The organism is Streptomyces sp. NBC_01515, assembly GCF_045040345.1.
Lineage (GTDB): Bacteria > Actinomycetota > Actinomycetes > Streptomycetales > Streptomycetaceae > Streptomyces.
Map to the genome: position 1 here is coordinate 11080390 of NZ_CP109416.1, position 56768 is coordinate 11137157.

55 protein-coding genes and 1 pseudogene (2 of these 56 only partly in view) are annotated in these 56768 nt (G+C 69.0%); 27 read left to right on the plus strand and 29 right to left on the minus strand.

The features are described 5' to 3' along the window. The 6 genes in view from OG407_RS48985 to OG407_RS49010 are tightly spaced (at most 42 nt apart) and all read left to right on the plus strand, a layout consistent with a single transcriptional unit that may run on beyond the window. A protein-coding gene (locus OG407_RS48985) for an aromatic ring-hydroxylating dioxygenase subunit alpha (RefSeq protein WP_405867904.1) crosses the window boundary here: on the plus strand, positions 1-48 show its final stretch. It extends 1182 nt beyond the left edge of the window; the window shows 48 of its 1230 coding nt (coding positions 1183-1230); its start codon lies beyond the left edge, outside the window; it ends in the stop codon at positions 46-48. Then, a complete protein-coding gene (locus tag OG407_RS48990; protein ID WP_329351964.1) occupies positions 48-383 on the plus strand; it encodes a hypothetical protein in 336 nt (111 codons plus the stop codon). The genes OG407_RS48985 and OG407_RS48990 overlap by 1 nt, the downstream gene beginning before the upstream one ends. 42 nt (positions 384-425) lie before the next feature. Then, positions 426-1790 (plus strand): Rieske 2Fe-2S domain-containing protein, encoded by a 1365-nt coding sequence (locus OG407_RS48995; protein WP_329351965.1) that lies wholly within the window; start codon positions 426-428, stop codon positions 1788-1790. Then, positions 1787-3022 carry a M24 family metallopeptidase gene (locus tag OG407_RS49000; protein ID WP_405867907.1) on the plus strand — a complete coding sequence of 412 codons (1236 nt, stop codon included), beginning with the start codon at positions 1787-1789 and terminating at the stop codon, positions 3020-3022. The genes OG407_RS48995 and OG407_RS49000 overlap by 4 nt, the downstream gene beginning before the upstream one ends. Positions 3023-3041: 19 nt before the next feature. Further along, positions 3042-4385, plus strand: a complete 1344-nt coding sequence (locus tag OG407_RS49005) for an MFS transporter (protein WP_405867909.1) — start codon at positions 3042-3044, stop codon at positions 4383-4385. A 17-nt stretch (positions 4386-4402) separates the two neighbouring features. Beyond that, positions 4403-5797 carry an aldehyde dehydrogenase family protein gene (locus OG407_RS49010; protein WP_329353667.1) on the plus strand — a complete coding sequence of 465 codons (1395 nt, stop codon included), beginning with the start codon at positions 4403-4405 and terminating at the stop codon, positions 5795-5797. Between the two features lie 223 nt (positions 5798-6020). Here the strand turns inward: OG407_RS49010 and OG407_RS49015 are convergent, their stop codons facing one another. Genes OG407_RS49015 through OG407_RS49035 form a run of 5 tightly spaced genes read right to left on the minus strand, consistent with a single transcriptional unit; the run spans position 6021 to position 11595 of the window. After that, positions 6021-6848, minus strand: a complete 828-nt coding sequence (locus OG407_RS49015; protein WP_405867911.1) for an SDR family NAD(P)-dependent oxidoreductase — start codon at positions 6846-6848, stop codon at positions 6021-6023. Then, on the minus strand, positions 6845-7834 hold the full coding sequence (locus OG407_RS49020) for a branched-chain amino acid ABC transporter permease (protein ID WP_329351969.1): 990 nt from the start codon (positions 7832-7834) through the stop codon (positions 6845-6847). The genes OG407_RS49015 and OG407_RS49020 overlap by 4 nt, the downstream gene beginning before the upstream one ends. An 11-nt stretch (positions 7835-7845) precedes the next feature. Beyond that, entirely contained in the window at positions 7846-8709 is an 864-nt protein-coding gene (locus OG407_RS49025; protein ID WP_329351970.1) for a branched-chain amino acid ABC transporter permease, read from the minus strand. Between the two features lie 31 nt (positions 8710-8740). Continuing rightward, positions 8741-9940, minus strand: coding sequence for an ABC transporter substrate-binding protein (locus tag OG407_RS49030; protein ID WP_329351971.1), 1200 nt, complete (start codon positions 9938-9940; stop codon positions 8741-8743). Then, positions 9937-11595 (minus strand): ATP-binding cassette domain-containing protein, encoded by a 1659-nt coding sequence (locus OG407_RS49035; protein WP_329351972.1) that lies wholly within the window; start codon positions 11593-11595, stop codon positions 9937-9939. The genes OG407_RS49030 and OG407_RS49035 overlap by 4 nt, the downstream gene beginning before the upstream one ends. Positions 11596-11734: 139 nt before the next feature. Here OG407_RS49035 and OG407_RS49040 point away from each other — a divergent pair, with 139 nt between their 5' ends. Both OG407_RS49040 and OG407_RS49045 read left to right on the plus strand, forming a co-directional pair. Beyond that, complete coding sequence (locus OG407_RS49040) at positions 11735-12520, plus strand: SDR family NAD(P)-dependent oxidoreductase (RefSeq protein WP_329351973.1); 786 nt, start codon at positions 11735-11737, stop codon at positions 12518-12520. A 50-nt stretch (positions 12521-12570) separates the two neighbouring features. Continuing rightward, positions 12571-13158, plus strand: coding sequence for a hypothetical protein (locus tag OG407_RS49045; RefSeq protein ID WP_329351974.1), 588 nt, complete (start codon positions 12571-12573; stop codon positions 13156-13158). On the opposite strand, the gene OG407_RS49050 is transcribed toward OG407_RS49045, so the two are convergent. The 3 genes from OG407_RS49050 to OG407_RS49060 all read right to left on the minus strand — a co-directional run bounded on the left by OG407_RS49050 (position 13121) and on the right by OG407_RS49060 (position 17054). Beyond that, entirely contained in the window at positions 13121-14779 is a 1659-nt protein-coding gene (locus OG407_RS49050; protein WP_405867915.1) for a sodium:solute symporter family transporter, read from the minus strand. The genes OG407_RS49045 and OG407_RS49050 overlap by 38 nt on opposite strands. Then, a complete protein-coding gene (locus tag OG407_RS49055; RefSeq protein ID WP_329351976.1) occupies positions 14776-15141 on the minus strand; it encodes a hypothetical protein in 366 nt (121 codons plus the stop codon). The genes OG407_RS49050 and OG407_RS49055 overlap by 4 nt, the downstream gene beginning before the upstream one ends. Before the next feature lie 377 nt (positions 15142-15518). Continuing rightward, complete coding sequence (locus OG407_RS49060; protein ID WP_405867917.1) at positions 15519-17054, minus strand: streptophobe family protein; 1536 nt, start codon at positions 17052-17054, stop codon at positions 15519-15521. A gap of 702 nt (positions 17055-17756) precedes the next feature. On the opposite strand from OG407_RS49060, the gene OG407_RS49065 reads away from it, so the two are divergent. The 5 genes from OG407_RS49065 (at position 17757) to OG407_RS49085 (ending at position 24276) form a co-directional block, all read left to right on the plus strand. Continuing rightward, a complete protein-coding gene (locus OG407_RS49065; protein WP_405867919.1) occupies positions 17757-18173 on the plus strand; it encodes a hypothetical protein in 417 nt (138 codons plus the stop codon). Between the two features lie 198 nt (positions 18174-18371). Next, a complete protein-coding gene (locus tag OG407_RS49070; RefSeq protein ID WP_329351979.1) occupies positions 18372-19679 on the plus strand; it encodes a bifunctional glycosyltransferase family 2/GtrA family protein in 1308 nt (435 codons plus the stop codon). A 19-nt stretch (positions 19680-19698) separates the two neighbouring features. Next, positions 19699-21969, plus strand: a complete 2271-nt coding sequence (locus tag OG407_RS49075; RefSeq protein ID WP_329351980.1) for a glycosyltransferase family 39 protein — start codon at positions 19699-19701, stop codon at positions 21967-21969. 28 nt (positions 21970-21997) lie between these two features. Then, positions 21998-22741, plus strand: a complete 744-nt coding sequence (locus OG407_RS49080; RefSeq protein ID WP_329351981.1) for a response regulator transcription factor — start codon at positions 21998-22000, stop codon at positions 22739-22741. Next, entirely contained in the window at positions 22738-24276 is a 1539-nt protein-coding gene (locus tag OG407_RS49085; RefSeq protein WP_329351982.1) for a HAMP domain-containing sensor histidine kinase, read from the plus strand. The genes OG407_RS49080 and OG407_RS49085 overlap by 4 nt, the downstream gene beginning before the upstream one ends. Positions 24277-24386: 110 nt before the next feature. On the opposite strand, the gene OG407_RS49090 is transcribed toward OG407_RS49085, so the two are convergent. Then, positions 24387-24983 carry a TetR/AcrR family transcriptional regulator gene (locus OG407_RS49090; RefSeq protein WP_329351983.1) on the minus strand — a complete coding sequence of 199 codons (597 nt, stop codon included), beginning with the start codon at positions 24981-24983 and terminating at the stop codon, positions 24387-24389. Between the two features lie 102 nt (positions 24984-25085). On the opposite strand from OG407_RS49090, the gene OG407_RS49095 reads away from it, so the two are divergent. Continuing rightward, positions 25086-26159 carry an alpha/beta hydrolase family protein gene (locus OG407_RS49095; protein ID WP_329351984.1) on the plus strand — a complete coding sequence of 358 codons (1074 nt, stop codon included), beginning with the start codon at positions 25086-25088 and terminating at the stop codon, positions 26157-26159. A 57-nt stretch (positions 26160-26216) separates the two neighbouring features. Here OG407_RS49095 and OG407_RS49100 read toward each other — a convergent pair whose 3' ends face one another. The 7 genes from OG407_RS49100 to OG407_RS49130 form a co-directional block, all read right to left on the minus strand. Beyond that, positions 26217-27458, minus strand: a complete 1242-nt coding sequence (locus OG407_RS49100) for an MFS transporter (protein ID WP_405867923.1) — start codon at positions 27456-27458, stop codon at positions 26217-26219. After that, positions 27455-28768: an amidohydrolase family protein gene (locus OG407_RS49105; protein ID WP_329351986.1), complete on the minus strand. Its 1314-nt coding sequence runs from the start codon at positions 28766-28768 to the stop codon at positions 27455-27457. Before OG407_RS49105 ends, OG407_RS49100 begins: the two co-directional genes overlap by 4 nt. After that, entirely contained in the window at positions 28765-29079 is a 315-nt protein-coding gene (locus tag OG407_RS49110; protein WP_405867925.1) for a hypothetical protein, read from the minus strand. Before OG407_RS49110 ends, OG407_RS49105 begins: the two co-directional genes overlap by 4 nt. A 310-nt stretch (positions 29080-29389) precedes the next feature. Next, positions 29390-30964, minus strand: coding sequence for an MFS transporter (locus OG407_RS49115; protein WP_329351988.1), 1575 nt, complete (start codon positions 30962-30964; stop codon positions 29390-29392). Between the two features lie 11 nt (positions 30965-30975). Next, positions 30976-32025: an amidohydrolase family protein gene (locus OG407_RS49120; RefSeq protein ID WP_329351989.1), complete on the minus strand. Its 1050-nt coding sequence runs from the start codon at positions 32023-32025 to the stop codon at positions 30976-30978. Between the two features lie 277 nt (positions 32026-32302). Continuing rightward, the gene (locus tag OG407_RS49125; RefSeq protein ID WP_405867928.1) at positions 32303-33091 is read right to left on the minus strand and encodes a 2-keto-4-pentenoate hydratase; all 789 of its coding nucleotides are present in this window, start codon (positions 33089-33091) and stop codon (positions 32303-32305) included. After that, positions 33088-33720 (minus strand): TetR/AcrR family transcriptional regulator, encoded by a 633-nt coding sequence (locus OG407_RS49130; RefSeq protein WP_329351991.1) that lies wholly within the window; start codon positions 33718-33720, stop codon positions 33088-33090. The genes OG407_RS49125 and OG407_RS49130 overlap by 4 nt, the downstream gene beginning before the upstream one ends. A gap of 129 nt (positions 33721-33849) precedes the next feature. On the opposite strand from OG407_RS49130, the gene OG407_RS49135 reads away from it, so the two are divergent. Genes OG407_RS49135 through OG407_RS49145 form a run of 3 tightly spaced genes read left to right on the plus strand, consistent with a single transcriptional unit; the run spans position 33850 to position 37345 of the window. Beyond that, on the plus strand, positions 33850-35445 hold the full coding sequence (locus OG407_RS49135) for a bifunctional 3-(3-hydroxy-phenyl)propionate/3-hydroxycinnamic acid hydroxylase (protein WP_405867930.1): 1596 nt from the start codon (positions 33850-33852) through the stop codon (positions 35443-35445). Between the two features lie 8 nt (positions 35446-35453). Continuing rightward, on the plus strand, positions 35454-36326 hold the full coding sequence (locus OG407_RS49140; RefSeq protein WP_329353668.1) for an alpha/beta hydrolase: 873 nt from the start codon (positions 35454-35456) through the stop codon (positions 36324-36326). Further along, positions 36323-37345 (plus strand): VOC family protein, encoded by a 1023-nt coding sequence (locus OG407_RS49145; protein ID WP_329351992.1) that lies wholly within the window; start codon positions 36323-36325, stop codon positions 37343-37345. The genes OG407_RS49140 and OG407_RS49145 overlap by 4 nt, the downstream gene beginning before the upstream one ends. A 185-nt stretch (positions 37346-37530) precedes the next feature. Here OG407_RS49145 and OG407_RS49150 read toward each other — a convergent pair whose 3' ends face one another. After that, on the minus strand, positions 37531-37704 hold the full coding sequence (locus tag OG407_RS49150) for a hypothetical protein (protein ID WP_405869014.1): 174 nt from the start codon (positions 37702-37704) through the stop codon (positions 37531-37533). Here OG407_RS49150 and OG407_RS49155 point away from each other — a divergent pair. Next, entirely contained in the window at positions 37624-38361 is a 738-nt protein-coding gene (locus tag OG407_RS49155; protein ID WP_405868974.1) for a DUF2993 domain-containing protein, read from the plus strand. The genes OG407_RS49150 and OG407_RS49155 overlap by 81 nt on opposite strands. Here the strand turns inward: OG407_RS49155 and OG407_RS49160 are convergent. The 8 genes and pseudogenes from OG407_RS49160 to ribB all read right to left on the minus strand — a co-directional run. After that, positions 38246-38518: pseudogene (locus tag OG407_RS49160) on the minus strand (IclR family transcriptional regulator C-terminal domain-containing protein); the annotation flags it as partial. The gene OG407_RS49155 and the pseudogene OG407_RS49160 sit on opposite strands and share 116 nt — an antisense overlap. 183 nt (positions 38519-38701) lie before the next feature. Continuing rightward, positions 38702-38854 (minus strand): hypothetical protein, encoded by a 153-nt coding sequence (locus OG407_RS49165; RefSeq protein ID WP_329351993.1) that lies wholly within the window; start codon positions 38852-38854, stop codon positions 38702-38704. Between the two features lie 185 nt (positions 38855-39039). Beyond that, positions 39040-39708, minus strand: coding sequence for a response regulator transcription factor (locus OG407_RS49170; protein WP_329351994.1), 669 nt, complete (start codon positions 39706-39708; stop codon positions 39040-39042). Next, entirely contained in the window at positions 39705-41069 is a 1365-nt protein-coding gene (locus OG407_RS49175) for a histidine kinase (RefSeq protein WP_329351995.1), read from the minus strand. Before OG407_RS49175 ends, OG407_RS49170 begins: the two co-directional genes overlap by 4 nt. Before the next feature lie 25 nt (positions 41070-41094). Continuing rightward, positions 41095-41976, minus strand: coding sequence for an ABC transporter permease (locus OG407_RS49180; RefSeq protein WP_329351996.1), 882 nt, complete (start codon positions 41974-41976; stop codon positions 41095-41097). Next, positions 41976-42908, minus strand: coding sequence for an ATP-binding cassette domain-containing protein (locus OG407_RS49185; protein ID WP_329351997.1), 933 nt, complete (start codon positions 42906-42908; stop codon positions 41976-41978). Before OG407_RS49185 ends, OG407_RS49180 begins: the two co-directional genes overlap by 1 nt. A gap of 1320 nt (positions 42909-44228) precedes the next feature. After that, a complete protein-coding gene (locus OG407_RS49190; RefSeq protein WP_405867934.1) occupies positions 44229-44927 on the minus strand; it encodes an HAD family hydrolase in 699 nt (232 codons plus the stop codon). Then, positions 44924-45574 carry a 3,4-dihydroxy-2-butanone-4-phosphate synthase gene (gene ribB, locus OG407_RS49195; protein ID WP_405867936.1) on the minus strand — a complete coding sequence of 217 codons (651 nt, stop codon included), beginning with the start codon at positions 45572-45574 and terminating at the stop codon, positions 44924-44926. The genes OG407_RS49190 and ribB overlap by 4 nt, the downstream gene beginning before the upstream one ends. A 372-nt stretch (positions 45575-45946) precedes the next feature. Here ribB and OG407_RS49200 point away from each other — a divergent pair, with 372 nt between their 5' ends. Further along, entirely contained in the window at positions 45947-46459 is a 513-nt protein-coding gene (locus tag OG407_RS49200; RefSeq protein WP_405867938.1) for a hypothetical protein, read from the plus strand. Positions 46460-46469: 10 nt separating this feature from the next. Here OG407_RS49200 and OG407_RS49205 read toward each other — a convergent pair whose 3' ends face one another. Together OG407_RS49205 and OG407_RS49210 are read right to left on the minus strand one after the other, a co-directional pair. After that, the gene (locus OG407_RS49205) at positions 46470-48269 is read right to left on the minus strand and encodes a sensor histidine kinase (protein ID WP_405867940.1); all 1800 of its coding nucleotides are present in this window, start codon (positions 48267-48269) and stop codon (positions 46470-46472) included. After that, complete coding sequence (locus OG407_RS49210; RefSeq protein WP_405867942.1) at positions 48259-48996, minus strand: response regulator transcription factor; 738 nt, start codon at positions 48994-48996, stop codon at positions 48259-48261. The genes OG407_RS49205 and OG407_RS49210 overlap by 11 nt, the downstream gene beginning before the upstream one ends. 80 nt (positions 48997-49076) lie before the next feature. Between OG407_RS49210 and OG407_RS49215 the strand changes: the two genes are divergently transcribed. From OG407_RS49215 to OG407_RS49230, 4 genes are read left to right on the plus strand one after another with little or no spacing between them, the layout of a single operon-like run. Then, complete coding sequence (locus tag OG407_RS49215; protein WP_405867944.1) at positions 49077-49868, plus strand: hypothetical protein; 792 nt, start codon at positions 49077-49079, stop codon at positions 49866-49868. Next, positions 49855-51090, plus strand: a complete 1236-nt coding sequence (locus OG407_RS49220) for a hypothetical protein (RefSeq protein ID WP_405867946.1) — start codon at positions 49855-49857, stop codon at positions 51088-51090. The genes OG407_RS49215 and OG407_RS49220 overlap by 14 nt, the downstream gene beginning before the upstream one ends. Next, on the plus strand, positions 51087-51779 hold the full coding sequence (locus tag OG407_RS49225; protein ID WP_405867948.1) for an ABC transporter ATP-binding protein: 693 nt from the start codon (positions 51087-51089) through the stop codon (positions 51777-51779). Before OG407_RS49220 ends, OG407_RS49225 begins: the two co-directional genes overlap by 4 nt. Beyond that, positions 51776-52996, plus strand: coding sequence for an ABC transporter permease (locus OG407_RS49230; protein ID WP_405867950.1), 1221 nt, complete (start codon positions 51776-51778; stop codon positions 52994-52996). The genes OG407_RS49225 and OG407_RS49230 overlap by 4 nt, the downstream gene beginning before the upstream one ends. Positions 52997-53062: 66 nt before the next feature. Here OG407_RS49230 and OG407_RS49235 read toward each other — a convergent pair whose 3' ends face one another. Then, positions 53063-53656 carry a hypothetical protein gene (locus tag OG407_RS49235; RefSeq protein WP_405867952.1) on the minus strand — a complete coding sequence of 198 codons (594 nt, stop codon included), beginning with the start codon at positions 53654-53656 and terminating at the stop codon, positions 53063-53065. Between OG407_RS49235 and OG407_RS49240 the strand changes: the two genes are divergently transcribed. Both OG407_RS49240 and OG407_RS49245 read left to right on the plus strand, forming a co-directional pair. Continuing rightward, positions 53646-54017: a hypothetical protein gene (locus tag OG407_RS49240; protein ID WP_405867954.1), complete on the plus strand. Its 372-nt coding sequence runs from the start codon at positions 53646-53648 to the stop codon at positions 54015-54017. The two genes, OG407_RS49235 and OG407_RS49240, sit on opposite strands and share 11 nt — an antisense overlap. Positions 54018-54073: 56 nt before the next feature. Then, positions 54074-54466: a PRC-barrel domain-containing protein gene (locus tag OG407_RS49245; RefSeq protein ID WP_405867956.1), complete on the plus strand. Its 393-nt coding sequence runs from the start codon at positions 54074-54076 to the stop codon at positions 54464-54466. Here OG407_RS49245 and OG407_RS49250 read toward each other — a convergent pair. Next, positions 54456-55350 (minus strand): IS5 family transposase gene (locus OG407_RS49250; RefSeq protein ID WP_405867958.1). Its coding sequence is split into 2 segments (ribosomal slippage): positions 54456-54629 and positions 54631-55350, totalling 894 coding nucleotides; the frame shifts between segments, so codons are not numbered across the junction. The two genes, OG407_RS49245 and OG407_RS49250, sit on opposite strands and share 11 nt — an antisense overlap. Before the next feature lie 374 nt (positions 55351-55724). Between OG407_RS49250 and OG407_RS49255 the strand changes: the two genes are divergently transcribed. Both OG407_RS49255 and OG407_RS49260 read left to right on the plus strand, forming a co-directional pair. After that, positions 55725-56351 carry a hypothetical protein gene (locus tag OG407_RS49255; RefSeq protein WP_405867960.1) on the plus strand — a complete coding sequence of 209 codons (627 nt, stop codon included), beginning with the start codon at positions 55725-55727 and terminating at the stop codon, positions 56349-56351. Between the two features lie 352 nt (positions 56352-56703). After that, positions 56704-56768: the 5' portion of a hypothetical protein gene (locus OG407_RS49260; protein WP_405867962.1), read on the plus strand. 112 nt of this gene lie beyond the right edge of the window; only the first 65 of its 177 coding nucleotides appear in the window; it begins with the start codon at positions 56704-56706; its stop codon lies off the right edge, out of view.

Sequence of the window (56768 nt, forward strand, 5' to 3'; positions counted from 1 at the left end):
CTCCAGCACCGCTACGGGCTCGTCGACGAGCTGATCGGAGCCAAGTGATGGAACTTCCCGAGGAATTCGCCGACCTGGAACGTTTCCTGGGCCGGTGGCGCCTGCGCGACTCACAGGAGCGGATGGCAGCGATGGCCGCCGCCGACATCGATGAGCTGCGCGAGCTGTGCGCCGCCGTTCTTCCGCGCATCGAGGCCGTCGTGAGCCATCTGAACGCCTTTCCCCTCGACAACATGCCGCCGCGGGAGCAGGCCCTCTACGAGCTGGCCCTGACCTTCGCCGAGGTCACCCATCCGGTCGACCTCGGCTGGGCCACACCCGAGGTCAGCGACCTGTTCCCGAACGACCGGATGAACCTGGTCGGGCCTGCCCTCGCCTGGTGAGCAGGGCGAACCCATCGATCCCGCACAGAGACGGACCGCTTCATGAGCACTGACACCTTCGCCAAGCTGACTCAGGTCGGCCCCGGCACTCCGACCGGAGAGTTCTTCCGCCAGTTCTGGATGCCGATCGCCAGGTCCAAGGAGTTCGAGGCCGAGGGCGCCCCTATCCGCCTGATGGCCCTGGGGGAACGACTGGTCGGCTTCCGCGACAGCGACGGCCGGATGGGCATCTTCGACCACCGCTGCCCGCACCGCTGCGCGTCGCTGTTCTTCGGCCGCAACGAGGAAGGCGGCCTGCGCTGCTCCTACCACGGCTGGAAGTTCGACGTGGAAGGCCGTTGCACCGACGTCCCGAGCATCGCCGGGGGAGGCGTCCCCACCCGGGCACGGGCCAAGGCCTACTCGGTGCGGGAGCGCAACGGCATCGTCTGGATCTACATGGGTTCGCGTGAGACCCCGCCGCCGCTGCCCGAGGTCGGCGTGGTCGCCGACGAGGACGAGTTGGAGATCCAGATGTGGCTGCGCGAGTGCAACTGGCTGCAGGGAATGGAGGGTGACATCGACGCGGCTCACCTCGCCTTCCTCCACCACGGCGGCCACGAGCCCGAGGAGGTCGGCGAGCACTTCATCATGAAGTGGCTCACCAGCGGCAGGGCCGTCGAGACCAACGTCGTCAACACCGTCGCGGGCACCATGGAGGGCCACCGCAGGCCGGACAGCTTCGCTCCCGACTACCGGCATTACACCCAGCAGTTGCTGCCGTCCTGGACCGTCCCCGGCCAGAGCTCCTTCGACGCGGAAGAGCCCGTCGTGCGGTTCTGGCTGCCGATGGACGACACCCACTCCATGATCTTCCAGCTCAGCCGACCACGGGCGCTGGTGGACGGCAAGTCGATCTTTCTGGCCCCCCTGGAGAAGCTGCCGGGCGTTGTGGTCCGGATGGCCGACCTGCTCCAGCCCGCCACCGACGACTGGTACGGCAGGGGGCGGCTCACCCCGGCCGAGGAGAACGACTACTTCCTCGACCGGGACGCCCAGGCGAAGGGCAACTACTCCGGAGTCCAGGGCATCCAGATCCAGGACAAGATGATCACCGAGAGCATGGGACCGGTCGTGGACCGGAGCTTCGAGCACCTGTCCGTGTCGGATCTGATGATCAGCCGAACCCGGCGCCGCCTCCTCAAGGCCGTCGAAGTGTACGAGGCGACCGGAGAGCTGCCGGCCCACCTGGACGACCCCGCGATCACCCGCGGCACCATGGCAGGGGGCGGTCACGTCCCCGAGGGCACCGACTGGCTGCAGTACTACCGGGACGTGGCCGAGGCAGCGGGCGCCGATCCCAGGATCCTGGAGAGCGACCTCGCCGAGGCTGTCGGCGGAAAGTCCGCCGAGGGGGCAGGCGCATGACCGCGAAGAACTATCCCGTCCTCCCCTTCACCGCCCGGGACCTGCGATGGCAGCGCACTCGTGCCTTCATGCGGGACAAGGACCTCGAGTGTCTGCTCGTCTTCGGCCTCAAGGGGCGTGAACGGTACGAGGGTTACCTCGCCAACGAGGTCCTCGACGGCGTGATCGTGTTCTTCGCCGACCGTGACCCCATCCACCTCACCTGGACGCACCATCGCTACACCCGACGCCTGGCCGCGAACATGCGGGACGTGCGCTTCTGGATCGACGACGTACGCGTCGGTCCGTTCGGCCGCGGGGTCGTCCAGGCACTCACCGAATACGGAAAGACATCGAGCCGTGTCGGCGTGGTCGGCCTGACCGGAAGCTCGGCGGGGGAGATGGAGGGCCTCATCACCCACATGATGTGGGACCACGTCCTGAAGAACCTGCCCGAGGCCGAATTCGCGGACGTCTCCCTCGACTTCGCCCAGACGATGCTGCCCAAGACGCCGCAGGAGCTGGAGCTGGTCCGCCACTCCGCCCGGGCGGCCGAGGAAGCGTGCCAGACCATGCTGGAGATCACCCGGCCGGGGATCCGCGAGGCCGAGATCTACGCGGCGGTCGTGGAGGTGCTGCATCGCAACTCGTGCGTCACCACTTACCCGCACGTCATCATGAGCGTCGGCGCCGACGACCCCGGTTGGGCACCGCCCTACTGGACCTACGCCGGCGGCCCCTCCCGGGTGGTGCAGCCCGGCGACCTGGTGCAGGCCGAGATCATGTCCTGCTACGGCGGATTCGAGACACAGGTCCAGATGGCCGTCGCCGTCGAGCCTGTGCCGAAGGTGCTGCATACGCTCCACGACGTCGCTCGCGACTGCTACGACGCCGGCCTTCAGGCTCTGCGCCCGGGAGCCGGCTTCCTCGACCTGGCCAAGGCCATGAGCGAGCCGCTCCTCAAGGCCGGCCACTACAACATGACACCCCTGGTGCACAGTCTCGCTCCCGCGGCCTTCGCGGGGCACATCGCCCTGAACGCCGAGCAGATCCCCGGCCAGGACGCCCGTCGTGTCTTCCGTACCGTCGAGCCGATCAGAGACCTGGAACTCGTCCCCGGCATGGCCTTCGCCTTCGAGCCCAACGCCTGTACCGGACAGCACCGCGTCAACATCGGCGGGACCGTCGTCGTCGGCGAGAGCGGACCCGACGAACTCAACGTCATCCCCTGTCACATGCACACAGTGTCCTGACGTACTAGGAGCGGTTCCGATGTCGCAACTGCCCGAAATCTCCAGACCCAGCGGCCCGTCAACGCCCTCCGAGAGTGAGTCGGTCACCCACCCCAAGGAGGCGCGGCGGGTCGCAATGGCCTGTGCGGTCGGCACCACCATCGAGTTCTATGACTTCGGCCTGTACGGGCTGCTCAGCGGCACGGTCTTCGGCCCCCTGTTCTTCCCCTCCGGCAACGCCATAGCCAGTCAGCTCGGCGCCCTCGCCACCTTCGCCGTCGGCTTTGTCGCACGTCCCGTGGGCGGTGTCGTCGCGGGCCACTTCGGCGACCGCTTCGGCCGCAAGCGCACGCTCGTCGTCACCTTTGTGGTGATGGGCACGGCCACGACTCTGATGGGGGTCCTACCCACCACTGACAGGATCGGCGTACTCGCACCGATCGCGCTGGTGCTGCTGCGCCTGATACAAGGCATGGCGGCAGGCGCCGAGTGGGGCGGTGCCCTACTCATGGCAGTCGAACACGCCCCCTCCCACAAGCGGGGACTGTACGGAAGCGCCCCGGTGCTCGGCACGCTGATGGGAGCCGTCCTGGGGCAGAGCGTCGTCCTCGCCTGCTTCGAGATCTCGCCGAGCGGGTTCACCAGCTGGGGCTGGCGCGCGGCCTTCGGGGCCAGTCTCGTCCTGGTCGTCGTGGGCGTCGTCATCAGGACCCGGCTGGCCGAAAGCCCCCTCTTCGAGGCCGCCGTGCGCCGCGACCCGCCGCGGGTTCCCCTCGCCGCCCTGCTGCGCGACCACACCTCCGCGGTCGGCAGGGGCATCGCCCTGTTCTCCGCGCCCGCAGTGCTCGCCTACATGATGACCACATACGCGCTCAGCTACGGGACCACCGAGCTCCACTACGACTTGGACACCCTGCTGATCGCGTTCCTGTCGATCACACCCGTGTCCCTGGCGGGCCTGTACGCGGCCTCGGTGCTTGGCGACCGTTGGGGCAGACGACGGATCGTGATCGTCGCCGGATGCCTGCAGATCGTCGTGGCCCTGTCCTTCTTCCCGCTGTTCGAAGACGGCTCCGTGGCGCTCGTCGTCCTGGCCCTCGGCCTGGCGAGCGTCGCGAACTTCACCCTGGCCGGACCGGCCGCCACCGTGCTGGCCGAGCAGTTCCCGGCCCAGGTGCGCTACACCGGCGTGGGCCTCAGCTACGGCATCGCCTACGTCATCGGCGGCCTGGGACCCGTCGCCGCGACCTCGCTGTACGCCGCGACCGGAACCACCACCTGGACCGGGGCCGCCATGGCCGTACTCGCAGCCCTCGCCATCGCCGCCATGCTCCTCACGCCAAGGACGGCGCCGGCCACCACCGCCCTCCAGGAGACACCGTGACCCAGTACATCCACCCGATGACCGTGAACGGCAAGGAAGTCCACACCAGCGACACTTTCGGAGTGGACAACCCCGCCACCGGCCGGGTCTTCGCCCAGGCGCCCGACTGCTCACCGGACCAACTGGACGACGCGCTGCAGGCGGCCTCCGACGCCCTCCCGCTTTGGCGTGACGACATCGCTGCTCGCCGCAGCGCGCTCCTCGCCGCCGCCGCACGGATAGAGGAGAGCACCGAGGAACTCGCCACCCTGCTGACCCTGGAGCAGGGCAAACCTCTGCCGGATGCCCGTTTCGAGGTCGGGCTGACCGCGTTGAGTCTGCGCACCACGGCCCCCCTCGACCTGCCACGGGAGGTGATCCGGGACGACGACAAGGAGCGGATCGAGGTGGTGCATCAGCCCATGGGCGTGGTCGCCGCGATCACCCCGTGGAACTTCCCGTTGGCCCTCGCGGCCCTGAAAATCGGGCCGGCCCTGCTGGCCGGAAACACGGTGGTCCTCAAGCCTTCACCCTTCACGCCGCTGTCGTCCCTCGCACTCGGAATCGTCCTTCGCGACGTGCTCCCGCCGGGTGTGCTGAACGTCATCAGCGGCCGGGATCCGTTGGGCGCACGGCTCGCCGAACACTCCGTACCCCGCAAGGTGTCGTTCACGGGCTCCGTCGCCACCGGCAAGCGCGTGGCCGAGGCGACCGCGCCCGACCTCAAGCGCCTCACCCTGGAGCTGGGCGGGAACGATGCGGCCATCCTCCTCGACGACGTCGACCTCGATGTCCACGCCGACAGCCTGTTCTGGGGCGCCTTCGCCAACTGCGGGCAAATATGCGCGGCGATGAAACGCCTCTACGTCCCACGCTCCCGGTACACCGAGGTGGTCGACGCCCTGGCGGACCGGGCACGGTCGGTCCGAGTCGCCGACGGCATGCTTCCCGGCACCCAGCTGGGGCCACTCGCCACCGCGCCGCAGTTCGCACGTGTCCAGGAGCTGGTGGGTGAGGCGCTGGCCGGCGGCGCCACCGCGGCCGCCGGTGGCCGGCGCCTGGACGGTGACGGCTACTTCTTCGCGCCAACCATTCTGAGGGACGTCGAAGACGGCGTGCGCATCGTCGACGAGGAACAGTTCGGGCCCGTTCTACCGGTGATCCCCTACGACGACGTCGAGGAGGCGTTGGCCCGGGCCAACGGTACCCACTTCGGACTCGACGGATCGGTGTGGAGCGCGGATCCCGAACGGGCCGCGGCGCTGGCCGCCCGGTTGGAGTGCGGTACGTCCTGGGTCAACACGCACGCCGTGCCGACGCCGGGCGTGCCCCTCGGCGGGCACAAGTGGAGCGGGTTGGGCGTCGAGGGCGGACTGGCTGGTCTGTTGTCGTTCACGGAGACCAAGGTGCTGCACGTCATCCGCAGCAGGTGAGTCTCCGGATCGGCGGGTGTGGTTCGCGGCTGCCTTTGCCGTGACGGTCACATCGGGACGTCGGTGATCCTATGAATTCTCGGCGTTCTTGCCCGAATCCTTCTCGGCAGGCAAGGGACGTGTTGCCTGCCGAGCACCCCGGGCCGTTACCTTCGGCATCTCCAACGAGCGGTCTGCGGCCCCGGCGCCCTGCCGGGGCCGCAGACCGCTCCGGGCCTACTGTTCAGGGGTGCGTTCTCCCGCCGTCGCCCGACACGGGGGGCATCAGTCCCGTCAGGCTCAGGTCGGCGGCGGAGACGCCCGCGTCGGCCATCAACACCGCACCGGTCACGACAGACGAACGACGGCTGGCCAAGAAGGCGATGACCTCGGCCACCTCCTGCGGATCCGCCGGTCGGCGCAAGGGGGTGACTGATGCCGCACGCTCGTAGGCGCTGTCCCGGTCGAGGCCGGCCCGGCCGCCGATCGTATCCATCACCTGATCGAGCATCCCGGTACGGGTCTGCCCGGGACAGACCACATTGGCCCGGACTCCGACGGGGCCGAAGTCGACCGCCAGGGAGCGCGTCAGACCGATGAGAGCATGTTTCGCGGTGGTGTACGCGGCCGACCCGGGGACCGCGACAACTCCGGCCAGGGACGAGACGAGCACGATCGATCCGCGCGAGTCCATCAGTGCCGGCAGACAACGCCGGGTGGTGACGTACGCGGTGTCGAGATTGGCGCGCAGTGCCGCGTACCACTGCTCGGAGTCGTCCAGGACCGTCCCGAAGGTGCCCACGCCGGCACAGCACGCGACTGCTGTCAGCCGGCCCCATCGGTCGAGCGCAGTGTCCACCGCACGCCAGACGTCGTCCTCGTCCGCGGCATCGCCGACGACCGCGACCGCTCCTTCGAGGTCGCGCACCTTGGACAGTTGAGCTGTGTCGGGGCCGAGGGCCACGACAGACGCCCCCCGCGCAGACAGTAGCGCTACGGTGGCGAAGCCGATGCCTCCTCCTCCGCCGGTGACCAGGACGACGTCACCCTCGCATTCTCTCTGTTCCGTCACACCTGCTCCAGGGTTCGTACGTCGTTGTCGGTGTTCGAGAGGGCCGTCGGCCCCCTGCGGCGGGTGGTCAGCCGTCGAGCGCCTCGGCAGAGTAGGGGCCAGGCTCCCTGTGGCGCGAAACGCACGATCAGGATCAACAGGACTCCTTCGATGACGAGAGACAGCGTCTGCTGGTCCTGAAGGGCGCGGGTCAGTCCGTAGTAGACGATCCCCACCCCGACGACGGGCCCGAGGATCGTGCCGGCGCCGCCGACCACGGCCATGAGGACCGCGTTGAGGCTCCAGTTGACGCTCGCTACGCCGTCCGGCGAGATGACGACGAACTGGAAGGCGATCACCGCGCCTGCCAGGCCAGTGATCGCGCTGGTGGGCAACAGCGCGGCGAGGCGGTGCCGGTACACCGACACTCCGAGTCCTGCGGCGGCGGGCTCGTTGTCCCGGACGGCCGTGAGCCGCAGACCGAAGGCGCTGTGCCGGACGTACAGCGCGAGGGCCATGGCCAAGGCGGCGACGATGACCGAGATCTGGTAGAGGTTGCCCCCGCTGGGGACCCTTTCCACGGGCAGGGTGAGCCCGCTGGCGCCGCCGGCCCAGTTCCAGTTGCTGAGCAACGCCTGGACGGCGATGGAGATGGCCAGCGTGCCGACGGAGAAGTAGTCGCCGCGCAGCCGCAGCAGCGGTACCGCCAGCAGCAGAGCGAGGAGCGTGGCGCCGACGCCCGCGCCGATGAATGCCAACGGCCAGGCGAGACTCGTATGGAGCAGGATCAGGGCGGTGGTGTAGCCGCCGGTCGCGATGAACGCAGCGGCGCCGAGGGACACCTGGCCGCTGTAACCGGCGAGAACGTTCCACGCCTGGGCGATCGCCAGGTAGGTGAGCAGAGTGACGCCGAGGTCCAGCTGTCCGAGGCCGAGAGTGGGAGCGAGGGCGAAGGCGGCGACCGTGAGCAGTGTGAGAACGGCCGCGGGCCACAGGCCCTTTGGCATCGACCGCGGCTTCATCCGGTGGCCGCCTTTCGGAACAGGCCCTGGGGGCGTACGGCGAGGACGAGGAAGAAAGCGAGGTAGACGACGACGTCACGCAGTCCGCCGCCGAAAAGGGCGACACTGACCGACTGCAAGACCCCGAGGGTCAGTCCGGCGAGGAAGACGCCGCCGACGCTGCCGATGCCCGCCATGGCCATCACAGCGAAACCGGTGAGCAAAAACGGCAGCCCACTGCTGGGCGTGAAGCTCTGGGCCACTCCGGTCAGTACCCCGCCGGCCGCGGCGAGTGCCGCAGCGCCGGCGAAGGTCGTCGCGTAGACCTTCGCCACGTTGATACCTAGGACGGCTGCGGTGGCGGGGTCCGCCGACGCCGCGCGGACCGCGCTGCCGGCGCGGGTGCGCGTGAGGACGAGATGGGTGACGGCGCACAGCAGGATCGTGAGACCGAAGGCGATCAGGTAGATCGTCTGGATACGCAGGCCGAGGAAGGACAGGCCAGAGGTGGCGTAGGAGGCGGGCAGGGTTTTCGGATGGGTGCCGAACGCTCCTTGGAACAGTGCCTGGGCGAGCAGCGACAATCCGAAGGTCGCCACGAGTGGCGCGTTTCTGCTCCCCTGGAGCAGCGGGGTGAGCAGGTACCGCTGGAGCGGATAGGCGATCAGGGCGACGCCCGCCATGGCGAGTGGCAGTGTCACCAGCGGGTCCCAGCCGGCCTTCAGGACCAGCAGGGAGGCGAGGTAGGCGCCGCCGATGACGAGTTCGCCGTGCGCCATGTTCATCAGGCCGAGTACGCCGAAGACCAGGGAGATGCCCAGTCCGATGAGGGCGTACAGGCCGCCGGCGAGGACCCCGGCGGCCAGGACGTCGAGACTCACGTGGTTCTCCGTTCGTTCGCGCTTTGACGGGTCAGTTGAGCCCGGACAGCGGAAGGAGATCCTTGGCGCCCTTGGCCGGCCAGACCTGCTGGATGGCTCCGTTCTTCCATTGGCCGATGAAGGTGGGCGTCACGCTCTTGTTGTCCACGAACTTCACCGAGCCGAGTGCGGACGTGGTGTCGCTGTTTGCCAGTGCCGTGTTGATGTCGGACGCCTTGGTGCTGCCCGCATCGGAGATAGCGTCGAGGAGGATGGTCGCCTCGTGCAGCCCGGCGGCGACCGAGCCCAGATCGGTGAGGTTGGTGTACTTCTTGCCGTACTTGCTGACGACGAGGTCGGTGTCGGGCAGGTTGGCGGTGTCGGACCAGTTGAGCTGCACGAGGGTGCCGTCGCCGAGAGAGCCGAGATCGCCCCAGCCGGGGGTCTGGGCGCACTGGAGGCCGATGGCGACCTTGGGTTTGTAGGCCAGGGCCTTCATCTGCTTCCACATGGCGAAGCAGTCCGACGGGGTCATGGAGGCGATCAGAACCTGGGCGTTGGCGGACTTTCCGGCCTGGATGACATTGGAGAAGTCGGTGGTGCCGGTCGGCACCGCCTTGGTGGCGCTGATGGTGAAGCCGGCCTTCTTCCCGGCGGCCCCCCACTGCTTGCCGGTGGAGGTGCCCTGTCCGTCGTTGTTGGTGACGATCAGCGTCTTCTTGTTCGTCTTCGTTCCCGCGGCGACCTGGTAGAAGCCCTTGGCTCCGTCGGCGAGCGACTGGAAGGAATCCCAGGCGTAGCCCTTGCCCTTGGGCAGCAAGTCCACCGGGAGGGCACCCATCACCAGAGGGGTCTTGAGCGCGTCGGCCTGGCCCTGCATGTCGATGTTCTGCTGGCAGCAGGAGCCCAGGAGTCCGACGGCGTGCTTGGTGAGCACGAGATTACGGACCTGCTGGACCATGGTGTTGGTGTCGCTGCGGTTGTCGAGCACTTTCAACTCGACCTTCCGCTTCTTGCCGTCCACTTCTATTCCGCCCTTGGCGTTGACCTGCTGGACGGCGAGTTGGTAGCCGTCGCGGATCTGAGTGAGGACGGTGTTGCCGGACAGCGAGATGCTGGTTCCGATGACTATGGGGCCGTCGTCGCTTGCCGCGTTGCCGCTGCTCGAGGCGTTGCCCGCACAGCCTGCGGTGAGGGCGAGCAATGCGCCCGTGGGGAGGGCGAGGCTGCGGAGCGCGATGGGTCTCCTCATGATGGGTCTCCTTCGGATGTGCTGAGGGAAGTGGAGGGGGTCGGGCGGTCGTCGGCCGTGCCGAAATAGGCTGCATCCAGGGCGTCGTCACCGAGCAGGCCAGCAGGATCGCCGCTGTACGAGATCAGCCCTCGGGACAGGACGACCGCGTGGTCGGAGATACCGAGCGCCCGTTTGACGTTCTGCTCGACCAGGACGATGGCGACGCCTTGCGCATTGATCTCGACGAGTGCGTGATACAACGCGTCGATGGCCACGGGCGCGAGGCCGAGGGAGATCTCGTCGCAGATCAGCACCTGGGGGTCCGCCATGAGGGCGCGCCCCACGGCGAGCATCTGTTGTTGTCCGCCCGACATGGTCCCGGCCTGTTGGGTGGCACGTTCGGCGAGTACTGGGAAGACGGCGTGGACGCGTTCCATACGTGTCCGTACGTCGTCCTTGGCCAGAGCCAGCGGGGCACCGAGCGCGAGGTTCTCGGCGACGGTGAGAGCGGTGAAGATCCGCCGGCCTTCCTGGCAGTAGGCGATGCCCAGCCGAGCCCGCTCGTGGGTGGGCATCCGGGTGATGTCCTTCCCGAACGCGTGCAGGGATCCTGACCTGGAGGGGACGGTGCCCATGACCGTGGCGCAGAGCGTCGATTTACCGGCTCCGTTGGCACCCAGGACACTCACGATCTGCCCGGGAGCGACACGCAGTGAGAAGTCCCGCAGGGCAACCATGTCGCCGTAGCCCGCGCTGACACCGTCCAGCGTCAGTACGGGTTCCGTGGGTGCGGTCGTGGTCGCGTCCGTTGCCGGAGCCCGGGCGGGCGGCGCTGCGGACCGGTCTCCGTCGCCGAGGTAGACGGCCCGTACTTCCTGGTTGGCAGCGATCTCGGCCGGCGTGCCTTCGGCGATCGACCTGCCCCAGTTCAGTACCAGGACGCGATCGACTAGTTCCCGTACGACCCGCTCGATGTGTTCGACCAGGAGCACGGTGATCCCCCGGTCGTGGATCTGGCGGATGAGGTCGATCGCCTCGTCCAGCTCACGGCCGACCAGCCCGGCCGCGACCTCGTCGAGCATCAGCACCTGAGGCCGGGTGGCCAGGGCCCGCGCTACCTCCAGCCGTTTCAGGTCGAGGACACGGAGGGAGTCGGCCGGGCGGGACGCCTTGGTGTCCAGTTGACACAGGGCGAGAATTTCCTCCAGTTCGGCCCGGTGCATCTGGGGCCGCCCCGCCATGGCTCCGACGCGTACGTTGTCCCTGATGGTGAGGCCGTGAAAGGGCCGCGGAACTTGATGGGCCAGGGCGACGCCGAGCCGGGTGATGCGGTGCGGCGGCATCCGGGCCAGCTCGTGCTCACCGAGCCGGACCACTCCCGCACTGGGGCGGTGCACGCCGGAGATCAGTTTGAGCAGGGTGCTCTTGCCGGCGCCGTTGGGGCCGATGACAGCGACCGCTTCGCCCGGGGCTACGGCGAGGTCGACGTCCTGCAGCGCTGTGACACCGCCGAAACGCTTGCCGAGCCCGCGGACTTCGAGAGCGGCGCCTGGTGACGCGTTCGGCCAGTCTGCGGAAGCGGTGGACCGATGAGATCCGGCCACTGATCGTGGGCCCGTACCGGCATTGCCGTCCCGTTGGTGGGTCGTCGCCCCAGCATTCAGTCTGTTCACGCTGTGACTCCTCATGGCCGCGTCGGGAATGTCCTGTGATGTCACGCGGCGAGTAGTTGACCGTAACTGGCGCAAAGCGTACGGTCCCCTATGTTGAAACACTAGTCCTGGAACATAGGACATTTTGGGAGGTTGGTCGATGCCCTTCATCGGACTGTCGGGACGAGTGGCCGTTGTAACGGGTGCGGGTAGTGGCATCGGGGCGGCAACGGCCCGTCGGCTCGCCGCTGAAGGATGCCCGGTGGCTCTCGTCGACCGCGACGAGTCCGCGGCTCGGGCCGTGGCGAACGAGTGCGACGGCGAGACCCTTGTAGTACGCGCGGACGTCTCGGATGAGGCGGACACCTCCGCGTATATGGCCGCGGTCGCGGCCCGCTTCGGTCATGTGGACCTGATCCACCTCAATGCGGGGATCTCCGGCCCGTTCGGTTCCTTCGTGGCCACGGACGCGACCGACTACGACCGAGTCATCACGATCAACCAACGCGGTGTGTTTCTGGGGCTTCGTGAAGCCCTGCGCTATTTCCGGGACGCGGACCGCCCTGGAGCGGTGGTCGTCACGAGTTCCCTGGCCGGGCTGCGTGCCAGTGCCGCCATCGTGCCGTACACGGCGAGCAAGCATGCCGTGATCGGCCTTGCCAGAAGTGCGGCCATTGAGGGCGCGCCTCATGGCGTACGGGTGAATGTGGTGGCACCCGGCCGTATCGAAACCCCGTTGCAGAGCCACGCCCTGGACGCCTTGGACGACCCGGATGCTGAGTGGTCGCTGCGCACCCACAGCCCGCTCGGCCGCATGGGTACGGCGGACGAGGTGGCTGCTCTGGTCGCCTTCCTGCTGAGCGACGAGGCGCCCTTCATCACGGGCGGAGTGCACGTCATCGACGGTGGGGTCGACGTCAGCGACCCCATGCGGATACAGGCGTGAACGACTCGGCCCGATCCGCCCATCGAATCATCGGCGAAAGGACAACCGCCATGGACGTTTTCGACGTACGTAACGTCGTCAAAGAACCCGACGCCCTGCTCGCGGTGACCGAGAACCCCCGGCATCGCGCGATTCTGCTGAACTTCCGCCGGCACGCGCTGCTTGAGGTGACCGGCCGTTGGCGGGAGATCCTTCATCCGGACATGGTGGTGGAGGAGCCGTTCTACCGGATCAACGAAAACGGCGCCTCCCTGCATCTGCGCGGCAAGGACGAGATCGGCCGCTTCTACTCCGGCCTCACGGAAGCGGGACTCAACGTTTTCGGCCCGATCAGCGAGAACATCGCTGTGGCCGACTGGGGCCTGGCCATCGAGTCCTACTTCGGCAACCACGTACCCGGCCGGGTGCTCGCCGAGCAGGGCGAGGACATCGACGACCTCGACGCCTACTACCAGTTGACCCACTACATGGCGTCCTTCTGGCCGTACGACGCCGACGTCCGACTGATCGGGGAACACATCTACGAGGACGTGGCCAGCAGACGCATCGAGAAGATGGACCCGGCTGACGTCATCACACCCGCGCGATCACGGGAACTGCTCACTCCGTTGCTCGACGCTCAGCCGTGGGCAGCCTAGATGTGGTCGCGTCGGCCCGCAGGTCGGTGAGCAGGATTGTGTCGGTGACGGACGCGTTCTGTGCCGGGTACCTGTGGATACGGCGGCGCCCCGCCAGGCTGCCGGCCCAGCCCAGCAGGAAGGCGGCAGGGACGGAGATCAGAGCGGGGGTGCTGTGCTCGAACCAAGCGAAGTCGGCGTTTGGGAAGAACGCCTGAGGGCTGCCGGAGACCGAGGGTGCGAGCGCCTGCAGCCCCACCGTCAGGATGGTTCCGCCATACACGGCCCATAGCAGGCCCGTACGGTTGAAGCGGTCCCAGTAGAAGGAGTAGAGGAGGGCCGGGGCAATAGTCGACGCGGCCAGGGACAGGGCGAGTTGGGCGAGGAAGGCGGCGGAGCGTCCCTGCGCCAGTACGGCGAGCAGGATGCCGAGGCTGCCGAAGAGCAGGACGGCGACGCGCGCCACCAGCAGTTCACGCGGTGGGCTAGACCGCCTGCCCTGGGCGAGGTGGCGGTACAGGTCTCGGGTCAGGGCGCCGGCCGCCGCCAGAGTGGTGCCACCGACGACGGCGAGCACGCTGAGAAAGACCGCGCAGGCGAGCGCGGTGAACAGAACCCGGCCCACTCCTCCTTCCAGGCTGTGCACCAGAAGTATCAGGGAGTCGTCCCCGCTGGGGTTGGCGTCGAGGATGGACCGAGCGCCGACTCGTGCCGCTGCCCCCATCCCCAGAATGACCACGGTGACGCACACGAGGGCGACGACGCCGGTCGCGTAGCGGACGGAGCGCCGTGCTGTGGCGGTGTCTTTCGACGCGGAGACGCGGTTGAGGACGTGGGGCATGCAGGCGCCTCCGAGGATGGTCATGATCTGACCTGCGACGAAGTCCAGACGCGGTGTTGCTCCAGTCTCGAAGAGACCGCCGGAACTCAGGTATCGGCCGGGGCGGGTGCTGTGCGCGTCCGCGGCGGCCAGGAGGGCTCCGAAGTCTCCGTGGAAGAGGCGGACCACGGCCAGTGAGGCCATGGTCATGGCCCCGAGCGTGATGGTCGCGGCGAGTACCTGTACGACGCTGATCCCCTTGGCGCCGCTGAGCATGCCGCAGGTGACCACCAGACCTCCGATCAGCACGGTGCAGATCTTCTGGACCCCGAGGCCGGAGAATCCGAGCAGGGCCGCGGTGACGTTTCCCGCTGCGATGAGCTGAGCCACGAGGTAAGGAGCGGTGACCGCGAGGGTGGCCACCGCAGCGGCCACCCTCGCGGCCGTTCCCGGGGCCCGGAGTGAGAAGAGGTCGCCGAGTGTCTGGGAGCCGCTGAGCTGAACAGGCCGTGCCAGCAGAAGGAGGAAACCCAGCGACAGGACCACGTTCGTGGCCGTGGTGATGCCGTCGAAGCCGACAGTCGCCACGACACCGGTCACGGTGAGCAGCAGGGATGTGGAGATGTAGGTCCCGGCCAACGCCAGGCCGTTCTTCAGCGCTGCCCCCTGCCGGTCGCCGATGTAGAACTCCTTCGGAGTATCTCCGTCGAGACCGGCGAAGACCGAGCCGAAGAGGGCGATGGCCATGAACAGCATGAAGCACGTCAGGACCAGGACCTGAGGTTGACCAGCCGCCAGGAAGAAGGTGCTCTTGTGAGTCACCTTCCGCCCCGGAACTCTCCGGAGGACGTGGTCGACACGCTCTCCATCACGAGCGTGTTCTGCAGCGGATCCAGCAGCCGTGCACAGCGGCGGTCGAACCGGTGGGCCGTGGCGACCAGGACAACGGCCTGGAACAGGTACAACGACAGACCCAGGGTCACGGCGGTGTCGAACAGTCGAATGGCCAGCACGTCGCCAGGGGCCGCCCCGAGGGTGACCGTGACACCGAAGCACGCGGTGTTCGGCGCGAAGAAGGCCCAGTCAAGGCGCAGTTTCAGGCTGCGCGCTGAATCGGTCGGTGACTGGGCGGGGCCGTGACCGGAGCGCCTGTGGCTCTGGGACGGGTGAGGAGTGTCGTGCATGAGCTACCTCCACGTACTGGTCGGGCCTGTGCCGGCATGCGGCAGTTCTGGGCGCCGAACACGAGCTGTGAGGGAGCGCCCGGTGACCAAGGCGTAGCGGGGGAGCGCTGTCGTCGCGACGCAGGCCCGCAGCGTCGGCGCACGGTTCGGCATCGCCGACGATCTGCCGACGCAGGCGCTGACCCTACCGGAAGGCAACGCCGATGTCCTCTCTAGTGAGATCCTAGTTCTGTTATGCGGGACAATGATCTGTGGCTGAGACGGTGAGGCGTTCCTCGTGTGGGGATTGAGCGCGCCCTGGGGTTCGCCGGCTGGTTCGGGTGTGAGCCGCCACGGCCAAGGGCGGTAGGGAAGCCGGGGGAGTCGACGGGCCTGCGTCAGGGAGCGCGGTGGGCGACAGCCCGGCCCGTGCGCTTGGCCGTGCGTGTGGTCGGTTGGGCCGGCGTGCGGCGAGCGGAACGCAGCGTCTGCAGGCGGCTACCGGTGTACGCACATACGGCGGCCAGCGCGAATCCGGTGAATCCGGACAGGAGGACCGATGAGTCGAGCCCGGCCGTAATGCCTCCCATCTCGCTGCCCATGGCGCTCATGTCGATCCGCACCGATCCCTGCGCCGCCAGGCACAGCAACAGCGTCGTGGCGGCGACCGCGGCCCCGGTGCGAAGAGCGAGCTCCACGTGGCGACCCAGCAGCGCGTCGGCTTCCGTGCGTGCCGTACGCACCGGTGTACGGATTGCTGTCAGGTAGCCCGTGAATGTCAAGAGGCACAGCAGGCTGATCAGGCTGATCAGCCAGAACGGCAGCCCGGCTCCGGACCAGCCGCCGACGTCGATGGAGCGGTCCACGCCGCCGCCTCCCAGAGGTGTTCCAGTGCCCCCGAATCCGCCTGCCGCGGCCGATCCTGCTCCGGAATCACTGCTGGCGTCGCCGCCGAGCGCGCCCATCATGCCGCTGCCTTCGCCCTGTTGTTGCTGTATTGCTCCCTGCCAGGAGGAGCCCAGGCCGGAGGTGAGCGCCACGGCCAGCAGGTTGGGGCCGACCAGTAGCAGCGCGCCCGCCGCCTTGGCCGCCTGGGGCGGGCCGATCAGCGCGGCCCCTGCGGCCAGGGCACCCAAGGCCAGGGGGATGCAGCACAGTGCGGTGAAGGTCCCGGCGAGCACGGATGTGACGGGATGCCACTTCCGACGCAGGCGGCTGAGGGCGAGAGGACGAGGCAGCATCGTACGCCGGGCTGCCAGGCACCCGATCCCGAGAATGAGGACCACCCACAGAAATGCGAAGAAGGCGGTGGACGCGACGTCGGTCTGGAAGCCCACTGAGGTCAGACTGCCCATCGGAATGCCGCCGCTGGTGCCCGAACCTCCGGGTATGCCACCGCCAGACCCCCCGGCCCCCGTCCCCATGCTCTGCGTCAAGCCTTCGGGGACATGCACCGTGCCGCGGCCTAGTGCCGCCGAGGCCGTGAAGAGGAGCAGGGTTGCGGCCAGCGCCCCGCCGCATCGGGCCCACAGCCGGTCTGGCGTCGGTCTGCGTCGGCGGTGCAGAGGCCGGAAGAAGCCGACCGCGAGGACCACTGTTCCCAGGAACGTCAGGGTCAGTGGCACCGCCGACACCTGGCCTCCCAGTTCGAGGGTGAGACCGCCGCTGGACGAGTCGCCCAGTGCCCCGGCCTGACCTGTGCCGTTGCCGGCCGAGCCGGACGCGAGACTGATGCGGCCGCCGACGGCCATACTTACCAACGCCGGGGCCAGTCGGGACAACGGGGTACTTTCCTGGGCTCCAAGCGCGAGCGACGCGATGGCCCCGCAGGCGGACATCACCATTACCGCGGCGGTGACAGCGAGCCCGCCTTCGAGGGCGTGGCGTCCGACCCCACCGGACGGTCGGGGTGTCGGCGAAGACGAAGCGGGCATCAGATTGTTCCTCCGAAGACAGGAGACCGGCTCGTGGCCATGGCGAACGGCTCCTGACGGGTCAGTGCGCAGTGAGGCGCCGCATGACAGCCCTCGTTCATGAGAGGTGACCGGCACCGAAGTGGCGCAGAGCCTGGCAGCCCCTGCTGACCGTTTCGCGGGAGATCCGTGGGAGATGGCTGAGAAGGCAGGCGTTGTATGGCTCGGAAGGACAGCGCGAACCGCGGCCGGACCTCGGTGTCGTGTCGCGGTAGTGGTCGCAGCGGAAGGCGGTGATGTGGCTGGCCTGGGCGTGTGGTGCGGCTCGGCTCTGGCTCTGCCCGGCGGAACGTGAGGTCTTGATCCCCTGTACTCGACACCCGGCCCGGTGAGGGCTTCGAGCTTCTCCTGACGTATGCGACGGAGACCGCTGCGGGAGATGCGGCAGATCCGGGAGACGCGCCGGTGTCGGTGAATCGATCTTGACGCGCCAAATTGTAATGGATATGTTGTATCCGAAAAATCTGAATTCATTTACTCCAAGAAACTCGACTCATTCGAGCCAAGAGGCACGGGAAGCGACGCGCGATGCTGCTACCCCTCGCTTCGGAGCCGTTTACGGCCCTCGGTGACCGCGACATGCTCCTGTCGGAGCGGTGGGAGCTCGTGCGCACGCACCGCACGTGCGCATTCGGCCATCGGCGTCGACACGACGGTCCGGCCATGTCGGTCGTGTTCTGCATCCCCGCTGATGACGATGAGTTGCTCGTGTCCGCGATGGCTGGGCGCGGCAAGCGGTGCGTCGTCCAGCGCGATGGCGAAGTCGGCCGCTGTGTCCTCGATGGGCGCTGGCCGTGCGCCTGTGTGCAGGTGTACGCCGACGCGGTGATCGAACGGGGCCGCGACCTCGTGATCGACGTCACGATGCCGGTGATCGGGCGCATGTCGGGACAGCCGATGGGTGGCGAGGCCCGCCCGTTCGTCGAAGCCATGGCCAAGGAGGAGCCGGTCGTCATCCACTGTCGCCCCTGCGCCACCTCCGCCAGTCCGCCGCGCCACCTGCAGAGCAACGATCAGAAGGAAGAGATCAGCCGCTGGTTGTCGGGCTCCGTGCCGTGGGGTGCGGCTGACCATGCGTGACGGCGGGGGAGCGGCAAGTGCAGGCCGCGATGGTGACTCCCGGGGATGGCGCTGTTATCAGGCCATGAATATCTGACTCTCCGTCAGTTCTCGCTTTCCTCTCCTAGGTCTCCCAGGCGCGTGGGTGAGAGTCATGACCTGTTCGCGATCAAGGCAATGGAGTCGCCCCCCTCGTGTCCCTTCTCGTCTGAGGAAACCATGTCGCCCACCCCCCACAGCACGGGTCTCACCCACCCGCCCGGCCGGACCGTCGCCTTCCAGCCTCCGAGAGGGCCCGCGCGCGCCGACTCCGGCACGGCGACCGTGGAGATCGTCGTCCCGGTCTACAACGAGGAACGGGCCTTGCCCGGCTGCCTGCGTACCCTGCACGCCCGGTTGGCCGAGGAGTTCCCGTTCCCCTGGCGCATCACGGTCGCCGACAACGCCAGTACGGACGCGACGCTTGCCGTGGCTCACGGCTTGGCGGAAGAACTGCCCGGCGTCGATGTCGTGCACCTGGACCGCAAGGGCCGGGGCCTCGCCCTGCGCGTTGTGTGGGGTTGCAGCGACGCTGACGTCGTGGCCTACATGGACGTGGACCTGTCCACCGGCCTCGACGGGCTGCTGCCGCTCGTCGCCCCGCTGGCCACCGGGCACTCGGACATCGCGATCGGCAGCCGGCTGGCACCGGGTGCACGCACCGTGCGCGGGCCGCGTCGCGAGTTCATATCCCGCTGCTACAACGGGATCATCCGGCTCACCCATGGGGTGCGTTTCACCGACGCCCAGTGCGGATTCAAGGCCGCCCGTACGGAGGTGCTGCGGCCTTTGCTGAAGGTCACCCGTGACGACGCCTGGTTCTTCGACACCGAACTGTTGTTGCTCGCCGAGCACAACGGGCTGCGCGTCCACGAGGTGCCGGTCGACTGGGTGGAGGACGTCGACACCCGAGTGGACGTGGTGGGTACGGCCACCGACGACCTCAAGGGGCTGTGGCGGATGGCGCGGTTGAAGGCGTCCGGCGCCGCTCGCGTCGACCTGCCTCGCCGCCCCGCACCGGCCGCCGAGCACCCGGACGCCGTCCTGGCATCGCCCACGAGGCGCGGCGTGCTGTCGTGGGAGGTGGGCTGCTTCATCGCGATCGGTGTCGCCTCCACCGTCGGGCAGGCACTGCTGTACTGGCTGCTGCGCGGCTGGTGGCAGCCGGCGGTCGCCAACCTGATGTCGCTGCTGGTGCTGACGGTGCTGAACACCGAGGCGAACCGCCGCCTCACGTTCCGGCACGCGGACGCCCGGCCCGCGCGGGCCCACCTGGGCGCGGGCGGCCTGTTCGTGCTCGGCTACCTGGTCACCTCCGGCGCCGTGCTGTGGTTCAAACACGCCGATCCCGGCGCCTCGGCGGCTGCTGAAACCGCGGTGTTGGCCATCGCGTCCGTCGCGGTCACCGGCGTCCGCTTCGCCGTGCTGAGGCTGGCCGTCTTCCGTAGCACGGCCGCCGGACCCAAGCCCCGCCACCACGACGTCTGACGAGAGCTGATTTCCTTCCATGAACGAGTCATACCGGATCCAGTCGGTGGCGTCGGTCCCCAGCGGTCCCTCGGATCCCCCTGCCCGCTCCCTGCCTGCCTGGGCCGCACCGGCCGCGCTCGGCGCGATCCTGTTGCTGGCGACCGCGTTGTACGGCTGGGCGCTAGGGTCGTTGGACTGGGGCAACGGCTACTACTCCGCGGCGGTGAAGTCGATGGGGAAGAGCTGGACCAACTTCCTCTTCGGCGCCTACGACCCGGCCGGAGTCGTCACCGTCGACAAGCCGCCTGCCGCGCTGTGGCCCCAGGTCGTCAGCAGCAAGATCTTCGGGCTGCACGGATGGGCCCTGATCCTCCCGCAGATGATCGAAGGCGTGGCGACGGTGTTCGTACTCCACCGCACCGTGCGCCGATGGGCGGGGGAGGGAGCCGCGCTGCTCGCGGCCCTCGTGCTCACCCTCACCCCCATTACCGTGGCCATCAACCGGGACAACAACCCGGACACGCTGCTCGTCCTGTTGCTGGTGTCGGCGGCGTACGCGCTCACCCGCGCTCTGCGGGCCGAGGGCCGGGCGGCGACCTGGTGGCTGTGCGCGAGCGGGGTCCTGATCGGGTGCGGGTTCCTCACCAAAATGCTGGCCGCCTGGATGGTGGTCCCCTCGTTCGCCCTTGCCTGGCTCGTGGCGGGAAGCGGTGCCTGGGCTCCCCGCGTAGGGCGGTTGCTTGCCGCGGGGGCCGTCCTGGTGGCGTCATCGCTGTGGTGGGTCGCCATGGTTGCGCTGTGGCCGGGGGAGCGGCCTTACATCGGCGGCAGCACGGACGGCTCGGCATGGGACCTGGTGATCGGCTACAACGGGTTCGGCCGGATCTTCGGCTCCAGCGGAGGCTCGTCGCAGACGATGCCCGGTATGAGCGGCAGCTTCGGTGGTGAGGCCGGGCTCGGTCGGATGTTCAACACACAGATCGGCGGGCAGATCAGCTGGTTGCTGCCGGCCTGCGCCGTGGCTCTGGTTCTCGGGGCTGGATGCGCGGTGCTGCGCCGCCGTGGGCGACTGGCTCCGTCCGGTGTGCTGCCCGACTCGGGATGGCTGCTGTGGGGGTCATGGCTGATCGTGTGCGTGGCGGTGTTCTCCACGCAGAAGGGCATCTTCCACCCCTACTACACCACCCAGTTGGCTCCGGCGATCGCCGCACTGTGCGGTGGGATGCTCGCAGCCCTGATCCGTGTCCACCGGGCTGGACTGTCGTGGGCTCCCTGGGCCGGCGTGGCGGCCGTGACGGTGACGGTCGGCTGGGCGCTGGTTCTCGTCCGACGTAGTCCGGACTGGAACGGGTGGCTGGTCTGGCCAGTGCTGCTGACCGGCTGCGCGGCGATCGCGCTCCTGGTGGCCCGGCGCAGTGGACGGCTTCTCCTGGTGGGGGCGGCGGCTGCGGTGGTGTCGATGCTGGTGGTGCCAGGAGCGTGGGCGATGAGCGAGCCGGCCTCCTCGGGTTCGTCGAATCTGCTGGGTGGTACCAATCCGTCAGCCGGTCCGGCGACCGCACTGGGCTTTGGAGGCGGCGGTATACCGAGCCAGGGCTCTGGCGGAGGCCAGGGGTCATCGGGCCTGCCCTCCGGGATGCCGTCGGACATGCAGGGCTTCCCCGGTGGAGACACCGGTTCGGCACAGGGCGGGCTTCCCTCGGGAATGCCCTCCGGCATGCCCGGCTCCGGTGAGGGTGGTCTGCCGAGTGGTTTCCCCAGTGGCATGCCAGGCGTGTCCGGTGGTTCCGGCTCGGCTTCCGGCAGTGAGGAGTTGCCGTCCTTCCCGGGCGGCTCCGGCGGGAGCCGGAGCGGACTCGCTGGCTCCGGCGGCTCGGAGCTCACTTCCGACCAGCGCAAGATCCTCGACTACGCCGTGAAGCACGCTCGGAAGGCGCGGATCAAGCTCGCTGTGTCGGGCGGGGCCAACGCCACCAACGCGTTCATCCTGAACAGTGACGAGACGGTGATCGGCATGGGCGGCTTCCTCGGTTCCGACGACGCGCCGTCGGTCATCCAGCTCAAGAAGTGGACCAAGGACGGCGAGCTGCGGTACATCCTGGGATCGGACGACTCCAGCGGAGGCGCGATGCAGTTCCCGGGCGGTACGTCGGAAGGCCCGAGCAAGCAGCGCTCCGACTGGATCTCCAAAAACTGCACCAAGGTGTCCGCGTCGGCCTACGGAGGCAGCACCACGTCTCAGCAGAACGCCGGCAGTGCGGCGCTCTTCGGCGGCAGCACCGTGCTGTACGACTGCGCCGCACGGTGAACAGCGACAGAACGGACCGCACAACACGATGAACGAGCAGCCCTCTGACAGGCAGCGGTACAGGCTCCTCGTGGTCGAGGACGAACCCAGTATCCGCACCCTGTTGGAGTCCACCCTCCGTCTCACTGGATACGAGGTGAGCGGAGCGGAGGATGGTCGGTCCGCCCTCGTCGAGATCGAACGGCGGGAACCGCACCTGGTGCTGCTCGATGTGATGCTCCCCGACCTGGACGGCTTCGAGGTCACACAACGGCTGCGGGCGGCCGGGAACGGCGTACCCGTGCTGTTCCTGACCGCCCGTATCGACGTCGACGACCGGATCAAGGGCCTGAGCTCAGGCGGCGACGACTACGTGACGAAGCCGTTCAACATCGAGGAGGTGCTGCTGCGTATCGAGGCCATCCTGCGCCGCACTGCTGCCCAGGGAACGGAACTCCTCCTTCCGGAGACTGTGCTGGGCTACGCGGACCTCGAACTCGACGAGGGGGCGCACGAGGTGCACCGCGCAGGGCGCTACGTTCCGCTGTCGCCGACCGAGTTCAAGCTCCTTGCCTATCTGATGGCCAACCCGGGCCGGGTGCTGAGCAGGGCCCAGATCCTCGATCACGTATGGAGCTACGACTTCTCCGGGGACGCCCGCATCGTCGAGACGTACGTCAGGTACCTGCGCAAGAAGATCGACTGCTTCGAACCGCCGCTTATCCATACGGTGCGCGGAGTCGGCTACTGCCTGCGGCTGCCACGCGGGGCGGGCGAGGCGGCGGACCAGTGAAACCGTTGCTTCCCCGACCGCCCGCATCCCTGCGTCGGCGCCTGATCCTGGGCGCCACCGCGCTGGCGACGGTCGCGGTCATCGTCTCCCAGGTCTTCGGCTTCACGGTGCTTCGCTCGTGGCTGCTGGACCGCGTCGACCAGCAGCTCGCCGACTTCCACCCTCCTGCCCCTGCTTACTTCGACGCGAGTAAAGGGGGTATTCCCAGCGGACGGCTCGGCGTCCTGCCCTCGGACTTCCGCGTCTATTTCTACGATGCCTCCGGTCTCCGTACGGACGCGTCGCTCGGTGCCGATGACACGCCGGGGCCGCGGATCGCGGATTCTGTGGCGGGGCTCGGTCTGCGGGACGGTCACCCGGCGACCGTGGATGCCGTCAGCGGCGGCAACCGGTGGCGGGTGTTGCTGAGCTCCGGTCCTGGCGACATGCACGCCGTGGTGGCGCTGCCGCTGGATACGGTCGACGGCGCCACCTCCAAGATCCTCTGGCTCAACGCCGTGCTGCTCGTCATCACAGTCGCCGCTCTGCTCGCACTGGGCCGCTGGGTCGTACGGCTCGGCCTGCTCCCGCTGACCCGCATGGAGCGCACCGCCGAGCGCATCAGCGCGGGGCAGCTCGATCTGCGGCTCCCCGACACCGATCCGCGGACCGAGATCGGGCGGCTCGGCCGGGTTCTGAACTCCATGCTGGAGCGGCTGCGCCAGGCGCTCGGGGAGCGGGAGGCGTCCGAAGCGCGCATGCGGCGGTTCGTCGCCGACGCCGGACACGAACTGCGCACTCCGCTCACCGCCATCCAGGGCTACGCACAGCTCACACTGCGCCGTGAACGCCTGTCGGCCGACGAACAGAGCGAGGCCTATCAGCTCATCGCACAGAACGCGGAGCGCATGGGCCTCCTCGTGGACGACCTCCAACTCCTCGCCCAGTTGGACAGAGAACCGTCGTACGCGAGCGACCCGGTGGACCTGCTCTCCCTGGCGGCGGACGCCGTTGGGACCGCCGCCCTGCATGGGGCGGGCCATCCGGTCGACCTGGGCCCGCTGCCGGGCCCGGTGGGCAGCGGTGAACTGGACGTGGTCGAAGCCAGCGGCGATCCCCACCGGCTCAGACAGATCGTCGAGAACCTGCTCTCCAACGCCCGCCTGCACACCCCGTCCGGCACTCCGGTCCATGTCAGGGTGGGCGAGACCCGGGTCAGCGCGGACACCTGCGGAGCGGATCGCCCGGGACGCATCAGCGCGTCGCCACCCCTGCCGCCCGGCACGCCCGTCGCCGTCGTCGAAGTAGCGGACGAAGGGCCCGGACTGGCCGCTCGGAACGCCGAGCACGTCTTCGAGCGCTTCTACCGTGTCGACACCTCCCGCTCCCGTGCCCACGGTGGCAGCGGCCTGGGCCTCTCCATCGCCGCCGTGATCGCCGAGGGCCATGGCGGCCGACTGGAGCTCGACACCGCGCCGGGCAAGGGGTGCACCTTCCGTCTCGTTCTCCCCGTGCAGCCTCCGGACGGTCGGTCCGTCGGCACGTCATTCCGATGACCGCCGACGTGCCGTCTGCCCGAGATCGTCCAGGCCACGGACGTCTCGCCGCGCATGGGCACCACAAGGAGCGCTCGGTGCAGGTTGCCGGCCGAGCGAGCGCGGAATGGCTACCCGCCCCCGTTCACCAGCCCGTTCATCAAAAGGTCGACGATCCGCTCCATGTACTGGCCGTCGACCGGCCGACGGGTGAGCAGTACCTGGAAGTGGACCGGCGCGAGGAGTACCTCGAACACGAGATGTGCGTCAGGGGCTGTCACCAATTCACCGCGCGCGACGGCGCGGTCGATCACGACGCCGGCCGAGTCCAGCCGCGTGTTCCAGAACTCATCGCGCAGCCGCGCGAGATCGGGGCTGTCGTCCGTGGCCGCCATCGCGCGGATCAGAGTCGCACCGAGCGGCGAGTTCACCATCCGGACCATGGATGTGGCGTACGCGGTCAGATCGGCGCGCAGGGATCCGGTGTCGGGTACCGGGAGCGCCTGCTCGCTGTGGGCCAGGAGGGCAGCCACGATCAGGCCTTCCCGCGTCCTCCACCGGCGGTAGATCGAGGTCTCGTGCACATCTGCGCGGGCCGCCACGTCGGCGATGCTCAGCTTCTCGGCCCCGTGTTCCGCCAGCAGGGCCAGGGCCGCATCCAGCACCGCCACCCGGACGCGTGCCGAACGGCCTCCGGTACGGCGCTGAATCTCATGATGGTCGCTCACCTGAGCAGGGTAACTCAAGTTTCTTGCGTTAATTATCCAGGCTGATTACGGTGCTTAAAGCAGATGTCTTGCGTTAAGGCAATGGGAAGTAGGTGTGCGCGTATGCCCTACCGGTGGAAGGTCGCTCCCGAGGAACTGTTCGTCGAGCGATACCGGCAAATGGTGAGCGGCGGCCTGTCGGTCGAGGATGTCGACTCGGTCCGATTGGCGGTCGCCGAAATGTGGCCCGACCGGCCGGGCGGATGGGCGTACGAGTGGGCACGGCTGGCCGCCGGGCACGCCGAGCGCGGCCGGCACCGACTCGCGGCGCTCGCCTACGGGTGGGCGAAATTCCCCGCACTGGCCGACGATGCGAAGCGCACCGCCCTGGAGCGGCAGCTCGAGCAGTACCTGCTTGCCGCTCCCGGCCTCGAGGTTGCGTTCGAGCGCCGTATGGTCGACGTGCCCCAAGTGGCCCAAGTGGAGGGGGTCACCGTCCTGCCCGTGCACCTGCTCACCCCGCGGGGCTGGTCCGGTGACACCCCGATCCTGCTCGCCAGTGGGGGAGTGGACACCTGGAAAATGGACTTCCACGCGCTCTTCGAGGCCATCGTCCTGCGCACCGGCATGGGCGTGCTGGCCTTCGACATACCTGGCACCGGTGAATGCCCGGGCCCCCTGAACTCGGAGGACGGCGCCGATCTCGTGCGCGTACTGGCGGCCGAGGCTCGAGTGCTGGGCAATGGGCGCGTCCTGCATCTGGGCATATCCATGGGCGGGCACTTCTCGGCCTGCTCGGGTCTGGCCGGTGACGTCGACGCGGCGATCGTCATCGGCGGTCCCGTCGAGGCGGCCTTCGCCCCAGGCCGGACCTTCGCCTTCGGCATGGACGGCATCGTCGGCAACGCATTGGGGTTCGACCACGAACCGACTCCTGCGGAACTGGCCCAGAGCTGGCCCTCTTTCGACCTGCGCCCGCTGATCGACCTCGACGCCAACGTGCCAATGCTCGTGATCAACGGCGCCGACGACGTCCACGTTCCTCAGGAGGACACCCTTGTCTTCGGTGGCCGTCGGGACACGGAAGTACATCTGCTTCCCGACACCGGACACTGTGCTGTTTCCCGGCTGCCCCAGGTGCTCCAGCTGATGTTCGAGTGGATCGAACGTGACCGGCTGTCGACTGTCGGCAGCTGACGCGAACAGTGGCGTTCGAGGCGGCTGCCCGTGCCGGCGCGGTCAGCGCCCCGTCCTTCAGTGTTCACGTCGTCCCCGACGTAGTGCCACCAGCGCGCTTATGGCCAACAGGGTCACCGCCACGCCGAAGCTGATCCCGGCAGTTCGAAGCCCCACCGCGTCGGCTGCAAGCCCGACGCCCACCACGGGCACGGAGATCGCGACGTAGAGCACTGTGAAGTACGTGGAGGCGACCTCCGCCCGCTGCCCACTGGGCGCTTCGGCGTTGATCGCGGCCAGTCCCGCGCGGAAGCTCACCCCCTGTCCCAGTCCGGCCGTCACGGCGGCGCCCAGCAGGAGCACCAGCGATCCGGCGGCGAGTCCCGCGATCAGCAGGGCCATGCCCGCGATCAGTAGACCGCACCCGGCGGGCAGGGCCGCTCGGCCCAGTGGTCGTACGAGCGTGATCTGACCGATGGCCGAGGCGGCGAACACCGTGCAGACCACGGAACCCGACAGCGCGGGATCGGGCAGGTGGAGCAACTTCCCCAGGAACGACGGTGCGACCGCCGTGAACAGCCCGAGCACCGAGAAGCCGGCGAAACCGGCGATCGACGCCCGTAGGAAGGTGGCCCGTACCTGTTCGGGCACTCTCGGGCGGGTCAAGCACAGCCGCAGCCGCCCGGTGACCTCGACCGGCTCCGGCATCAGCCATACGCCTGCCGCGGCCACGGCGAGCATCCCTAGGTGTACCTCGAACGGCAACCGCAGTGGAGCCGGGGCGAATTGGGCGAGCAGCCCGGACAAAAGCGGTCCCGCTCCCAGACCACCCATGTTCGCCACCGTGGCCACCAGGGTGGCACGTTCCCCCGCGTCCTCGTCGGCCAGGTCGACCAGTGTGGCGGTCGCGGTGCCGGTGAAGATGCCCGCGGACAGACCCGAGAGCACGCGGCCGGTGATCAGCAGGGGCAAGCTGTCCGCAGCCAGGAACATCAGCGCGCTGAGTATGGCGAACACGAGTCCGGGCAGCAGCGAGCGCCGCCGTCCGATGACGTCCGAGACCCGTCCGAACAGCACCAGAGCGGTCAGGACCCCCACCGCGTACGCGGCGAAGATCACTGTGCTCATGAGGGTCGAGAAGCCCAGCCGATGCTGGTAGAGCGTGTACAGCGGGGTCGGCAGGGTGGTGCCCAGCATCGTCACTGCGAAGGCCAGGGCCACCAGCCAGAACGCCGCACCCCGGGGTACGGCCGGTCGGCGTGGGCGCTTGCTGCCGGGTGGGCGCCCGAGTGTCGCGGTCAGTCGGGTGCGCGTTCTCACGTAGCGTCCATCGAGTGGAGGAGCCGCTCGCCCGAGTCCAGCAGCCGGTCCTTGATCTCGGCGAGGCCGCAGTCGAGCAGGGTGTGGTCGCGTTTGCGCCAGCGGCCGGCGACCATGACGGCTTCGATGTTCGCGATGTCGGAGTGCAGGGCAGCGGCGATCGGGTTGTGGGCGGGCCACAGGTTGAGGGCACGGGTGTCGACGGCGACCAGGTCGGCCTGCATGCCCGGCTCGATGCGGCCGACCTGGTCGGCCAGGCCGAGTGCCTTTGCTCCTTCCACGGTGGCCCACGCCAGGGCCTGCTTGGCGGTGACCGACGGCGCCTTGGCGTGTGTGCCGGTGTTCTTCCGGTGGCGGGCGTGATCCAGGCCGCGCTGGTGGGCGAGGGCGATACGGGCGGCGGTGAGGACCTGGCCGGGTACGACGGTGTCGATGTCGGTGCCGAGAGAGGGGGCGGCGCCGAGGCGCAGCAGGGAGCCGGTGACGGGGGTGCCGTGGCCCTGGCCCAGTTCGTTCTCGGGTGTACTGGTGAAGGTGACGCCAGCCTCGACGAGCGACCTGACCCAGTTGTCGGGCAGGTCGGAACCGTGCACGACGTTGGTGCGGGGGCTGAACAGCCCGGCGGTGCGTAGGGCGTCCCAGCCGGGCGCGAGCTCCCCGCCGCTCTGGTGGAGGGATACGACAAGATCACGTTCGGTTGCGGCCCGGAAGTCGGCCACCGCGGTGTCGGGGGAAGAGTACTGCGGTCCTTGGACGGCCATGCCGAGAGTGAGGAGGGCATGGTCGCGGACGGGCCCGTCCAGCAGGCGGTCGATCTCGGCGAGCGGATGGGGCAGGTCCGGATCCCGGTAGGGGGTGCCGTGCAGGAAGACGGCACGGATACCGGCCCGCACGAGCCCTTCGACGGCGGCGTCGGCGTGCTGGGCCGTCAGGCTGTTGTGGCACCAGTCGCCGAGCGTGGTGGTACCGCAGTTGATCTGGTTCAGCGCGCCGGCGAGATTGCTGACGTACATGTCGTCGGGCGTGTAGTGCCGCACGACGCCCCCGTGCAGGTGGGTGAGGTACTCCATGAGCGTCCAGTCGACGCCCACGGCACGTAGTCCGGTCTGCCAGGTGTGCAGATGGGCGTTTACCAGGCCGGGGATGATTACACGGCCGGTGAGGTCGACGATTTCGGCGTCCGGCGCGTCCAGGTTCTCGCCGATCGCGGCGACACGCTCGCCGTCGACAAGGACGTCGACGCGCTCGGCGTCGGGCTGGCCCGGCGCCATGGTGACAACGCGCGCGCCACGCAGCAGTACGCGGCTCATCCGACGGTTCCTGTCGTGAGCGAGGCTTCTGACACGGCGCGGCACCCTGCGGCAGCCGTCATCGCATGGACTGCGGTGCGGGTGCTGGTGAGAAAGCCCTCGGTCGCGACGTGGCCGATGCAGCCGCCGGGACGGCCGACGTCGTAGGACGACGGCAGCAGGGCCGTCACCCCTTCGAAGTGGTGCAGGCACGAGGCACTGCCGTGCAGCGGCACGGCCGTGGGCCTGTGTCCGGTGGGTGCGTAGCGGACTTCCAGGTCTCCGATGGCTGCGAACAGTGAGCCGGACTGGGGTTCGGGCCAGATGTTCATATCGGTTACAGTGTTGCCGTTATCGGTCGCCTGTCAAGCGGGCGGACTTTCCACAGGTCGGGAAGGTGTAGTCGGATGCGGGCGATGAGGTCGGCGACATATGTTCCCCTGCGCCTCTGTGCGCGGGGCCGCCGGCGGACAGTCTTGTTTCGTGTGCGTGGCATGAGCTCAGTACGACGTCATCCCGCTGTCCGGCGCACTGGTTGCTCTGCCGGTGGGGACGTGGCCGGCCACGACATTCACTCCGCCGGCGGTGTGGTCCGCCGGCAAGGCGAGCAGGCCCGGGGTCTTGTGAAGTGTCAGGGGGTGCTCAGTCCGAGGAAGGCGGTGTTTTCGGGGCGCGGAACAGGCATCCGATCGCGGCGGCGAGGACGATGACGCCGACGGCGATCAAGGAGGCGGACAGTCCGTCCATGAAAGCGGACTTGACGCCGTCGGCCAGGGCGGGGCCCCGCGCACCGAGGTGTTCGGCGACGTTCAGGCCGGCGGCGGCCGAGTCGCGTACCGATTCGGCGGTGTGGGCGGGGAGGCGGTCGACGGTGCCGGGGAGGTTGGAGCGGTAGTGGCTGCCGTAGATGGAGCCCATGAGGGCGATGCCGACGGCCGAGCCGACCTCACGGGTGGTGTCGTTCATGGCGGAGGCAACGCCCTGCTGGCCCCGGCCGAGCGAGCCGGTGATGGCCGAGGTGCCCACCGCGCCGGACAGTCCGATGCCGAACCCGGCCAGGACGAGCCCGCCGAGGAAGGGCAGGTAGCCGGAGCCGACGTCGAGCCGGGCGATCACGAGCAGACCGGCTGCGAGGAGAAGGAGTCCCGTCGCCATGACGGCCTTCATGCCCAGGCGGCGTACCAGGTGAGGGGTGGCTTGGGAGGTGGGCAGGACGACCACGGCGACGGGGATGAGGGCGATGGCCGCCTTGAGGGGGCTGTAGCCGAGGATGAGCTGTAGATACTGCAGGCCGACGAAGAAGAAGCCGAAGACGGCCATGAACTGCACGAGTACGGTGATGACGCCGGCGCGGAATCCGGGGATGCCGAACAGGGCGGGGTCGAGCAGCGGATGTTCGTGCCGGAGACCGAGCCAGGCGTAGGTGGCGAACGCCAGCACGGTGACGGCCAGGGCGCCGATCACGGCGGGTTCGCTCCAGCCCTGTTCGTTGCCCTCGATGATGGCGAAGACCAGTGTGCCGATGCCCAATGCGGTGGACACCGCTCCGGGCACGTCGGGTGGGGAGGGGTGCTCGTCCTTGGTGTTAGGCGCCAGGGCGACGGCGGCGAGGCCTGCGAACAGGGCGACGACGGCACTCGCAACGAATAGCGAGCGCCAGGAGAACCACTCCAGCAGGGCGCCCGCCGCGAGCATACCGAGGATGGCGCCGGCGGCGGCGAACCCGGACCAGACGGCCACACCCTTGGCGCGTTGTCGCGCGGGGAAGGCGGCCGTGATGGTCGACAGGGTGCCTGGCATGATCATCGCCGCGCCCAGGCCCATGACGACCCGCCACACGATCAGCGTGGTGGTGGAGTCGGCGAAGGAGGCGGCCAGCGAGGCCGCTCCGAAGACCACGGTGCCCGCGACGAGGATATGACGGCGGCCGATCCGGTCGCCGATCGCGCCGAGCGGGAGGACGAGGGCGGCAAGGGCGACGGTGTAGCCGTCGGCGATCCAGGTCAGCGAGGTGTTGGACGCAGACAGGTCGATGGAGAGGTCGGGCAGGGCCAGGTTGAGGGCGGAGACGGACGCGACGACCAGGACCAGGGACAGACACATGGCGACCAGCACGCCCTGGTGGCCGGCCCGGCCGGTCGCGACCGCGACTTCGCCGTCCTCGTCTCGATCGATCATGGGGTCGGTGCCGGGGTCGGGGACTGGGGTTGCAGACATGGTGTCCTGTTTCAGTTGGTGCCGGGCTGGACGAGTTTGAAGACGAAGCGGGCGGCGGCGCGCTGGGCGGTCTGCCGCAGGCGTATCGCGGCCGGCCGGACCGGGACCGGTGCGGGAGCGCCGGAGGACAGACGGGGGAAGAGCGCCTCGGCGTTGGTGTGGTTGACCGCCTTGAGCGGGCTGGGCTGGAGGAAGGCGTCGAGGCCGTTGGTGAAGTACTGGCCGGCGGGGGTGGGGGCGAAGGGCCAGTCGCTGCCGAACAGGACATGCCCGGGGCGGGCGAAGGCGAGCAGGGTGGGCAGAGCGGCGGGGCTGGAGGACAGGGCGGTGTCGAAGTAGAGGGAGCGGAAGTCGTCCAGTACGTCCAGTGGGCTGCGCCCTGTGTCGTTGGCGATGGTGACGGCCATACGGTGGGAGGCGTACGGGACGAAGCCGCCGGCGTGGCTGAGGATGAACCGGACGCCCGGGTAGCGCCGGACGATGCCGTTACGGACGAGCAGGTAGGCGGCCCGAGTGGTGTCGAGGAGGAAGTCGGCGGCGAAGGGCGGGATGCCGTCGACCGGGGGAGCGGGCAGTTCGGCGGGATGGACGAATGCCACGGCACCGCGCTCGTCCAGGGCACGCCACAGAGGTTCCTGGCCGTCGGTGCCGAGGTAGGTGCCCCGGTTGTTGGCGAGCAGCGTGACGCCGTCCGCCCGCAGGTCGTCCAGTGCCCGAACGGCCTCGGCGGCGGAGTCGGCGGCGTCCGGCATGGGAAGGGTGGCGAAGAAGCCGAAGCGGCCGGGACGGTCGCTGGTCAAGGCCGCCGAATGGTCATTGAGGCGGCGCGCCAGATCGGTGGCCGTCTCCTGGTCGGCAAGGAAACCGGCCCCCGGTGTGGAGACGGACAGGATGGCCGTGCGGGTACCCAGCAGGTCCATCAGCTCCAGCGCCGACTCGGCAGACCAGTTGGGCAGGGGCCGGCCGCCGGCCTCTCCGATACCCGCCTTGGTGAGCTCGTCGCGGTAGAACGCGGGCACGATGTGCTGATGGACGTCGATGCGCTGTGCCGAGAGGGTCATTGAGCGGCCTTTCGTGAGCGTGCGCGGACTACGGCTTCGTCGACGTGCTCTTCGCTGCACGCTGCTTGCCGCTCCGCGCCGCCGGTCGGCGTCGGGAGCAGGGTAGGGCGTTGTCGTCGTCGGAAACGCCAACGGCTCCGGTGTGGCGCGCAGAAGCAGTAAGCGGTGGTGTGGAGGGAATGAATGCGAAGTGCCCGTCGGAGCGGAGGACCGAGACAGGGGATCTCGTGCCGTGCTGCTGCCGGACGCGGAAACAAGTCATGCGGTCGGCCGAGATTCAGACGAAGGACATCGACACCGGGCCCAGCACCCTGAAGCGTGCCTCGGCTTTCTGGCCGGCCTTTACGAAGGGAGCGATGGTCATGGCGCCGGACAGGACTACGTTCCCGGCCTCCAACTGCGCGCCGTGAGCGGCGAGGGTGTTGGCCAGCCACGCGACTGCGGCGGCCGGATGCCCCAGTACGGTCTCTCCGCTGCCCGTCGCGACGTGCTCGCCATCGAGGAACAGGTCGACGGTGACCGCGGCGAGATCGGGGGCGCGTTCGAAGGGCGTCCAGGCTCCGCAGACCAGTCCCGCGGAGCCGACGTTGTCGGCCACGGTGTCGGCCAGGGTGATCCGCCAGTCCCGGACCCGGCTATCGACGATCTCCAGTACGGGTGCGACCGCTTCGGTGGCCGTCAGCACGTCCAGGGCGCGGACACCGGGCCCGCGCAGCGGCCGGGCTAGTCGAAAACAGATCTCGGGCTGGACGCGCGGACTGCAGTACCGGGCCGTACGCACAGTGCCGCCGTCGCGATGGAGCGTGTCGTCCAGCAGATGGCCGTAGGCGGGCTCGTCGATGCCGGGGCGCGTGTGCATCGCGGCGGAGGTCGGTTCCACTTTGTATCCGACCAGGCGGGCGCCGGCTGCGAGACGTTGTGTGACGTTGTCCTGCTGGACGGCGTAGGCGTCGGCGAGGTCCAGAGCGGGCAGTAGGGCCGTCAGCGGATCGATCGGCGTTACGTGTTGCTCAGCCTCACGGAGCAGCCTGCCCGCTGCTTCCCGCTGCCCGGCAGTCGCGCTCACTGCGTGCCCCCCGTCGCCATGCGGAGTGCCGCCTCATGCACCAGCTGGGCGTGCAGCTCGAACATCGCCACCAGGTCGACGGTGTCCCCGTCGATCTCCCGAAGCACGAACAGGCCGTCCGCCCCTGCCACGGCATACGCGGCCAGCGTATGGAGCGCGCCCTCGTCCAGTTCCGGGAAGAGGGTCTGGGTGATCTCGATCATCTTCTGGCGAGCGGTCTTCCTGACCTGGAGGAAAACGGTCCGCCCCCGGGGCTCGTCGGGCCGCCGCTCCAGGGCGAGCATGAGGCCGAGGCGCAGGAAGTCGGGTGCGTCGATCAGTGACTTCGCCACGTTCGCGGCCATGACGGTGACTCTTTGCAGGGATGTGCCCGCTTCCTCCACCGGCAGCTCGACCGCGGCAAGCCAGGTATCGAAGCTGCGCTCGATGACCGCAGCGATCAAGTCGTCCTTGTCCTTGAAGTGCCAGTAGATCGAGCTGGCGGGCAGCCCGCACTTGGCGCTAACGGCTGCGATGGACGTGCCCTCGTACCCCCGTTCGCCCGCGATCTCCACCGTGGCGTCGAGGATGCGCTGCCGCGACTCCACGCCGTTCGCGCGCTTCTTGCGTGTCGCCTGGGGCCTGGTCATGGGGTCTTCCCTCCTGTCGCGCCGGCCCTTGACCGTGTCCGGCGCCAGGATTACCGTAGCATTCATTCCAATTGGAGTGAACGCTACATGAAGCCAAGAGCCGCGACAGAACGACAGCGAGGTGGCCTGGTGGAAGAGATACCGGCCGGGGACGACACGTACGACGTGGCAGTGATCGGCTACGGACCCACAGGAGTGACGGCAGCGAACCTGCTGGGCGCGATGGGGCTGAAGGTCGTCGCCCTCGATCGCGACGCCGAGATCTTCTCGCGCGCCCGGGCCATCTCCACCGACGAGGAGGTCATGCGGATCTGGCAGCACGCGGGCCTGGCCGAACGGCTCAAGCAGGACATGCTGACCGAGCGGCCCGTCGACTTCGTCGACGCGCACGGCCGCCCCTTCCTCAGCGCGCGGCCCACACCGCGCGGCCACGGCCATCCGCCGCAGATGTTCATCTACCAGCCGGTGCTGGAGCAGGTCCTGCGGGACGGCGTCGACGGCTACCCGAACGTGCGGGTGCTGCTGGGGCACGAGTGCCTGCGCCTGCACCAGGACGCCGCCGGCGTGGAGCTGACGCTCGTCGGTACGGACGACGACACCGTCCACCGGCTGCGTGCCACCTACGTCATCGCGGCCGACGGCGGCTCCAGCCTCACCCGCGCCCAGCTCAACATCGGCTACGAGGGCACGACGTACGAGGACCGCTGGGTGGTCATCGACACCAGGATGCTCAAGCCCTGGCCCGACCACGACAGACTGCGCTTTCACTGCGATCCGGCCCGCCCCGCCGTGGACTGCCCGACCCCGCTCGGTCACCACCGCTGGGAGTTCCCCATCCTCCCCGGTGACGACGAGAAGCAGCTGACCACCCAAGACGCCGTGTACCGGCTGGTCGCGCACTACGGGATCAGCCGGGACAGCGTCGAGGTCGTGCGGGCCACCGTCTACAGCCACCACGTCCGCCTCGCCTCCCGCTTCCGTGCCGGCCGGGTCTTCCTCGCCGGCGACGCCGCCCACGCCATGCCGCCGTGGATCGGCCAGGGCATGGCCGCCGGAGTGCGCGACGTCGCCAACCTCTGCTGGAAACTCGGCGCCGTGCTGCGCGGCGAACTGCCCGAAGGGGTCCTCGACAGCTACGAGACCGAACGCAAACCGCACGTCAAGGAGATCACCAAGCGTGCGGTGTTCGTCGGCCGCATCATCACCGAACGCCGTCCGGCGGTCGCTCGCGTCCGCGACCGCGCCCTGCGGGCCCTCGACCGAGTGCCGGGCTTCGGCGACTGGCTGCAGGACTCCCACTGGATACCCGTCGCCCACTACGCGGACGGCCTCCAGGCCCGCCCCCGCACCAAGGCGTCCGGCCACCAGGTACCCCAGCCCTGGGTGACCGGGCCGGACGGCACCCGTCTGCGTCTCGACGATGCCCTCGGCGGACGCTGGCTGCTCCTGCAAGCCCGTACGGCTGTCTCCCAGCCGGGTTGGGACCGGCTGGGAGTGCCCTCGCTGACCGTCACACCGGCCGGCTCCCGGCCGGCCGAGGGCACGCTCGTCGACAGCGACGGCGTCCTACTGCCCTGGATGACCGCCCGCCGCGTGGCCTGCCTCGCTCTGCGCCCCGACGCCTACGTCTACGCCGCCGCGCCAACCGGCAGCCCGCTTCCCCCTCCACCGACCGGCTTCGCTCCGGCCGCCACCCCTCGCCCGACCGCGACCACCGCCCAGTGAGGTACGACATGACGACACCGACCGGTTTGCCGACGCTCCAGGAGACGACGTACGACACAGCCGGAAGGAAGATCTTCGTCGCGGAGACGGGCGACGGCCCGCCGGTGCTGCTGCTGCACGGCGGCGGCCCCGGCGCCTCCGGTGTCTCCAACTACGCCCGCAACATCGCCGACCTGGCCAAGGAGTACCGGGTCATCGTGCCCGACCTGCCCGGCTACGGCCGCAGCACCAAGGGCGTTGACCCAACCGACCCCTTCGGCCATCTCGCCGACGGTATCCGCGGACTGCTGGACGAACTCGGCCTGGACAAGGCCCACCTGGTCGGCAATTCCTACGGCGGGGCCTGCGCCCTGCGCCTGGCGCTGGACACCCCCGACCGGGTCGACCGCATGGTGCTGATGGGGCCCGGAGGTGTCGGTACCACCCGCGCCGTGCCCACAGCGGGGCTGAACAACCTGCTGAACTACTACACCGGTGACGGGCCGTCCCGGCTGAAGCTGGAGAGGTTCATCCGCAACTACCTGGTCTTCAACGCCGCCGACGTCCCCGACTCCGCCATTGACGAGCGCTACCGGGCCAGCATCGACCCCGAGGTCGTCGCGGCACCACCCCTCAGGCGTCCCTCCGGTCCAGGCGTGCTGCGGACCCTGTGGAAGATGGATTTCACCCGCGACCCACGCCTGCGCCGACTGCCCGTGCCCACCCTGGTGCTGTGGGGTGCCAAGGACCAGGTCAACCGGCCCTCCGGCGGACGCCTGCTGGCCGAGCGGCTGCCCGACTGCGATCTGTACCAGGTCGCCAACACCGGCCACTGGGTGCAGTTCGAACGCGCCGAACTGTTCAACCGCCTGTGCGCCGACTTCCTGGCAGGCCGGCGATGACCGCGCATGACGGGCACGACGCCCCGTCCGTCTTCGGCGCCGTCCACCTCGGTTACGTCGTCATCGAGACCAACCGCTTCACCGACTGGCGCCGCTTCGGCACCGACGCCATCGGCATGCACCACGATGCCCTCACCCCCGAGCTGATGCGCTTCCGCCTCGACGACCAGGAGTGTCGCTTCCTGCTGCGCCGCGGTCCCGCCGAGGACGTCGTCGCCATCGGCTGGCACCTCGACGACCACGCCACCTTCGAGCAGATCGAGGCCCGCGTCCGCGCCCACGGTGTACCCCTCGCCGTCGGCACCGACGAAGAAGCCGCCCTGCGAGGCGTCGAACGCCTGCTGCGCTTCCCCGGCCCCAAAGGCATGACCCAGGAGATCTACACCAGCCCGGTGAAGTCTGCCGAGCCCCTGCGCATGCTCGCCTCCGGCTTCGTCACTGGCGACTCCGGCATGGGCCACGTCGCACTGACCTCCACCAGGCCGACGCAGATCCGCGGCTACTTCAACACTGTCTTCGACGCCCGCCTGACCGACTACATCGACGAGACCATCAGCGGTGTCAAGCTCAAGATCCGTTTCCTGCGGGTCAACGAACGTCACCACTCCATCGCTGTGGCGGCCACCCGCGGCCTGCCGATCGACCCGGTCCCCACCCGTGTCCAGCACCTCAACATCCAGACGGCCACCCTCGACGACGTCGCCCAGAGCTACCGGCGCGTACACGAACTCGGCTTCGACATGGCTCTGTCCGTCGGCCAGCACACCAACGACCGTGAACTCTCCTACTACGCCCGCACCCCGTCCGGATTCGAGTGGGAAGTCGGCTGGAATCCCGTCCTCATCGACGAAGCGACATGGGAGCCCAGCACCCACCAGGGCATCAGCGTCTGGGGCCACCTCCCGGTCGGACAGACCATCGTCGAAAAGCTCGCCCAGTTCCGGGCCGGCGCCCGCTCCCTGGCCCGTCCGGAGAACACCGTGCCCGCGCTCAGCGGCTCCGGCATCGCCGACGACTGACAGACCTCACGCCGCCGTCCGCGGTGGGCGCGCGGAGAACCCTGCGCCGGAGCGGCACCTCGACGCGGGAGAGCCATGCACCGATCACAGCAAGACGTGGTTCCCGAGGGGCGGACTTGGCACTCGGACAAGGCAGCTGCCATCGCGCCTACCCGACGACGCGGAGCCGGATACTGGTCGCCGTGTCACTGGCAGCGCTGCTGATGGGTGCCGTCGCCGTGGACCACGGAGCCGCAGACCGCGTGGAGGGCCGCACTGTCCAGGCCTTCCAGGAGGGCATGGGAACGTCCGAGCGGCCTGCCGTGCATGTCACCGGCCTTCCCGTCCTGACCCAGTTGGCGGAAGGCACTCCGCGACACGTCGACATCACGGCCCACGACCCACCCGCGCAAGGGACGATCCGGTCCCTGCCGGTCACCAAGCTGACCGTGGACCTCGACGAGTTGAAAGTGTCGGGAAGCGCCGACGAAGCCGACGCAGGCAGCGTCGAGGCGACCGCGTACCTGTCGTACGAAGATCTTTCGGACGCGCTCGACGTCGGCATCTCCCGAGGCGACGGAGAAGACCGGGTCAACGTGCGGAGCGGCCTGCCGCTCGCCGGCGACGTGAGCGTGGACGCCAGGGTGTCGGCGGCCACCGGTAACCGGATCGCCTTAAAGGATGTCCGTGTCACCGAAGGTGTCTTGTCCCCTGCCGTACGGGCGTTGCCCGTCCCTGCCCTTGAAGAGCCCGTACTCTTGCGGAACATTCAGGAGGGCCTGCGGTTGCGCTCGGTCACCACGACGGCGGAAGCGAACCGCGCCGACTTCACCGGTCGGGCGGTCACTTTCCGGCCCGACTCGCTCCGCTTGATGCCGATGGCCGGAAGGAAGCGAACCCCGAGCGTTCTCACACGTTCCTGCCGGAGCGCAGCACCCGTGACAGACCGAGGGCCGCCGTGCGCACAGCAGGTGCCAGCTGGGCCGGGTGGAACCGGGCCAGCGGCACGGCAACGGACAGGGCGGCCACGACTGTAGCTCCGTCGAAGACGGGCGAGGCGATGCAACTGACGCCGAGGGCCGCTTCCTGCTCCTCGTAGGCGAGCCCGGACACTCTGGTCTGCTCGACTGCGGTGCGCAGGCGTGCCGGGTCGGTGATCGAGTAAGGCGTCAGCCGGGGCAGGAATTCCGCCAGCATCTTGTTGACCCGGCTTCACCAACAGTTTCTGCGCGATGGCGTTGTCGAAGAACACCGCGGTGCCGCCGGAGCCGGAGGTGTTGTCGGTGCGGAAGATGCCGACGAGTTTCTTGTGCAGCACACCGGTCCGTCGATGGCCAGCCGGACGGTGTCCGCCCTGGTCGGCGGTGGTGGAGTCCATCAGCACCTTGTCGGGCCCGGTAGGCAGCGGGTGGCGGTCGTCCTTGCCGTCGGCCTGGGGAAGTAGTTGCCCGCCATGGACACGTTGCCCTCGCCGAAGGCGTGGCCGTCCTTCGCGGCCACGGCGGTGAACCCTTCGATGGCGCCGGTCACGCACGAGATGTGGATTTCGGTATTCGTGACTGGCGGGATCGGGTCAGTGATTCCTAATGCCGTGCCGCCCACCGCTCACGCGGCTTGACAGACGGCATTAGGAATCACTGAGTGCTCAGGGTGGCCCGTCGGAGCCGTAAGACGTGGAGATTGGGTGCGCCAGGCGTGTGCCTGGCGCACCGGGGCTATGGCCTCGTCTTGACCAGACCGGCGTCATACGCCGTGATCACGGCCTGGATGCGATCGCGCGCCCCGATTTTGGCCAGGACGCGTCCGACATGTTTCTTGACGGTGGACTCGGTGAGGACGAGTCGTTCGGCGATCTCTGTGTTGGTCCAGCCGTGACCGATGGCGACGAGGACCTCTCGTTCGCGGTCGCTGAGGGTCCGCAGTCGGGGATCCTCAGCCACGGGGGCATTGACCGGAGCGAGTACCTGGTGGGCGTAGGCGTTCAGCAGGCGTCGGGTCAGGCTCGGGGCCACGACGGCGTCGCCGCTCGCCACCGACTGGATGCCGGCCACGAGTTCTTCGGGGCGGGCGTCCTTGAGCAGGAAGCCGCTGGCTCCGGCCCGGAGACCTTCGTAGGCGTATTCGTCGAGGTCGAAGGTGGTGACGATGAGGACGCTGGTGCGGCCGCCGGTGGCGATGATGCGGCGGGTGGCCTCGATGCCGTCCATGCCGGGCATCCGGATGTCCATGAGGACGACGTCGGGGCGCAACTGCGCGGTCAGGCGGACGGCTTCGGCGCCGTGCTCGGCCTCTCCGACCAGCGTCAGGCCCGGGGTGCCCTCGATGAGCATGCGGACGCCCATGCGCTGGAGGGGTTGGTCGTCGGCGATCAGCACGGTGGTCATGGCAGCTGTTCTCCGGGTGCAGGCGGGGCGGTTGCTGAGGGTACGTCGAGCACGACGTCCACGAGCCAGCCGTGGCCGGTGTCGCGCGGCCCGATGATCACGGTGCCGCCGTACATGGCGGACCGCTGGCGGATGCCGACAAGGCCGTGACCGGGGTCGTTGTTCTGGGATACGGGCTTTGCTCGCGGAGGCGCCCCTGGCGGTAGACCAGTGTCAGCGACCTGGATCCGCACCTGGCCCGCCTCAACGGCGATGGTGACTTCGGCGGATGTGCCCGTCCCCGTGTGCTTGAGCGTGTTGGTCAGCGATTCCTGGACAATGCGGTAGACGGTGAGCTGTACGCCGCTGCTCAGGGAGCCGAGGTCTCCGACGGTCCGGTAGGTCACCGTCAGACCCGCCGCGCGTACCCGCGTCAGGAGTGCGTCGAGATCCCCGATGTCAGGCTGCGGGCTGAGCATCCGTTCACTGTTCTGCTCTTCACGCAGGACGCCCAGCACGCGTCGCAGTTCGCTCATGGCCTGGCGGCCTGTGTCGCCGAGGATTCGCAGGGCCTCGGTGGACTGTTCGCCCCGGTTGGCGGCGAGGGTCGCGGCGCCGTCGGCCAGGCTGACCATGACGGAGAGGTTGTGGCCGACGATGTCGTGCATCTCGCGGGCGACCCTGGAGCGTTCGGCTGCGGCGGTGAGCCGGAGGCGTTGGTCCTGCTCGATCTCCAGGCGCTTGGCGCGGTCCTCCAGCGCCGACAGGTACATCTGACGGATCCGCAGGGTCAGGCCGACGGCGATGGCTGCAGTCGCCGTGCCGAGGAGGAAGAAGCCGGCCAGCAGTGGATGTTCGATCGGCACAAGGACGAAGACGGTCAGTAGCAGTTCGATGACGGTTAGTGCCGCGGCCCAGCCCAGAACCCGCAGGGAACCGCTCCGTGCCAGGGTGTAGAGGGCGATGAGCGCCCCGATCCCCGCTGGCAGCCAGAGGCCGAGTGACCACTGGACGAGCGACACCGCCGCGATCACGAAGTACGTGACGGCAGGGGACCTGCGGCGCCACCACAGCGGGATGGCGAGTGCGGCGCTGACGGCGAACGGTACGGCGGAGGGCAGCTCGTCCCGTGCGTCCGTGTCCCCGAAGGGCGAGGCACCGTTGCCCCAGAACAGGTCGGGCAGACTCACCGCCACGACGATCAGTACTACAGCGGTGTCGAGCAGCCACGGATGTTGGCGGTCCAGCCGCTGCCTGCGGCTCTGATCGCGCAGCAGCCGGCCCAGGAGCGGATGCGCCCACGCGGCGTCGAACCCGAGGGGCTGCGGGGCTGCCTTCCCCGGGGTGGTGTCCGCGGTGGCTGCCGCACGGTGCGGACTCATGGACACCATTGTCCTCGTGTCCAGCTCAGGCGTCGGTCTTGACGAGGCGGTAGGCCGCCCCGGCGAGGGCAAGGGCCACCCAGCCGGCGAAGACCGCGAGCCCCGCCCCGGGCGAGAGGGCGTCCGAGGACTGATGCAGGGCGTAGACAGCCGACCCCGCGTTGCTGGGAAAGTAGGGCTTGAGCGTGTCGTACCAGGAGTCGGGCAGCAGCGAGGCCAGGCCGGGCAGGATGAGCAGGACCCCGACCAGGGCGGCGATGGCCCCGGCGGAGGAACGCAGGAGCACGCCCAGCGCCACCCCGAACACGGCGACCAGACCCAGGTAGAGGCCCGCGCCGGCGAGGCTGCGCAGTACGCCGTCGTCGCCCAGGGACAGGGCGATCCTCTGGCCGTCCAGGCCCGGGGTGCCCAGCTGGAACGCGGCCAGGGCGCCGATGGCGGTGAGGACCAGGGCGATCGGCCCGATCACGGCGGCCTTCGACCACAGGACGGGCAGTCGGCGCGGCACCGCTGCGAGAGTGGAGCGGATCATGCCGGTGCTGTACTCTCCCGCGGCCAGCAGCACACCCAGCACGCCCACGGCGAGCTGCGCGAAGGACACGCCGGTCAGCGCCAGGCTGATCGCGTCGCTGTCACCGGAGCTCGGTCCAGGCCCGCCGGTCGCCACGGTGTCGGGACTGTAGGTGTAGCTGGCGATCGCCCCGAAGAGGACCAGCAGAAACACTGCCACGCCCAGGGTGATCCAACTGGACCGCAGGGACCAGAACTTGGCCCACTCCGAGCGCAGCACCCGCAGGCCGGTCACCTTGTACGTCGTGGGGGAAGTGGGTGTCTTGGAGCCGGGTGCCGCGGAATGGTTCGGGCGCTTGCCCGGTCGCTGGATGCGGCGGAGTGCGGTGGTGGGCATCAGGCGGCCTTTCGTTCGGAAGCGTCCGCCGGACCACTGTGGTACTCGACGACATCGCGGGTGAGGTCCATGAAGGCCGCCTCCAGGGAAACGGCCTGCGGGGTGAGCTCGTACAGGGTCACTCCGTGCTGGGCGACGATCGCCCCGATTTCCCGGGCATCGCGTCCGGTGACCAGGAGTTCCTCGGCGGAGGAGGAGGTGATCGTGACGTCCGGTCCGGCCAGCAGTGAGCGCAGCCGTGCGGCCTCGGTGGTGGCGACCTTGACCCCGCCGCCGCTGGCCTCCCGGGTGAAGTCGTCGACGGTGGTGTCCGCGAGGAGCCGGCCGCGGCCGATGATCACCAGGTGGTCGGCGATCAGCGCGGTCTCGCTCATCAGGTGCGAGGAGAGCATCACGGCCCGGCCCTCGTCGGCGAGCCCGCGCAGCAGGTTGCGCACCCACAGCACGCCCTCGGGGTCGAGGCCGTTGACGGGTTCGTCGAGCATGACGATCGCCGGGTCGGCGAGGAGTGCGGAGGCGATGCCGAGTCGCTGGCCCATGCCGAGCGAGAAGGCGCCGACCCGCTTGTCGGCCACGCTGGTCAGGCCGGCGAGCTCAATGACCTCGTCCACCCGGCGGCGCGGAATGCCGTGGGTGTGGGCGAGCGCCATCAGGTGGTTGAACGCGCTGCGCCCAGGGTGGACGGACTTGGCTTCCAGCAGGGACCCGATCTCGTGCAGCGGCGCGCTGTGCTTGGCGTAGGCGCGGCCGTTGATGGTGACCGAGCCCTTGGTGGGGGAGTCCAAGCCGATGATCATGCGCATGGTGGTGGACTTGCCTGCGCCGTTGGGGCCGAGGAAGCCGGTCACCTCACCGGCCTTCACGGTGAAGCTCAGATTGTCGACGACCGTCTTGTCGCCGTACCGCTTGGTCAGCTCGCGCGCTTCGATCATGGGGGTGGGCCTTTCCTGCCTCGAACTCGGCCGCGGGTGCACCGCGGTGTCTGCATTCGAAACTAGGAGCGCGGCGGGCCCGATCCATGGGACCCCGGGGGAATCTTCGGAGGGGACTGGTACTGGGGTACCACTCCCGCCGGCGCAGAGATCGTGATGCCCGCTACCGGCGTTGCCGTGGTCGAGTAGTACCGCAGTACCACCGGCCTCTCGCATTGCCGTCCTGGGTACCAGGGTCTGCGGTCCATTCGCCCCTAAAGTGCGTTGCAGAAGGCCGTGAGCAGCTCGTGGAGAACACCTCCACCTCGGCCCTGTCCGGTACCCGCTACTACTCGGTCGGTGGCGCGACGGTTCACTCGCGAGCATCCACCCCCACGTTGTCGGCGAGAAACGGCAGCCCTTCACGGTGGCCTTCGCGATGCCCACGCCGCCGAGGTACCGGAGGTACCGCTCGACCGCCGCGGTGTACTACGGCGGCAGGGCGGACCGGGGTACCTCCTGAACGCGAGACGGTCGGAGCGTGCCCCCGCTCCCCGCTCTGGTCACCACTCTCGCCCTGCCTTTCCCGCACCGTCGCAGCAGATGGGTACACCGCGCCCCACAGCTGGAACGGGTCCGCCGCATGTCGCGGTGATCACCGTGGAGCTGCCGTCGCGGCAAGTCCGGTATTGACGTCAGCGGGGCCTCCGGCTTGCCGGTGTCCACCCGGGCGGTCTCCGCCGACCGGGGCGCAGGACGAAAGCCGAGCACCTCCGCTCCCTCGGCTGCGTGCCGGTTGCCGAGCGGATGATCAACGCCCCTCCATCGCTGGCGATCGACGTCGCCGAACTCACCTCGGACCAGACCTGAGTCCTGTTCTCCCGGATGCGCGTCATCGAACACGCCGCGATCACTCACCGACGCCGCTCACGCTGGTCGTCAAGGAGGTGATGGCGCTGCTCCGGTAGCACCCGCCCGCATGCACGGGCGCCTTGGCGGCTGGAGTCTGATCGTGTGGAGTTCCCTGTCGATGTCGCGTTCGCCGAGTTCGTCCAGACCCTCCCGGTCGGGACGAACTGGCGCTACGAGCCCAAGTTTTGAGCAGGGTTTGAAGTTGTCCGGTGTCCGCAGCTGAATACGGCGCCGCGATTTGGGACCACCGATGCGTCTCGAATCGGCCCTGCTCGATGAAGATCACTACTCGCGAAGACGGTTTGAACCAGGCTGACTTGACCACCTCCACTGCACCTCATGCGCGCAGACGGCTGGTCACACTCCGCGCTGGCTTCGCTTACGTTCGCCACGACTTCGGGAGCCCCATGTCGGGCTTGTTTCCGGTGTTCATGTGGTGGTTTCTTCGCGGATGAGGGGTGCGGGACGGGAGGTGAGCAGCCGGGTCAGTAGGGGGAGTGCTTCGGTCGCGGTGCGGGCTTGGGCCGTGGGCAGGTGGGCGACGCTGTCGGGCAGGGTCGTGGCCGAGCGGGGGATGGCGAGGACGTGCATGTCGGCGGCGATGGCGGAGCGGATGCCGGCCGGGGAGTCCTCCACGGCCAGGCACCAGGAGGAGGGGACGCCGAGTTCGGCTGCCGCGCGCAGGTAGGGGTCGGGTGCGGGTTTGACGCGGGCCACGTCCTCGCCGCACACCACGGCCCGCAGCCTCTTTGCCAGGCCGAGGTGTTCGAGGGCGGCCCGGACGAAGCGGCGGGGGCTGGCGGTGGCCACGCCGACCGGTCCGTGGCGTTCGGCTTCGAGGACCAGCTCGATGGCGCCGGGCAGGGCCCGGATTTCTCCCGCGGCGCAGGCGCCGACCATCGCGGTGGTGCAGGTGTCGACGACCTCGGCGGTGGTGGCCGTACCGCCGCACAGGCCGGCGACGTACGAGGCCCAGCTGCCGTTGCCGTGGAGTGCGGCGGTGTCCTGGGGCCGCCAGGGGTGACCGTGGCGGGCGGTGAAGTCGGCGCACACCCGCGGCCAGGCGTCCGCTGTGTCGATGAGGGTGTCGTCCAGGTCGAAGACCGTCGCCCGCAGCACCGGGGTCATACCGTCGCCGGGTCCGCGAGCCGCAGCCCCTGCGACAGCTGCTCGATGGAGACCAGTGCCAGTCCGTGTTCGTCGGCGAAGGCGCGCAGGCGGTCGAAGCCGGCGGTGGAGCCGTCGTCCTCGCAGACCTCGCTGATCACCGCGACCGGTGACAGCCCGGCCAGGCGCAGCAGGTCGACGCCGGCCTCGGTGTGTCCGCGCCGCTCGGCGATCCCGCCGGGGCGGGCCCGCAGCGGGAGCACGTGCCCGGGCCGGATCAGCCCGTCGGGCCGGGTGGCGGGGTCGGCCAGGGTGCGCACGGTCAGGGCGCGGTCCGCGGCGGAGATCCCCGAGCCGACGCCGACCGCGTCCACGGAGACCGTGTAGGCGGTGGTCTCGACGGTGTCCGTGCCCGGGGCGGGCGGGACCATCAGCGGCAGCTCCAGCCGGTCGGCGATCTCGGGGGCCATCGGCGCGCAGATCAGCCCGCTGGTCCAGCGGACGAAGAATGCCAATGCCTCGGCGGTGGCGAACTCGGCCGCCATGACCAGGTCTCCCTCGTTCTCCCGGTCATCGTCGTCGACGACGATGACCGGCCGTCCGGCCCGCAGATCGTCGACGGCGAGCGCGAGCGGGTCCAGCGACTGCGGTACCGATGCTGACGTCACAACAACCAGCCTCTCCTCGAAAGCATGAGCGTGCTTGCCGTGGATGCATCGGTAACCGGACAGACGTTCTTGAGAAACCTGTACGCCAAGGGGGCGAGTCCCCAGGCGAGCCGCAAGACACCACAGGGCTGCACCGAGGCATCTCGCGGGCGAAGAGATCCTCCAAGACCGCGCGCCGCTCGCGGTGGGGGCGGGGGAGGAGCTCTGCCGTACCGGGCTGCAGGACGTGATCTGCTCTACGACTCCGGGGCCGAGTCTCGCGGGTGGCCACCGCTTGGCCATCGGTCATGAGAGTCGGCCACGGAATCTGAGACCGTGTTTGAGATCTGCCGTACCCCGTTGCTGGAGTGGTCGTTGAGCATGCTGTGAGCGGTGCCAGGGCAGATGGCCATCCAGGTCGCCAGGCGGCTCGGCGCGGGCCGTGAACGGGCGCGGCTGGCGACCCTGCCGGGGATCGGCGCCGACGTGACCGTCGCGCTCACCGACGGCGCCGAGGCCACTGCGGCGGCGCTGGCCGAGACGGCCGCCGAGGTCGACCTGGTCGTGGACTACCTCTGGGGCAGGCCCGCCGGTGACGCGATCATGGCGCTGCTGCGGGCCCGCGCCGACCGCAGCCGCGCGCTGAACTGGATCCAGATCGGCTCCATGGCGGGCCCGACCATCGAACTGCCCTTCGTGGCACTGCGTTCGGCGAACTTCCGGTTGCAGGGCAACGGCCAGGGAGCCGTGTCCACCAGGGCGTATCTGGCCGAACTGCCGTCCCTCATCGAGGAGATCGACGGCGGCGGCATCGCGGTCACCGTCAGGACGATGCCCTTGGCCGACGTCGGGACCGCGTGGACCGAGCCCGAGGTACCGGGCGTGCGCACCGTACTGACGGCCTGAACCGCCGTGGTCAGCCGGGCAGTTGGAGAGTGAAGACCGTCTCGGTTCCGGGGGTGCTGGTGACGCTGAGGCTGCCGCCGTGGGCCTCGGTGAACCGGCGGGCGATGGAGAGACCGAGGCCGCTGCCGCCGGTGTGCCGGTTGCGGGACTTCTCGGCGCGCCAGAACCGGTCGAAGACATGCGGCAGGTCCTCCGGGCCGATGCCGGAGCCGGTGTCGCTGACCTGGATCAGGACGGTGTTCCCGGTGCGGCGGGACCGTACGGTGACGCTGCCGCCGGGGGGAGTGTGGCGTACGGCGTTGGACACCAGGTTGCCGACGGCCTGGCGCAGTCGCATGGGGTCCGCGTACAGCTCGGTGTCACCGTCGGTGCGGACGTCCAGGGTGATGCGCGCGCTCTGGGCCTGGCCGCCGTGGGCGGTGGCGACGTGGTGCAGGAGGTCGCCCGCGTCCAGGAGCTCACGGTGCAGCTGGAGCGTGCCGGCCTCGGCCGCCGCCAGGTCCCGGAGGTCGTCGATGATGTGCTGGAGCAGCAGGGTCTCCTCCAGCAGCACCGAGGTCACGTCGTCGTCCGGGGTGAGCACACCGTCCTGGGTGGCTTCCAGCCAGCTGCGGATGGTGCTGAGCGGTGTCCGCAGTTCGTGGGCGATGTCGCTGACCATGGCCTTGCGCTGCGCTTCGGTGCGTTCCCGGTGCTCGGAGAGGTCGTTGAAGGCGGCGGTGAGGCGGCCGATCTCGTCGCCGGTGGTGACCGGGACGCGGAGCTGCGGGCGGCCCGGGTTCCGTACGGCGCTGGTGAGCGCGCGCAGTGGTCTGACCAGGCGGACGCCGATCACGACGGTCACGGTCATGGTGAGGACGAGGACGAGGGCGATGACGCCGATGATGCGGATGGTGTTGGCCTGCGACAGGTCGAAGCCCGGAACCGCCGATCCGGCCGGTTCACTGACGAACAGCTGTGCCGCCGGGGCGACGTAGGCGGCGAGCTGTTCGCGGCGGCTGGAGTTGACACAGTTCTGCGCGGCCCGGCTGTCGGCGTCGCCCGGCTTGTGGGAGAGCGTGAGGTCGAGCACCACGGTCGGCCGGCCCTGATGTGCCAGACAGGTCCTGATCAGCTTGTTGAGGCTGTCGAGAGCCTTCAGCTCGCCCGGTGTCGCGAGTGCGAGCTGGAGCGTGGATTCGCACGTGACCAGGGCGTAGGCCTCCTTGGCGCCGTCCTCGGTCTCGATGCTGGGGTGACCGCTGAGCGAGACGGAGACCTTGGCGGGGAAGCCGTATTTGATCACACAGTTCCTGAGCTTGTTCGCGCTGCTGAGGAGATCCTGGCGCTGTGCGGCGGAAAGCCGGAACGGGCCGAGGGCACGGGGGTCGATACGGTCGGCGCCGGCGTCGGGGAACAGCGCGGGGTCGACCTGGAGCGGGTCGATGACCGCGAACGCATGGTCGGGCAGCGGCGATGTGCCGGGCGCGGAGTCCGCGATCGTCCGGCGCCCGTGGTCCTGGGCGGTGAGGGTGATACGCCGGTTGGTCCGGTCGGCGAGCTGGCTGATCGTCCCGGCGACTCCGTCCCAACTCGGGTGGACGGCGGCGTAGTCGGTGAGCATCTTGTAGATGTCCGTGTCGTCGGAGAGGACCTGCCCCTGCTCCTGGCGGATCGCGCTGGTGGTGGTCCGTACCGCAAGCCAGGCGGTGGCGGTGATCGCGCAGAGGGCGACGAGAAGCGAGGAAGCCAGCAGCCTGACCAGCAGACTCCTGTGCAGCGGCACCCTGGTCTCGGGGGTCTCGGCGTGCACCGCGGGCTCAGTGCGCACGGTGGCCCTCGGGGCCGGCAGCCATCTTGTAGCCGACCCCGAAGACGGTCAGCAGGAGGACCGGCTGCTTCGGGTCGGCTTCGAGCTTCTTGCGCAGGTTCAGGATGTGCACGTCGATGGTGCGCTCGGTGATGAAGCGGTCGGACCCGCGGGTCCGGGTCAGCAACTGCCGCCGGGTGAAGACCCGTTCGGGCTCGGCGGCCATGACCGTCAGGACCTCGAACTCCCCGGGGGTGCATTCCACCTGCCGCCCGCCGAGGTGGACGGTGTGCCGGACCGGATCCACCGAGAGGGCGCCGGCCCGCAGGACCGGGTCGGTCGGCCGGCGGTCGTCCGGGACTGCGGTGCCGCCGCCGGTACGCCGGCTGCGCCTCAGCAGGGTGCGGATACGGGCCATCAGCTCACGGGGGCTGTAGGGCTTGGTCATGTAGTCGTCGGCGCCGAGGTCGAGGCCGAGCAGCAGGTCCTCCTCGGTGGCGCGGGCGGTCAGCATCAGCACCGGGAGGCCGGACGACTCCCCCCGCAGAATGCGGCAGACGTCCAGGCCGTCGACCACCGGCATCATCACGTCGAGGACGAGCAGATCGGGCGGTCGGCGGCGGGCCTCGTCGATCGCGGCACGGCCGTCGTGCACCACAAGGGCGGTGTGGCCCTCGCGTTCCAGATAGCGCCGGATCACCGTGGCCTGTCTGACGTCGTCCTCGGCCACCAGGACATGTGCGCACATGCTGCCGACCATAGGGCGGGGCGCTGCGATTCAGACAGGTTTTTGATCGCGGTCTGACAGGATCCTCATATCGCTTGGCCATGGTGGCCGCCATGCCGAGCATCAATGACCGGCCAGGCCTTGGTGCTGTGGCCGCAGACGTGTCCCGGGTCCGTCCGGTAGCCGGTTCCGCAATCGCCGTCGGACGGCCCCTGCGCCGTGTCCTCACTGGCTGGACGGGCTGCAATCAGCCCGTCCAGCCAGTGAGGACACAGCGCGGCCGAAGACTGCGCAACCCGGCGAACCAATGCGGCCACAGCACGAGGTCCCGATCCGTCGCGTTGGCCGCCCTCGGGGTGGTGGCGATTTCCGCGCTCACCGCGTGCGATGGCGGATCCTCCGGTGCGGGCAAGGCCGGTGACAACGACGTGGCCTCGATCTCCAGCCCGGCCGCGAGTGCCGGATCGGCCGGGCCGAGCGCCGACCCCGACTCGGGCCGCCCCCAACTGCGCCTGGACGGCAGCGAGGAGGAACACCGGAAGCTCAACAACGCCTGGGTGTCCTGCCTTCAGGACCACGGAGTGAAGACGTACACGAAAGGCGCGGCGGGCGCCGAATGGATCTTCCCGGGCGTGAACGCTTCGGACTTTCCCGCATCGGCGAAGGTCTGCGCCTCGAAGCAACCGCTTCAGCCTGTGGAGACGGACCCGAAGAAGAACCCGCATTACGCCGATGACTTCCGCGAATGGATCAGGTGCATGAACTCCAAGGGGCTCAAGGTTGTCGGGCTGCCCGACAACGCGGGCTGGAACTACGCCTCCGACAACCAGCCGGCCAATTCGGATGAAATCGAGAGCAGTTGCCGGCTGGAGGCATTCAGTGCGAAGAAGTGAGCACGCTCAGGCCGACGAACCGCCCGGCAGCGCGGCGCCGGGGAAGGCGCGGAAACGGGTCGTCATCGCGGTGGCCGCACTGCTCACGGCAGGCGTGGTGGGGATCAGCCTGGCCGGGGTGAGGAGTGCTGGGAAGCCGTCGGGCGCCGCGGCGAGCGGTGCGCCCCGGGTGAGCACCGTCGCGGTGGTCAGGACCGACCTGTCCAGCACCCTTTCGCTGAACGGAACCCTGGGCTACGGCAGGACCGTATCGGTGAAGGGCGGCAAGGACGGCCTGGTCACCCAGCTGCCGGCGGTGGGGGCCAAGGTGTCCAGGGGCAGGTCCCTGTACCGGCTGGACGATCGTCCGGTGCCGGTGTTCTACGGGACCACACCGCTGTTCCGCCCCCTGGACACCCGGGGTCTCATGGGCAGGGACGTGAAGGTGGTCGCGGACAACCTCAGGGCGCTCGGCTACGACATCGGCGCTCAGCCGGCGTCGGGCAGTTGGGTCGCACAGAGGCCGGAGCCGACCGGCGCCGCGAGCGCCTCGCCGTCCCCGTCGCCCTCGGCGTCCCCTTCCCCGTCGCCGTCCTACGTCCGGGTCAAGCCGGGCGAGGGGGTGCTCACCGCCTCCCTGATCGCGGCGGTCGGGCGGTGGCAGACCCAGGTCGGTATGCCCTCCACCGGGGTCCTCGGCGCCGGCGACGTGGCGGTGCTGCCGGGCGAGGTACGGGTCGGTGCCGTACAGGCGCAGCCCGGCGACCCGGCCACCGGAACGCTGATGTCGGTCACCGGTACCGCCAAGTCGGTGTCGGTGCCGCTGGACGCGACCGACGTCGACTCGATCCAGCAGGGTGACAAGGCGACCGTGACGCTGCCCGACAACTCCGAGGCCCATGGCACCGTCTCGGCCATCAGCACGGATGCCCAGGCCTCCGACCAGGCAGGCGGTGACTCCGGCGGCACACCGCAGCTGGTGGTGACCGTCTCGCTGGACAGCACGGCGGCGCTGCGCCGCCTCAACTCCGCACCCGTACAGGTGCAGTTCACCGGGCAGACCAAGAAGGGCGTACTGGCCGTGCCGGTCGGCGCGCTGCTCGCGCTGAGCGGCGGCGGTTACGCGCTCCAGCTCCCCGGCGGCCGTCTGCTGGCCGTCGAGACGGGGATGTTCGCCAAGGGACTGGTGGAAGTGAGCGGCACCGGCATCACCGCGGGCACCAAGGTGGCAACGGCCTCATGACCGACCGCACACCTCCGGTACTCACCGTCCGCAACGCGAGCATGGCGTATCCCGGCGGGGTCAACGCGCTGGACGGTGTCTCGCTGGCCATCGGGACCGGTGAACTGCTGGCCATCGTCGGACCTTCCGGGTCCGGCAAGTCCACTCTGCTGAACATCATGGGCACCCTGGACCGGCCGACGAGCGGCACCGTGGAGATCGGCGGCCGGGACGTTTCCTCGCTCTCCGACCGGCGGTTGTCCGCGCTGCGCGGCCGCTGGCTCGGCTTCGTCTTCCAGCAGTTCCATCTCACCGAGGGGCTGACCGCAGCCGAGAACGTCGCCACCGGTCTGCTCTACGCGGGTGTGCCGCGCGGCCGGCGCCGTCCGCTGGCGCTGGAGGCGCTGGCCCGGGTCGGCCTGGGCCACCGGGCCGGACACCTCTCGCACCAGCTCTCCGGCGGTGAACGCCAGCGCGTCGCCATCGCCCGGGCTCTGGTCAACAACCCCGCGCTGGTGCTCGCCGACGAGCCCACCGGCGCGCTGGACACCGCCAATGGACGGGCCGTCCTTGAACTGCTGACCGAGCTGAACGACGAGGGCACCACCATCGCGATCATCACCCACGACCGGGACATCGCCGAGCGGCTGCCCCGCCGGGTGGAGATCCTCGACGGGCGCCTCGTCGCCGACACGTATGAGGGGTCATGAACACCACCGTCACCGAGGCGAACAGCAGGCCGGTACGGCTGGCCCCGCTGGATCTTCTGGGGCTGGGTCTGCTCGGCATCCGTACCCGCAAGATGCGGGCCGCGCTGTCGGCCCTTGGCATCTCCATCGGCATCGCCACCATGATCGTCGTCACCGGGATCCCGGCCTCCAGCCAGAAGGCGCTGCTGAACGAGCTCTCGGCGATGGGCACCAACATGCTCCAGGCGCAGCCGGTCCCCAATCCGAACTCACCGGTGCTGCTCCCGCCGGAATCGGTGGACATGGTCCGCCGTATCGGTCCGGTCACCATGGCCAGTGCCGTCGCCAACACCCATGCCACCGTTCACCGTTCGGACCGCGTTGACCCCAACGACTACGCCGGACTCACCATCCTGGCCAGCAAGGTCAACCTGCTACCGGCCATCAACGCCGAGGTGCGGTCGGGCCGCTTCCTCAACGCCGCCACCGAGAGGTTCCCCACCGCGGTGCTCGGTTCGGTCGCCGCCACCCGGCTCGGCTTCGCGAAGCTGAACGACCGGGGACCCGCCCCGCAGATCTACATCAACGATCGCTGGTTCACGGTCATCGGCATCCTTGCCCGGACCCCGCTCTCCCCTGACATCGACCGCTCGGTACTCGTCGGATGGGACGCCGCCCGTGCCCAGTTGAAGTTCGACGGACACCCCACGGTGATCTACATCAAGGTCAGGGAATCCGCCATGGAGGCGGTCCGGGGCGTGCTGCCCGCCACGGTCTACCCGCAACTGCCCGGCATGGTCCAGATCAGCCGCCCGTCCGACGCGCTGGCCGCGAAGCGCGCCACCCAGACCACCTTCTCCGCCCTCTTCCTGGGACTCGCCGGAGTCGCGCTGCTGGTCGGCGGTATCGGAGTGGCCAACACCATGGTCATCTCGGTCCTCGAACGCCGCCGTGAGATCGGCCTGCGCCGCGCGCTGGGCGCCAACCGGGGCCAGATCCGCGGCCAGTTCCTCACCGAGTCCGTCGTACTGTCCGCGCTCGGCGGCGTGGCCGGTACCGTCCTCGGCGTCCTGGCCACCGTCGGCTACGCCACCTACCAGCACTGGCCGCCGGTCGTCCCGCTCACCACGGTGGCGGGAGGGTTCGGCGGCGCCGTACTCGTCGGCATGATCGCCGGTGTCTACCCGTCCATCAGGGCCGCCCGCCTCACCCCCACCGAGGCCCTCGCGTCGGCATGAACGACATGGGCGACATGGGCGAAGGGCGTTGGGCCGTTGAGCGGCCCAACGCCCTTGCGTATGCGCCTACTTCTGGAAGGCTTTCACCTGGCAGGCGGTTTCGATCTCATTGAAGTGCGGAGGATTCGGCTGGCTCTGGTCGAACGAGTAATCGGAGTCGCCGACCATGGTGGCCCTGATGCCGTGGGCGTTCAGGCACTTCACCATGACCCGCAGGTCGTCGGAGTAGTCCGGATTCTGGGCCGGGTCCAGCTCCGGCGGCGTAATCGGCTGCTTCGACGCGCAGGCCTTCGCTCCGGCCTTCTCGGCCGGGGTGGTCGGCGCCCCTTTCAGCGGCCCGCCCTTCGCCCTCAGGCAGGCGTACCAGCTGTCCCACATCCGGTTGGTCTCCTCGGTGGAGCTGTCCAGCCGGATAACGGGGCGGCCGGCGTCGGGGTCCGTTGCCCGCGTCGGTGTCCCGACTGCCTTGCCCGGGCTCGCGATCGAGGCGACATCGCTGTCGCCGGCACTGCTTCTGTCACTCGCGTTGCCCGAGCCGCCGCCACCGCACGCGGTGAGGACGACAAGGCCCGTTGCGCCGACGGCGGTGAACAGGGCTGCCCGCGCGGAGCGGCCGGGAACCAGCCAGCTGCGATGAGAGGGGTTCGTCATGGCGGCCACGGTGGCCGAACGATATGAGCATCCTGTCAGGTTTCTGACAAGGGCCTGTCTGAAACCGGCCGGGCAGCCGACCCCGGGCCTTCGTACGAATAGTCGGTTGCCGACAGGAAAGGTGCCCGGCAACGGCGTAGCCACCGCGATCGGGTGTGGGCCGCCCACGGCCGATGGGACAAAACTGATGTTGGCTTTCACGGCGGCTGTGCTCTTGGGCATCGCCTTCATCATCCACGCCACCGAAACGCCGACCGACGTGATCTTCAGTTCGACGAGCCTGCTGTACCCCGGCCTCACGCTGCTCGCCCTGCGTGTGGCCGGTGTCGGGACCGGTTGGTCCGGCAGGGGCCGCAGCCGTCGCCGCTGAGCGGCGTTCACCAACCATCACACGGCGCAGGAAGCAGGGAGTGGAGGAGACCGGTCATGATCCAGGCAGCGGACGTCCGAGAGCGGCGTAATCACAATGTCGTTGATGACGGCGGGCAGCGGATAGGCGTACTGGAAGCCGTGTACGTGGACACCGCCACCGATGCCCCGTCCATGGCCACGGTCAGGACGGGGCTGCCCACCCGGCGCCGGCTGGTCTTCGTCCCCCTCGACGACGCGATCGACGGTCCGGGCTACCTCAAGGTCCGGTACGCCAGGGCGGAGGTGCGGAAGGCTCCGTCGATCGGCACGCACGACGTACTACCGGCCGGGGACATCGAAGACTTCGCCTCCGAGGCAGATGCAGACGATCATCGCCACGTCGACTCTCCGACATACGACTGCATCGCGCCAGAGTCGGACTCGCTGGTGATTGCATTCATGAGGTGAGCGGAGAGCTCTCGGCTGCACAGCGGTCACAGGCCTCGGTGCGAGAGAGTGATCGTGGGCCTGGTCGGGTTGCCGGTCGACCTCGGGTGAGGCGGCGGACCATGATGCCGATCATCGCCCAGCGGATCATCGTCTCCGAGTGGGCGGGGCTGGTCTCATAGGGTCCTGGCGAGGCGCCGGTGGGCGGTAAGCCATGAGAAGGTGCGCTCCACCGCCCACCGCTTGGGCTGGACCTGGAAGCCGCGCTGGTCAGGATCCTTGCGGACGATCTCCAGCTCACGGCCGAGGATCTGGGCGGTCCAGTCGACCAGACGGCCGGCGAAGCCCTGGTCTGCCCAGACCTTCCGGACCCCGGGGTGGTCGAGCCTGGTCCACAGCAACAGCTGCTTCGCGCCGTCGCGGTCCTGGATGCTCGCCGCGACGACGTGGACGGCCAAGAGCAGGCCGAGGGTGTCGGTGACGATGAATCTCTTGCGGCCCTTCACCTTCTTACCCGCGTCGAATCCCCTGGTGGCAGCTGGGACGGTATCGGCGGTGCGGACGGACCGCGAGTCGATCAAGCCCGCGCTGGGCTCCGCGTCGCGACCGTCAGATTGACGGACCTTGCCTCGTAAGGCGTCATGGATGCGCTCAACGGTGCCGTCGTCGTGCCACCACGTGAAGTACCAATACACCGTCGGCCACGGAGCGAAGTCCTTCGCCAGCTGCCGCCAGGCGCACCCGGTCCGCACCACGTAGAAGACCGCGTCGACGATCCGCCGCCGCGGATGCTTCTCCCGCCGGCCACCCTTCGCACCCACCCGCGCCCGCGGGAGCAACGGCTCCACCAACGCCCACTGCTCATCCGTCAGGTCCGACGGATACCCACCCCCAGCACCGCTCACAGCATGCTCAACAACCACTCCAGCAACGGGGTACGGCAGATCTCAAACACGGTCTGAGCTTGCCGTTTGACCTCTGGTGCGGGGAGGGGGTTGACGAGCAAGTCTGGCCAGCGAAGTACGGGGCCGCTGGTGATCGCTTCCCCTGTGGAGGGTGGTCGTTTCCCGGAGCAGGGGTCGGGGGCGGTCGTTGGACTCGCCGTCGGATGTGTGACCAGTAATGTGACCAACAATGTCATCGCCGATGGTGGAAGCTGGTTCTAGTGATGCCTTCCTGGGCCGCTTTGGGGGGAGCCCTCGTCTTTGGGGTACTGGCGGCTCGATCCTGGGCGAGGGGTATCCGGCGCTGGTCGGATCCCTACGCGCCCGCGGCACCGGTGGCGGCGTTCGCGCGCCGCCTCGCCGGACCCAAGCAGCAGGTCAGGCTCGAACGTGCCTCGCTGCTCGATGCGGCGTCCTTGAGTGGTCTGTCCGTGATGTTTCTGGGCGGTGCCTGGCTCCCCGCCGGTGGAGCCGGGCACAGTGCGGGACCGGTGGCGGCCTCCGTCGTGACCTTGGCGGGGTTGGTAGTCTTCTTTCTCGGCTTTGCTGCCCAGGTGATGGTGGCGGTCACTGGACAGCCGGCCTTCCTGCTGGCGAAGGAGAAGGCCACAGGGGTGAGACCGCGGTCCCTCGGGTCGGGTGATCCTGCCTCGGCAGGCACCGAAGTGTCCGTCTATCGCGATGACGCGGACTCCTATGCGCAGTTGCGGCGCTATGAGGTCTACATCGACGGCGAACGCGTCGGCCGGCTGCGGCGCGGGGAGTTGGTCAACATCCCCGTCGCCGTCGGCTCGCATGCCGTCCAGGTGAGGATTTCCTGGTGCTCCAGTGGTGAAGTACCTGTCGAAGTCGGTTCCGGTGAGCGGGTGAGCCTGATCTGCCGGGCCAAACACGGCGCACGTACCGACCTGGGCGGCGTCATCCGTCAGCGGGACGGCTTCCTACTGCTCCGCGAGGTGTGAACCCGCTCCGGGCGATACGGCAGTTCGCCACTTCCGCGATAGCCAGAGCGCTTGAGAGGACCACCGGTTCGGAGCGACTGGGTTGCCGTCGAGGGGACAGGTCGCGGGGATGGGGCAGGCAGTGTTGGAGTTCATCAAGTACTCGGCGGTATGCCAGGACTGCGGTGCCCGGCTGGAGTGCTGCGGCGTCCAGGCCCTGGTGGGCGGCTCTTTGCGGTGGGACGTTGAGGTCATCTGCTCGGCTTGTGGGTTCGCGGTGGCTGTGTGCGATGGCGTACTGCCGGCTGACCTCCGCGATCAGTTGCTCTCCGGGCACGGAGCGGCGAGGTTGCGGGTAACTTCCCCACAGGGAATGAGCATCGCGATCATGCGAGTGCTGCGGGCTGAACTCGGCCTTGGCCTGACCGAGGCCAAGGC

Bases quoted from the DNA above. Each gene is read 5' to 3' on its own strand.
- OG407_RS49115 (WP_329351988.1), bottom strand. From the start codon at position 30,964: ATGTCTGCAACCCCAGTCCCCGACCCCGGCACCGACCCCATGATCGAT.
- OG407_RS49190 (WP_405867934.1), bottom strand. From the start codon at position 44,927: ATGACCCCGGTGCTGCGGGCGACGGTCTTCGACCTGGACGACACCCTC.
- OG407_RS49155 (WP_405868974.1), top strand. From the start codon at position 37,624: ATGGGAACGTCCGAGCGGCCTGCCGTGCATGTCACCGGCCTTCCCGTC.
- OG407_RS49070 (WP_329351979.1), top strand. From the start codon at position 18,372: ATGTCGCCCACCCCCCACAGCACGGGTCTCACCCACCCGCCCGGCCGG.
- OG407_RS49130 (WP_329351991.1), bottom strand. From the start codon at position 33,720: ATGACCAGGCCCCAGGCGACACGCAAGAAGCGCGCGAACGGCGTGGAG.
- OG407_RS49225 (WP_405867948.1), top strand. From the start codon at position 51,087: ATGACCGACCGCACACCTCCGGTACTCACCGTCCGCAACGCGAGCATG.
- OG407_RS48995 (WP_329351965.1), top strand. From the start codon at position 426: ATGAGCACTGACACCTTCGCCAAGCTGACTCAGGTCGGCCCCGGCACT.
- OG407_RS49215 (WP_405867944.1), top strand. From the start codon at position 49,077: ATGGTGGCCGCCATGCCGAGCATCAATGACCGGCCAGGCCTTGGTGCT.
- OG407_RS49175 (WP_329351995.1), bottom strand. From the start codon at position 41,069: ATGAGTCCGCACCGTGCGGCAGCCACCGCGGACACCACCCCGGGGAAG.
- OG407_RS49040 (WP_329351973.1), top strand. From the start codon at position 11,735: ATGCCCTTCATCGGACTGTCGGGACGAGTGGCCGTTGTAACGGGTGCG.
- OG407_RS49210 (WP_405867942.1), bottom strand. From the start codon at position 48,996: ATGTGCGCACATGTCCTGGTGGCCGAGGACGACGTCAGACAGGCCACG.
- OG407_RS49065 (WP_405867919.1), top strand. From the start codon at position 17,757: ATGTCGGTCGTGTTCTGCATCCCCGCTGATGACGATGAGTTGCTCGTG.
- OG407_RS49120 (WP_329351989.1), bottom strand. From the start codon at position 32,025: ATGACCCTCTCGGCACAGCGCATCGACGTCCATCAGCACATCGTGCCC.
- OG407_RS49095 (WP_329351984.1), top strand. From the start codon at position 25,086: ATGCCCTACCGGTGGAAGGTCGCTCCCGAGGAACTGTTCGTCGAGCGA.
- OG407_RS49105 (WP_329351986.1), bottom strand. From the start codon at position 28,768: ATGAGCCGCGTACTGCTGCGTGGCGCGCGCGTTGTCACCATGGCGCCG.
- OG407_RS49055 (WP_329351976.1), bottom strand. From the start codon at position 15,141: ATGCACGACACTCCTCACCCGTCCCAGAGCCACAGGCGCTCCGGTCAC.
- OG407_RS49060 (WP_405867917.1), bottom strand. From the start codon at position 17,054: ATGCCCGCTTCGTCTTCGCCGACACCCCGACCGTCCGGTGGGGTCGGA.
- OG407_RS49010 (WP_329353667.1), top strand. From the start codon at position 4,403: ATGACCGTGAACGGCAAGGAAGTCCACACCAGCGACACTTTCGGAGTG.
- OG407_RS49180 (WP_329351996.1), bottom strand. From the start codon at position 41,976: ATGCCCACCACCGCACTCCGCCGCATCCAGCGACCGGGCAAGCGCCCG.
- OG407_RS49185 (WP_329351997.1), bottom strand. From the start codon at position 42,908: ATGATCGAAGCGCGCGAGCTGACCAAGCGGTACGGCGACAAGACGGTC.
- OG407_RS49145 (WP_329351992.1), top strand. From the start codon at position 36,323: ATGACCGCGCATGACGGGCACGACGCCCCGTCCGTCTTCGGCGCCGTC.
- OG407_RS49170 (WP_329351994.1), bottom strand. From the start codon at position 39,708: ATGACCACCGTGCTGATCGCCGACGACCAACCCCTCCAGCGCATGGGC.
- OG407_RS49000 (WP_405867907.1), top strand. From the start codon at position 1,787: ATGACCGCGAAGAACTATCCCGTCCTCCCCTTCACCGCCCGGGACCTG.
- OG407_RS49230 (WP_405867950.1), top strand. From the start codon at position 51,776: ATGAACACCACCGTCACCGAGGCGAACAGCAGGCCGGTACGGCTGGCC.
- OG407_RS49005 (WP_405867909.1), top strand. From the start codon at position 3,042: ATGTCGCAACTGCCCGAAATCTCCAGACCCAGCGGCCCGTCAACGCCC.
- OG407_RS49140 (WP_329353668.1), top strand. From the start codon at position 35,454: ATGACGACACCGACCGGTTTGCCGACGCTCCAGGAGACGACGTACGAC.
- OG407_RS49075 (WP_329351980.1), top strand. From the start codon at position 19,699: ATGAACGAGTCATACCGGATCCAGTCGGTGGCGTCGGTCCCCAGCGGT.
- OG407_RS49080 (WP_329351981.1), top strand. From the start codon at position 21,998: ATGAACGAGCAGCCCTCTGACAGGCAGCGGTACAGGCTCCTCGTGGTC.
- OG407_RS49110 (WP_405867925.1), bottom strand. From the start codon at position 29,079: ATGAACATCTGGCCCGAACCCCAGTCCGGCTCACTGTTCGCAGCCATC.
- OG407_RS49045 (WP_329351974.1), top strand. From the start codon at position 12,571: ATGGACGTTTTCGACGTACGTAACGTCGTCAAAGAACCCGACGCCCTG.
- OG407_RS49245 (WP_405867956.1), top strand. From the start codon at position 54,074: ATGATCCAGGCAGCGGACGTCCGAGAGCGGCGTAATCACAATGTCGTT.
- OG407_RS48990 (WP_329351964.1), top strand. From the start codon at position 48: ATGGAACTTCCCGAGGAATTCGCCGACCTGGAACGTTTCCTGGGCCGG.
- OG407_RS49020 (WP_329351969.1), bottom strand. From the start codon at position 7,834: ATGCCAAAGGGCCTGTGGCCCGCGGCCGTTCTCACACTGCTCACGGTC.
- OG407_RS49030 (WP_329351971.1), bottom strand. From the start codon at position 9,940: ATGAGGAGACCCATCGCGCTCCGCAGCCTCGCCCTCCCCACGGGCGCA.
- OG407_RS49240 (WP_405867954.1), top strand. From the start codon at position 53,646: ATGGCGGCCACGGTGGCCGAACGATATGAGCATCCTGTCAGGTTTCTG.